This window comes from Escherichia sp. MOD1-EC6162 (assembly GCF_002965125.1).
Classification (GTDB): domain Bacteria; phylum Pseudomonadota; class Gammaproteobacteria; order Enterobacterales; family Enterobacteriaceae; genus Escherichia; species Escherichia marmotae.
On the sequence record NZ_PTSB01000018.1, the window covers coordinates 57,672 to 98,149 of the forward strand.

A 40,478-nucleotide genomic window follows, 5' to 3' on the forward strand; every position below is an offset into this window, starting at 1 on the left:
CTATTGCCTTCGAGTCAATATAAACTATTGAATCTCCCTCTGAAATAACAAAATCTACGGACTTGCAATTTTTTATTGCATTATCACTATAAATCCTCTTAACCTCCCTTTCAGTCTTAAAGTTATAATTGTACTTATCAAGAAAGCGAGAAATATAAAGTTCCATCGTCTTACCAAATTTTTCTTTATAAGATTCCTTATAGACCTGCTTGAACAATTCTGGAACTAGGTTGACAAACCCTGACTTCATGATTCTTTTGCATAATATCACTACACCATCGCCATCTAAAAACATTGGTTTACTGAGGAATGGTGTATCTTCATAATACTCAGCGGTAATGTTTTTATCCAATTTATATGGGGCAATAAAATCTCTCACACCATCAATTTTTAAGCATGTTAATTCCAAAAATCTTTTCACTTGTTCCGGACCAAATATCGGAACCAAGTTTATTATCAAGTGTTTAAATGGAATAACCTCTGATTCTATATCAGGATTAATACATGAAATAGCGGTAAAATAACATGCCATTTTGTAATAGTTTTCCAAATGTAAACCAGTACATTCTAAAAACTTATCTTTATAATATGATTCATCATTCAAGCAATACCAAATATACTGTCTTGTTAATGAATTGGCATTAAATTTATCAGTTGATTGATAAAGCAACTGATTTATCACCATTCGTCTAAGGCTTAGCATAACTTTATCATCAACGATTAAATTAGATGCTTCTAGTTGCAAGTTATAGATTAAGTTGATAATATCAACAAAATCATTTTTACTCATTTCTTTTGCAGGCTTTTTTTCCTTCATGCAAAACTTCCATTTCATTGCCAGATAGCAACACCAAGGGAAATTGGAAACAATACCCACCTCGACATCCCTTACTTTTTGGAAGTGTTCATAAAAATTTCTCAAAAAAGAAACATCACTAAAATATGACAATCTTTTCTTAATCGCATCAACTTTTATAGAATATGACACTGGTGTCATTGTTTTTATTGCCACGCTCATAAAAAACCTTTTATGATAAACATAGAGAAATATTTTATTTAAAAATTATCAAATACACGTTAATAAATATACATTTTTTAATTTTGCGTGCAACCCTATCCCCAATCAATACAAAATATTGTGCACACAAAATTGAAGAAGCCTATAACTATAGGTGCCTACTGACACCTATCAAGAAACTTGTTCACCCCCGACACAATTTAATTTGGCGTAGCTCACAATGTTCTCCTCAGCACACCTACCCCCCACTTTATAGGACAGTTTTCATGCAGTACATGCATAAACAAAAGCTCATCAGTTCTGGTGGTTCCTCACCACGAACATGCAGATAATACCTCAAAACATCATGTAACAATGTTGGCATTACGCCACCAGCCACAAAAAAGCCCTACCCTTAGGCTTAATGTTTGGCTTGGCTGTTGGCTTACTATAACGCCCCGCTCACCGTCGCAGCCTGTTCGGTTTCCGCCACTGATACGGCCTCACATCATCATGCTGATAGATGTCGACGGGCTACCAGTACCATTTGCTCACCAACCCCATATTTTCCATGTTAATCTTCTCTTTCCACATGCTTTGTATGGTAATAAGCAAAAGGAAAAATGATGAACACTAAGGTGAAAGAAGCAGTAAAATGTTGGGCTTCTAGTCCAACGTGGTTTAGCAGGCATCCAATGGATACGGCGGAGTTCCGACGGGCTGTTTCAAATCTCAAGCGCATTACCCCTACCCCATCTTTCGAAGAAATCAAAGAAGCGATCATGTTCTTTGTTTCCGATGCGCCAACAATGCTAGGTACGCCGTCGGATATTCCTCAGGCGGTTCATGACTTCGCTGGAAAAATTTATAACAAGCTGTGAGCAAAATGCGGGCTATCCCAGCCCGCATCCCTAATTAACGCCGTAACTTGTTTGGCTTCGTCCATTGGTACGCCTTTTCGTTTTCCCGCCGCTGGTGGCGTTCCTGTTGCAGCACAACGGAAACAGGCGCTGAACACCTGTTAATTTTGCTTGCTGGTTGTTTGATTCCGGCAATGCTGCGGATCATCTCCAGCATATCGGCTTCGGTGATGGTCATAGGTTTCCTATCAGCACTCATATCCAATTAATAAGTTCAATACAATGGATTATCCCGTTTTAGTGACTAACCATTGCAGAATAACGATAATTAAATATGTTAATGTGCCAGTTCCAAGAAGTATTAATAATTGATAGCAACGTAGGGCAATATTACTAATCGATTTTTGCATCACGATATTCACTGGCTCAGCCACACACTCTTTAGATCTTATCGATAGAATACTTGGAACTTCTCTATTTATTGATAATATTTCACATTGAATAGACTCACCAGGTGCAAGGCTTTCAAACTTGATAATATAGCGACCATCCTGTTCAATATTTTCTTCAAAATGGTGGACAGGCCAAAAATTAATATGCATTGGCTTATAGTTAAAAACCAATGAGATATTAGTAGCACTTTCTCGCCCTTCATTAACAAGAATAATAGATCGTGTATACACCAACTGTGAATTAGATATTACCTCACCATTGGCATTCCGTAAGGGTTCATTGAGAAGAAAAGTAAATCCATGCTGATAACCATAGGATAACTTTGCCTTGCTTTTAAATCTGTTATTCAGTATCCATGTTAAAATCGTTATAAAAAAAGAAAATAGTTCTTTCCCATAAAGACTAAAAAAACTCATCACACATTTCCTTCAGTAATCTGATTCTGCTGTCAAAGCTACCAGCACTATAGTCATTCATCCACATTGCGACAAGAAGGTTACAGCACGTCCAATCACACCTTAGGAAATCTTAGGGGGCTGGTTGACACTTTCCGGCTTAAGACCTTAATAAATCTTAATATCGCAGGTTGACACACTTGACACTTTTTCGCGAAAAACCTTAGCATTTCTAAGCATGGCAACTTGACATTTTTCGCGGTTTTTTCGGCTTTTTGACGTGGTAAATCTGGCACAAACCCAGTAATTGCGGGGCTTACAGCGAGGTTGACACTTTTTCGCGTTCAGAGTGTAAAGTGTCAACCTGGCAAGCTGGCAAGCTGCTCAACTTGACACTTTTTGATGTCATTGATGGTCTGATTTTTCCCACTCAGCCAGGGCGTTTAACCCGGCTTCACTCCATGATTCCGGTTCATCGGGATAATCACCTGCAACATAGCAGAGTTCGCAACGCAGCATACGAATTGCCAGCCTGGCATTACCTCGCAAATTGTATTTTTCAAAGTAATGCTGCCCTTCATCATCCTCAAGGCAGATAGCACCATCATCAAGAAAGTGCACTTCCCAGCCTAATTCCCCGGCTGCATACAGCACACGCTGCTGTATGCCCTCGTCCGTTACTGGCGCAGGAATTTTACCGTCTCTGGCCTTAACTGCTTTCCAGAACTCGCCCCATGTCATTTCCAGCGTTCTTTCTGGCCACATTTCAGAAATGGTGTCTTTCCCCTGTGCTGGTGGGCTGTTCCGCTGCTCTGTCGCTTCCACATCAATTTTTTTACCGGACATGACCACTTCGCCTTTCTCGAGCCAGTCGTAAACTGTCTGGCGGCTTACGCCTTTGTATTTGGCGTATTCGGCTTTACTCATCAACATGTAGCTCACCTCATGCATATACGATAAAAAATAATTTCATGCGGAAAGGGAATGCGTTGTGGGTATGGAGGAAAGGGGCAATAACCGCCCCTTACTGATTCAGTTGCGCCAGGATGGCTGGCTAAGCGTGGTTTTCATTACATCATTGACGACCTGTTTTACGATTTCTGTGTTGGCAGTCGTGCTTTCAACATCAACAAAGCCATAATCGCCAATTTCCACCGTCAGGGATTCCAGTTTCTTCCCTAGAGCATCAGGCAACTCTCCACTGAACCGATGCTGAAGATTTTCCACCAGCAACGCCCTGAATGCCTCGCTGTTCTCTTTTTTCTGCCATAGCTGGCGTTTATCCACTCTGATATTTAATTTCACAGTCTCACCTCTTTAAGTGCCTTATCCATCAGTTGCCGAGCGATAACATGAATCGACGGTGCCACACCAAGCACAGATTTCTGACGCTCTTCGTCCTGGATGCGTTGCAGGGCTTCGATCTGCCTCCGGGAAAGTAAAACTGGCTTTACTCCGTGATTTTTCATGATGATCCCTTCTGAATGACAATAATTGCAATTATTGCACAAATTGAAATGATACCAGAGACAATTGCAATAAATGAAACGAAAAGCATCAATAAACCAACCTTCGGCACTGAATGCTCTGATTTTTCTGCAAAGGTATGGCAGATGTTGGTGCATGCAAACATAAAGGCAATAGCAGAAGAAGCAGCGGGGAGTGAAAAGGGGAAGTTTTTATAAATACACGATTGTCGCCTCACTGCAGGTTAACAGCCACAAGCTCCATGATAATAACTTGTTAATTATTTCATCAGATTTTTCATTATTTGCGCGATTGAGTACACAAGCAAAAACTCGGCAGCCGCAAGAGTATAAAAAACATAAATTCGCTTAGCCCACCGACGATGAAAGAACTCCTCAGCATGGCCGGATGTTCGAGATACAAGCCATGCACCTACTGCACACAGAGCAGGTGCAATGAGCACAGTTATAAACCAGATTGTGATGCCCATCCCATGCCTACTGATAATAGCCATTGGTATTGCAAAAATGAATGTTAGAGCAGCATTAGCTAATAGAATATCTTTTAAAGTATTTTCAATTAGTTTTGCTAGATTATCTTTCATCTAATCCCCCACGTTGAACATTAATATATAAAAGCCCCTTACTAAGGGGCTTTGCACGGATTGTTTAAAGGGAACTTTTTTTCGCCCCTTCAATTTCTGCCTGACAAATTTCGTCATTTGTAAATGAGTACTGCAGATAGACATATCCCTGAGTGGAATTGTTCGCTCTGGCCTCAATAGATATAGTATCAATATTGTTTTTTAATGGTATTTCTTTTGTTCCCTTCCATGTGGCAGATAAGAAGCGTTCTTTTTTGTTTAGCCCCCTCATCCAGTCCTGAGGATCTTTCCAAATTGAACCAGCCAGCAAAAAGTCTGTAGTATCAGCCTTTCCATACAGAGAACTTAAAGAATTACTCAATTCTTCAAACTTGGATTTAAGAGCCAATCCATAGCTATCAGTATCAATATTTTTTCCTAAAGCCCGTATTTGACATAAACCAGCTTTCGGGGAGATCAGCAAACCATACATTTCAAAATCTGCGTTTTGCTTCGGTAATTTATCAGAAGTATACAGATTCACACTGTCTGGTAGTGGCTTGAGCTTAGCACCGATCATATCTTCGATGTTTTTCTGTGTAAGACCGGCTTCTAAGCCAAACGGACCATCCGCTGGCGGGAGTAAAGGAAGTTGCTCTTGGGAATTTTTGGCTGTTACTTCCGTTTCAGTACTGTTTTTTGCGTCATTAGCTTGTACTGATGCCAGCTTAACTTCAGCGAGGCCATACTTGGCTGTGAGGTACTTTTGCTGCAACATTGCCATGGTCTGCTCTTCAGTGGCAACAGTAGATAATTTTAGTACCTTTATCAGACCACCACTATACTGACGAGCATCAGCTTTGGCTTCGTTGATTTTTGCATCTAAGCTGTCAATTTCAGTTTTAATTGAAGCCGCAAGCTCAGGATCAGGTTTTACTCCAGATACAACAACATCAATTTTGGCACCTGATTCAATAGCATTAATACGCTGTTCCAAAAGCGCTTTATTAGTTCCTAATATTTCCAGTCTTGCTGTTGTCAGATTTTTTATCAACCCACCAGAAAACTGCTGGTCAACTTCCTTAGCTGCTGATATTTCACCTTCCGTTTGCGACAGTTCAGCTTTAAGAGCAGCTACTTCCTGTTTCTGTTCTGGAGTTAACTCTTCTGGCCCACATCCGGTTAACATTACTATACCGACTAATGTTGCAATTAAAGTTTTATTCATATCCCTATTCCAAATGAAAATATTCAGATTAATCTTATCAGGAACCCAGATGCAATTGAATATTCATCTGCTCAGCAACGTAGTAGATTTCCTCAGAAAGCATCAACAAAAAACCAAGAGAATCCCATCCTCTGTTACTGACTACAATTGTTCTTTTTTTGGTATTTCCTGAATGCCTCACCATTGGGCTGATGTAATCCCATCCCGGCATGTGCCCGGCTGATGGTTTCGCGCATCTCCCCGAAATTATCCTGCCTTGCTGGTGGGCGTGCTGCCTTGTGGATACATTCCGCGCGACGTTTTGCCGCCTGTTCCCGTGCCTTGTCATCATTCGCCAGCATGATGACCTCAGCCCACCGCGCCGCCGCTCTCCGGTACAGACCACGCGCTTCCAGTGCTTCCGCTTTGCTGTCGTGAATCATGCGCCTATTGTCTCCTTTGCTGCCCGGCGCTGGCGTTTGCGCTTCTCATTCAGCGCCACCAGCCGCGTTTCTGCGTCCTGTTGTTCCTGTGGTGTCACCTCGCCGCACGGCTGGCCTTTCAGGTCGTAGCGTACCCCACCAGCCATTAAGGCGCGGTAATAGCGCGGACACTGCGCATAAGATGCCAGCGTCGCACGCAATGCCCCTGGCCCGAATGCCAGCCCCCTGACGGCGAGATCCTGCATCAGGTCGTCGAATATCCCCACCTTAAGCGGCTTCAGTGCTTCCCGGCTGAATAAGTCAGGCCACAACTCAGTGAGGCGGTTAACGCGCCTGCGGTTTTTGCGCTGGCGTTTGGTCATATGCCGCCACGGTGTCGCCCCTGTAGGCTTCTGCTGCGCTTTCTGGTTACCGGGCATCACTTTATGCGCCGATGTGGTTTTATCCTGCTCCTGTGCCGCCTGCGTCGTTTTCTGCGGCGTGCCGTAAATACCTTTTGGTTTTCTGTTAATGGTCAGCTTAGTCATGCTTTGCCCCATCGTTACAACTGTCTACCAACTGTCTACCGATATAATTGATTGATTTATTTAATGTTATTAACACATAACAAAAAAACAATCTGCAAACTGTCTACCAACGGTCTACCGCATTAATACATTGATAATTAATGATTTTTACTAAATGGTAGACAGTGTAGACAGTTAAAAGAGAAATTTAAAAAATGCCCCCTTAACTATCTGTTTTTTATATACCCCCCGTGGTTTAGGAATATAGAAATAACTGTCTACCTCTCTACCACATTGAAAATATCTTTATAATTCAAAATATTAATTGGTAGATGGTTGGTAGAGGGTTAAGTGAATCTGTCTACCAACCGTCTACCTTTACGTTTCAGCTTATAAATTTCGTATTATGTTCTGTCGTTAATCCCTGTAGCTGCTGGCAACCAGCCATCAGCATCATCATCTAACAGAACATTTGTTATCACTCGCCCTTTATCCGGGCCTTTAGTGCATTTAGCCCGCTTATACTCCTTTCCGTATTCCGCCATAGCTCCTGGCATATCAGTACCAAAGCGTGTCAGTGATACTGGTTTTCCCAGGCCATGCGCTGACATATAGGCTAAATAAGCATGATACAGGTATCGCCTCGGGCTAAATGGCACTATTTCCGCATTGCCCACCATCATTCCTTCACATTTAACCAACGACATCAGATAGCCGCAAAAGTCCACCAGTGAATCACCTTCGCGCTTTATCAACAGCGCTTCTTCTGATTTTTGCTGCTCATAAAGTAGTCTTTTAGCTTCGTCCTGGTCGGTAAATCGTGTTAGCAAATGGCGAATCACTACCGCCAGTTCGCCTTCTATCTTTTCCGCCAGCATGGGATCGCGTTCGTTCTCCGGTACGACCTCAGAGAAATTAAATATCACCCTACGACGCGAGATCCCCCCGCTTCGGTCACTGAATGACATGGCGTTATTGTTTACCGCAAGCACTACTGCCGGAATACGTGTGGAGTAGGGGGCTTTATGTTTCGGATCAATTGCCACCTTGTCGCCGCCAGTAATTGCCTTAATTCCTGCACCATCGCCAGCGTAGCGAGTCATATCCGGCATGATAATCAGCGAAAAGCCAACTACTAACGCGCGTTCCCTTGCGTCTTCCAGAGCCTTCATGCTTGCCGATACTGTGTTGGCCTTACCCGCCAGCATGGTACAAATCTCAGCCATCACACTTTTACCGCTTCCGCCTGGGCCTGTTACCTCAAGGAATAACTGCCAGTCGTACCGGTTCGCCAGCACCATGAATAATGCCGCCAGTACGCGATCAGCTTTACGATCATTATCTGCCACCGAACGACGCAGCCACTTCCAGAAATTCGGCGCATGTGTTGCCAGCGTTTCCCCCTCTGCTGGTGGGCTGAACGGTAATTCACTGGCATTTAACAACCAGTCATTTTTGTTATGCTCCCGAAAATTTCCCGTCCGGGTATCAAATACCCCGTTACTGAATCCAATAAGATTCCTGTCTGCCCCGCCCATAACAGGCAGGCTCAATTTCATTGTGTCTACGGCAAATTTAATGGCGTTTTGCGAATAACTGATTCCAGCATCAATAAAAATCTTCGCCATAGACCGCTGGAGTTCCTTATCAGATACAGGCACCCAGACAATTCCGTTGTAATGGTGAACTACATCAGAATCATCATTTATAGCCAGTGCTCTTCCATAATATTCAAGTAACACTTCCCCTCTCTGGCTGGCTCCCATCTGATTTAGTGCTGGCCTGGATAGGTCAATATTTTTTGTGGCTAATTTCATCGCTGAAACTTCCCCACTCTCTGCCTGTTCGCGGATCCGTTGCAGGTAGTCGCGCCAGTTTTCCGGCTCCCGGTCGGTGATACCTTTGTATAATTTCGCGTCCTGTACACCAGCCAGCGCCAGCTTTTCAGCAATAGCATTGATCTGGATTGGCTCTATCTCCCCCGCGAGATAGACACGCGCAAAGCGGCGTTCATCGTCGACAATGCGGATATTCGCCAGGTCTGCCAGTTGCTTTGGCCCCAGGTAAACAGGAGGCACGTTATCGCCGTGTTTTCGTCCTTCGCTTTCAATCCAGTGTTGAGCATGGGCGTAAGCATCCGTCCCGGCAAAAATGATTACCTCGGTGAATTTATCCTTCGGCTGATATTTTAAATTCGGTGCGTTTTTCACTTCTTACCTCCCGCAACCAACATTGCCCGGATTTTTTTAATATTCGTGGCTGCACGTCTCGCCACTGCCTGTTGTTTGTTTTCCACCAGAATAAAATCACGCTCAAACTGACGGCGCGGCATTACGCAGTCATATTCGTAAGCCTCACGGCGGTAGGTGATATTGCCTGGCGTAACGTGACGAATAACCACTCGTCCCCCACGTCTGGTGTCGCGGTAAATATCTCCGTGTCTGATTTCAGGCCGAGAGAGACCGCTGGCAGTAAAGCCAGAATTTTTCCTTTTCATGGTTTTATTTTCCTGTCAGCAGTTCCGGTTTTATTTCTGCACGAATACAGAGTTCAGAAAAAAATTCAGGAGAACCCACAATCTCATTACTTTTCAGTCGGCATTGTGATTTCACTTTTTCTTTATCAAGGTAAACCAGCACGCGTCCGGTGAAATCATCTGGCACATTAAGCACTACGGGTACATGCGCTTCATGATTATGCATGGCTTACATCCTCCAGAGATTTTCTTCTGTAACGCGTCTCTGCCACATATTCAGCATAGTCCGACGCAATACTAAGAATCATTTCACCCTCTGACTTGTAGCCACTGGTATTGATAAGAAAATATGCAGCTTTCATCATGTCAGCAATGCTCAACAATGCGCCCGATGTATCTTCCGGTGCGCCATCAAACTCCTGTTTCAGGGAATTAAAACGATCATCACGCATGTTTACCCCCCTGAATGACCTGATAACCGCAACTGGTCAGCAATTCGATAAATTCCGGCAGTGTGCCGAAACAGCAATCATCACGCAGACGTTCGCAGGATACTTCAACGCCGTTTTCGTAGTGACTCACCATACACCCGGTAAAATGCAGATCATCATCGTGATGGCACGTTGACGGCTTAATCAGTCGCGCACGTTCCGCCAGTTCCAGCAATGCTTCAACGCTTCCGGCAATTGCACCATCCGGCAGGTGATAATTACTTACCACGCGTCCATTCTCCACGTTGACCAGTAGCTGCCCGGAAAATATCTCGTCAAACTGAATGCTGTTAAGGTCAGAAATTGACAGGTTATGCATGGTGCACCTCCTGTACATCAGCCATGATAATTTTTCCGGCCTTATCCAGTGCCTGATCGGCTTTCAGCTGCACAAATGCTAAATAATGGGAGATGCATTCTGATTCTCTGGCTGCGTGTTTATGCGCCACACCAGCGATAGCAGAAATCTCAATAAGTGAATCCATCAGCGTTTTGATAGCGTCTACCGCTGCATCAGGCCATGTTGCATTACACATGCTCCACCTCCTGGCGAATACGGGCAGCGAATACCATCACGCAGCCATCAGGAGATTGCTGGCGTGCTTCCTGTTCGCTGGTGGCCTCGATGTGAATCACGCGCGGTTGTGCCGTACTCAGGGCGATAAAACGCCAGATAAAATTGTTTTCGCATTTCTGAATAAACAACGTGTTTTCTTCGCGCCCTTTCCATGTTGCCGAGATATAGCCCATGTCATTGAGCATCTCGCAGGCATCAACCAGCGTATCGGCGGCTACATGAACAGTGTTTTTACCGTCAGCCATGCAATCACGGTGCACCGCCAGGAAGGTGTATATAAATTTAGGGTGAGTTTGGGTATGCTGTGCCCCAGCCATAATCGTTACCTCATTTAACGGTTTGGTTAGACGCCCCGCTACTGCCGCAAACAGTTCGGGGCGTTGTCGTTTATATCCTCTTACTGAGGTGTGATTTAAATTAAATTTAACTGAATCACAGGTCAAGTATTTTTTGTGATTCTTTTTTGTGTATACTGAATCACATCTTTTGTTTAGGAGAATGCACATGGCAAAAAACACTATCAACGACAAATCAAAACAGATTTCAATTCGTATCCCACATGATGCTTTTGAAGGCATGGAATCCGTAAAACTGGACGGCGAAAGCAACGCCGGATTCATAGTAACCGCCATGCGTGGTGAGATCGCCCGCCGCCAGGCAGAAGGAAGCGGAGAAAATCCCCTGGTTTCTTCGCTCAATGCACTGGCGCAGGTAGAAAAAATCGGAGTCAAAGCTGTCGAGGAGATCGGGCAGCTCGTCACCGTCGCACGTGAAGAACTCCAGCGCCGCAAGGCCAAAGAATCAGAATAATAACTATCATCGCCGTGGTGTGAGGAACTCCGGCGCATTGCTTTACAGGTACACAGAATGACCAACAAAGAATCGACCAATACACCATCACCGGCACGGAAAAGACAGCGCAGAAAGATAGCGTACGAATATGAGTCAGACAGATTCGCGCCCTGTGCGTTTATCCTTGAGAAATTCCTTAAAGAGTACAGGCGCACAAAAATGGGGTCGCATACCTGGAAAACATCGCGGCATGGCAATGTTAAAGAGCAGGAATAGCCCACCAGCAAGCCAGCACACTGATCACATTGCCCACCAGCCGCAAATCTGGCATTGTTGGCGATGTGTTCAAGTGTGTAGCTTTCCCACTGGTGGCCCTCTGCGGTCGCCTTTGTTTTATCCAGAACGAAATTAGACATCAGATTGATCAGCACCTGGCGACCTGACAAAATCGCATCAGTCGCGCCACCAGCAAAATTTTTTGCTTTCCGGACAGTGTGACCAACGACATTTTGCAGCAAAATATTCTGCATTTCTGGCGTGCTGTAGTAACGGTGATCAGCGCCTTCACTCTGTGCGACCACAACGCTATAATCTGCCTCGTAGACAGTAAGCAATATGGCGCAGTAGGCTATTCGTTCACAAAGGCGCTCCGGCAACGGGGCGCTTTCTCTTTTTGTAACGGTCAGAGCGTTACACATGGCTGTTTTCCTCCATGCGACGGGCTAACCAACGCTGCGAAAGACGAATTAATTCAGCCTTCCGCTGGTGGTAGTCCTGGCCTAACTCAATCAGCGTGATATTGCTCTGCTCAAGGTAAGAAAGGTGCTCAAGCTGCAACGTGCTCATGTGGTCGCGTGGTTCGCCTGTAATGCCGTTCGCCAGTGCCCACTGTTTTGCAGTCATGCCACCCAGCACGATACGCGCCAGCATGTTCGCTTCCGTGGTGTAGTGGTGCTGGAGTGTGTTTTTACCCAGTTCAGCCCGGTACGCCTCCAGCGCGGCACACATTGGCTTAAAGTAGCTGGCAACTGTGATACGGGCTTTCAGTTCCCGGCGTAACGCTGCGGAACGAACAGGCGCAACCTTGTGTAGCTCCTCCTCGCATTTGATAAAGTACTGGCGAACGGCGCGGCCCTGTTCGGTACGTTCGACCATCGCCAGTTCTTTCGCCATGTTCACTGTGATGATGTACTCAAGAGCGGTTTGCTGGCGAGATTTTGCGCTCACCGGATCGGGTCGGCTCAAATATTCAACAACCTCATAATCCACGCCTTCCGTGAACCCGTATTCTTCAATGCGCCCCTTGATCCACGAACGGAAAACGCGCCCTACACCTAACGCCTTATGTAACGCTCTGGCGCTAACAATAGTGGTTTCACTCCCGCCAATAACGCCGGAAATAATCGGGATAATTTCGCCGAAATTTTGCAGATTCTGGTTTTCAGGCCGAACGAAGCCCCGCCCCTGTACGGGCGTTTTTGGAAATTTCATAAAAACTCCTGCTATCGAATTAAGTTACTTTTATTTGCTGGTGGATAGCTGGGGGCAATAGCCCCGTAGCCATTTAATCAGGTAGCTGTTCCGCGTGATTCCGCAATACGCTGATTAATCCACTCGTCAATTTCACTCTCAACGAAAGCAATAGCTCGCGAGCCAATTTTAACTGATGCAGGAAATTTACCTTGCCCCATAAGGCGATAAATCCATGCCTTGCTATATCCAGTTCTACGCTGAACTTCTGTTAAACGAATAAGCGTATTTGACATATATTTACCTCATAACGTCTACTCAATTTGACGAGGTAATCATGGCACAGAAATAACGAATATTTTCATACCCTCAGGCCTAATGGTTACCGGAAGGAAATCTACCCTAAGGGTGATGGTAATCGGGAGGAAATCTACCCTAAGGGTGATGGTAAAATTGACGGGGAAGATAAAAAAATACCCTCAGGGTAACAGTAAATCACCCTCAGGGTATGCGGTATGGTGCGTTAATCCGGCTTTGCGTTCTTTTGGCTGTTGTCTCGGTTAATAGGGCAGGCAGTCCTCTCTATGAGCGTTGCAAGTGCATTACTTGCCCCCCACTGCTTAAGCTCCCTGGTTATCGCTTCTTGATTTCCCCTGGTGGCAAAATCATTTTCTGGATCGTAATTGGCCCACTCTCTGTTTCTAATCTCAATAGCCTTAGCTAATGGGTCTTTATCCCAGTATTTATATAAGTGTATCGGGCGCTCTTGCTCTAACTGCTCTATCCTTGCCCTTAACTCTGCGTTTTCTTTTTCCAGCATTGCGATTTGGGATAATAAATCATCCTCTGTACGCAACTCTTTCTTTTCAATATCGCGTCCTTGTGCCTCGTCATTTTCAGAAGAGTTAGCGCCTTCCAGCTTCGTTAACGCGTCAAGGACATCGGGAAAAATTGCGAAAATTTCACCCCTTATAAATCCAATGTTCTCAAATTCGGGATCTTCCCAATAACCGGACACCAGAAAACCATTTTCATCCCTCTCACCAGGTAAACAACCACGTTTCCGAACCGCATTCAGATTTCTATAAAGAACATCATTATCAAATTCATCCCGATACGGGTTACAAAAAGATTCCAACAGCTTAAATTCATTTACTGTGTACAGGCGGATATGTTCTCCGCTTATTCTCCTGAGTATCCAAGTTATGACATCTGAAACATCATAATCATCACCAGCGACCTTAAGCACGACCTCAAGAAATTCACGTAAAGAAATAAAATCTTTTTTGTATTCGTTTAATTCGGCATGAATATCAATCATACGCACACCTCAGCGTCCTCTACTGTAGTGGCTGTACCAGTCCGTCGAGGTGTACGGATTTTCGGGAGCGACCCTAGACACAGCCTTTTCTTTCGTCGCTCAAAGTCTACTACTGTATACTCAACCAGTCACCCGCATTTTCCGAACTCACCATGCACCACATTTCCGCCATGCTCGAGCGAATCCATATAATCAGCGTACCACTGAAGCATTTCCCGCCGCCCATCCAGATATTGCGCATGGTTGTATGTGCCACGAATTGAGTTTTTATCGACGTGCGCAAGCTGTGTCTCTATCCACGCGGTGTTATAGCCCTGCTCATGCAAAATGGTGCTCATAGTGTGCCGGAAGCCATGACCAGTAACCTTTCCGTTATAGCCGATGCGTTTAAATACTTGGTTTATGCTAGCCTCGCTCATTGTTTTCCTTGGATCATTACGGCCGGGAAACATAAGCGGATAATTGCCAGTTAGTTCTTTAATCTGCCCAATAAGCGAAAGAGCCTGCTCAGACAAAGGCACTACATGAGGGCGACGCATTTTCATCCGTGAAGCAGGTATCTCCCAGATAGCCTTGTTGAGATCGATTTCATCCCATAATGCACCGCGCAGTTCGCCAGTCCGCAAACCGGTGATAATCAGTAAACGAGCCGCCATAACAACCAATGCACTTCCTGAGTAACTGGACAATGCCTTGAAAAAATCAGGTAATTCTTTGGCTGTGAGGAAAGGATAATGATTAGATTCATGACCTTGCATCGCGCTGGTGAGATCCGGTGCAGGGTTATACTCAGCACGTCCAGTGACAATTGCATAGCGGAAAACTTCCCCACATCGCTGCCTCACTTTTTTGGCTTTTTCGGTAGCACCGCGCCCCTCAATGCGCCGCAGCACATTCAGCAGTTCAAGTGGTTTGATTTCGGCGATTGGTTTTTTGCCAATGTAAGGGAACACATCTTTGTTGAAGGCTTCGAGGATGTCTGAAGCATAACCAGCAGACCATTTTTTTAATTTGCTGCTGTGCCACTCAAGGGCAATATCTTTGAAGGTGTTGTTTAACTGCGTTTCCCGGGCAATCTTTTCCTCTCGTTTCGCTTCCATCGGATCGATACCCCCAGCGATACCCCTTTTAGCTTCTTCACGTTTTGCACGAGCATCAGCCAAGGTAACTTCAGGATACACACCTAGTGCTAACAGCTTCTCTTTACCAGCTACACGATACTTGAAGCGCCAATATTTTCCTCCACTAGGTTTTACCAAGAGATACAGACCACCACCATCAGCCAGCTTGTAAGCCTTCTCTTTTGGCTTGGCAGTGTCTATTTGACGGGCATTGAGTTTCACTTGGGGGTACCTCCACTAAACCGAACAGCAAATACCCCCAAAAGTACCCCCAATTGACTGTAGATTTTGGAGTACTTAAGTAGACGTCAAAAGACTAAAAGGGGCGCTAACATGCGGATTATAAGAGGTTTTTAAATACTTGAGTAGACTTGGGGAGACATTAGAATGGTGCCGATAATAGGAGTCGAACCTACGACCTTCGCATTACGAATGCGCTGCTCTACCAACTGAGCTATATCGGCCCTGAAAAGGACATGTTCACGAACGTGAATCACGGTGGACAAGGTTAAAACTAACCGGGCGATGCGTCAATGGCCTTGTGAATCAAATGGCTACTTTTGCATCACCCGGTTTTATTTACGCACGAACGGTGTAATCACCAATACCGATCCACTTGTAGGTGGTCAGCGCTTCCAGCCCCATTGGTCCGCGTGCGTGGAGTTTTTGCGTGCTTACCGCCACTTCCGCGCCAAGACCAAACTGGCCGCCGTCGGTGAAACGTGTAGACGCGTTAACGTAAACAGCAGAGGAGTCCACTTCATTGACAAAACGCTGGGCATTGCGCATATCACGCGTCAGGATCGCATCGGAGTGTTGCGTCCCGTGTTCACGAATATGGGCGATGGCGTCGTCAAGATCGCTGACGATTTTGACGTTCAAATCTAACGACAGGAATTCATCGTCATACTCTTCCGCCTTAACAGCCACCACTTTCGCAGATCCTGCCTGCAACTGCGCCAGTGCCGCAGCATCGGCGTGTAACGTCACGCCGCTTTCCGCCATTTGCTTGCTTAACGCAGGCAGGAAGTTATCAGCGATGTTTTTATTCACCAGCAACGTTTCTACCGTATTGCAGGTACTCGGACGCTGGGTTTTCGCGTTGACGATCACTTTCAGGGCTGCAGAAATGTCAGCACTTTCATCAACGTAAATATGGCAGACGCCAATGCCGCCAGTGATCACCGGAATTGTCGACTGCTCGCGGCACAGCTTATGCAAACCAGCACCACCACGCGGGATCAACATGTCGATGTATTTATCCATGCGCAGCATTTCACTCACCAGTGCGCGATCCGGATTATCAATCGCCTGCACTGCGCCTGCCGGTAAACCGCAGGATTTCAGGGCGTCCTGAATCACCGCTACCGTTGCAGCGTTAGTGCGACAGGTTTCTTTGCCGCCGCGCAGGATCACCGCGTTACCGGTTTTCAGACACAGCGAAGCGACATCAACTGTCACGTTCGGACGCGCTTCATAAATTACACCTATAACACCCAGCGGCACGCGGCGACGCTCCAGACGCAGACCGCTGTCCAGCACACCTCCATCAATCACCTGCCCTACCGGATCGGCAAGATTACACACCTGCCGCACATCGTCGGCAATGCCTTTCAGGCGCGCGGGCGTTAACGCCAGACGGTCAAGCATCGCTTCGCTAAGGCCATTGGCACGCGCGTCAGCAACATCCTGGGCGTTAGCATCGAGGATGCTTTCGCTCTGTGCTTCCAGCTCATCAGCGATCTTTTCCAGCACGCGATTTTTTTCGCGGCTGGAGAGTTGCGCTAATTTATACGAGGCTTGCTTCGCTGCAATGCCCATTTGTTCCAGCATCGGCCTGCTCCTTAACGGGTAATCATGTCATCACGGTGAACGGCAACCGGGCCGTATTCATATCCCAGTATTGCATCAATTTCTTGCGAGTGGTGTCCGGCAATACGGCGCAATGCATCGCTGTTATAGCGGCTAACGCCGTGAGCAATATCGCGACCTTCGAGGTTGCAAATGCGGATGACTTCACCGCGGGAGAAGTTGCCACTCACGCTTTTAATGCCTTTCGGCAACAGGGAACTGCCGCGTTCAAGAATAGCGGCGGTCGCCCCTTCATCTACAGTAATTTCACCCGCTGGCGGCGCGCCAAAAATCCAGCGTTTGCGGTTTTCAAGCGGAGTAGCCTGGGCATGGAACAACGTACCAACCGGGATACCTTCCATCACGTCGCCAATGACGCCTGGCTTGCTACCCGCGGCAATAATGGTATCGATACCCGCACGACAGGCTACGTCAGCCGCCTGCAACTTGGTGCCCATGCCGCCGGTTCCAAGGCCTGAAACGCTGTCACCGGCAATCGCGCGCAGCGCATCATCAATACCGTAAACATCTTTAATCAGTTCCGCCTGAGGATTACTGCGCGGGTCTGCGGTATACAAACCTTTTTGATCGGTCAGCAGCAGCAGTTTATCGGCACCGGCCAGAATTGCCGCTAACGCCGAGAGATTATCGTTGTCGCCAACTTTAATCTCTGCCGTAGCGACAGCATCATTCTCATTAATTACCGGAACGATGTTGTTGTCGAGCAACGCACGCAGGGTATCGCGGGCGTTCAGGAAGCGTTCACGATCTTCCATATCTGCACGCGTCAGCAGCATCTGCCCGACGTGAATACCGTAAATTGAAAACAGTTGTTCCCACAATTGAATCAGTCGGCTCTGCCCTACCGCCGCCAGGAGTTGTTTCGAGGCGATAGTCGCTGGCAGTTCCGGGTAGCCCAGGTGCTCACGTCCGGCGGCAATCGCGCCCGACGTCACAATTACAATCCGATGCCCGGCGGCATGTAGCTGCGCGCACTGGCGAACAAGTTCAACAATATGGGCACGGTTCAGGCGGCGCGATCCGCCTGTTAGCACACTGGTGCCGAGTTTTACCACCAGCGTCTGGCTGTCACTCATGATTCTCTGCCATTCAATGTTAGGAAAAATGATATCAAACGAACGTTTTAGCAGGACTGTCGCCGGTTGCCAACCATCTGCGAGCAAAGCATGGCGTTTTGTTGCGCGGGATCAGCAAGCGTAGCAGCCGTTGTTTACGCTTTTATTACAGATTTAATAAATTACCACATTTTAAGAATATTATTAATCTGTAATATATCTTTAACAATCTCAGGTTAAAAACTTTCCTGTTTTCAACGGGACTCTCCCGCTGAATATTTGTGCGTTAATTAAAATCAGGAATGAAAATGAAAAAGAGCACTCTGGCATTAGTGGTGATGGGCATTGTGGCATCTGCATCCGTACAAGCTGCAGAAGTATATAATAAAGACGGTAATAAACTGGATGTCTATGGCAAAGTAAAAGCCATGCATTATATCAGTGATAATGAGAGTAAAGATGGCGATCAGAGTTATATCCGTTTTGGTTTTAAAGGCGAAACACAAATTAACGATCAACTGACCGGTTATGGTCGTTGGGAAGCGGAGTTTGCCGGAAATAAAGCGGAGAGTGATACCGCACAGCAAAAAACGCGTCTCGCCTTTGCCGGATTGAAATATAAAGATTTAGGTTCATTCGATTATGGTCGTAACCTTGGCGCATTGTATGACGTTGAAGCCTGGACAGATATGTTCCCGGAATTCGGTGGCGACTCCTCCGCCCAGACCGACAACTTTATGACTAAACGCGCCAGCGGCCTGGCGACTTATCGTAACACCGACTTCTTCGGCGTTATTGATGGCCTGAACCTGACCTTGCAATATCAAGGAAAAAACGAAAACCGCGATGTTAAAAAGCAGAACGGCGATGGCTTCGGTACGTCACTGACATATGACTTTGGCGGCAGTGATTTCGCTATCAGCGGTGCCTATACCAACTCTGATCGTACCAACGAGCAGAATCAGCAAAGCCGTGGCACGGGTAAACGCGCAGAAGCGTGGGCTACGGGTCTTAAATACGATGCTAATAATATTTACCTGGCAACCTTCTATTCTGAAACGCGTAACATGACGCCAATTTCTGGCGGCTTTGCCAATAAGACGCAAAACTTTGAAGCAGTCGCACAATACCAGTTCGACTTTGGTCTGCGTCCATCCCTGGGTTACGTATTATCAAAAGGGAAAGATATTGAAGGCATCGGTGATGAGGATCTGGTCAATTATATTGATGTTGGTGCCACGTATTATTTTAACAAAAACATGTCAGCATTTGTTGATTATAAAATCAACCAACTGGATAGCGATAATAAGTTGAATATCAATAATGATGATATTGTCGCGGTTGGGATGACGTATCAGTTTTAATTAATATTGCCGGATGCGAGGCATCCGGCACATTTCACTCACGCCGTTAACTTCACCGGTTCATCGCGAAAATCATCCGCCGGTTCCAGCTTAAAATTCAGCGTCGTCAGCAGTTCACGCAGCTTTTCATGAAACTCACGCAAAGTATGCTCCAGTCGCTCAACCACTTCTGCATCGTTTACCGGAACACTCGTCCAGTCACCTGCTTTATCAAACAGACCGAACTGATAACTGTAGGTAAAACGGGACTCCTGCGCTTCCAGTTCCATCCACCAGCCCCAAAACTCACGCACTTCCGGCGCGGGTTTCACGTTGACGCATACAGCCAGACAATCGAAAAAGAATCGATTATCTTCGCACTTACCTTCACGAATATACGGGCCAAGTGCGGTAAATTTTTTGATCAATCTGCTTTTCGGGTGTCCACTCGGTAACGTCATTGCGATCTCCTGTTGTGATGCAACTGTTTTACCAAATTGACAAAATTTAGCAAATTTTTAACACAATCGTTTTTCGATCCAGTCGGTGATTTCCTGAAGCGCTTTGTCAAAATTCCGATACACCGGATTAAATGGAATTTCTAACAATTTACCGTCGGCAGATGACGAAGTGATTAAGCGGGAATCCTCTTCCGGGCTGAACGGATCGTTCTTCCAGTAACCTGATAACATTGGCGTTGGGCAACGACGTCCCAACAATCCTTGCACTTTTAATGAATAGCGATTCAGCTCCACGCGCAACGCTTCGTCGGAAGCATCATGCATCCCCAAACGGCTGGCCAGTACGTCAAGATACATTTCCGGCACCTGTTGCTGGCACTTAAAATCACTCAACAAGGTGTGAACCACCGGCCCAAGACAGGCAACGGCTTTCAGACGCGGCGATTCAAGGTATGCGAGGCGCACGGCAACGTTAGCACCAAAACGGAAACCAAAGGCTGCGACGCGTGTGTGATCCACCCACGGCACGTTTGGCAACGCCTTTAAAACATGTTGGTGCAGCAAGCTGGAATCCTGGGTGAGTTTCCATTTTGAGGAAAAACCGACCGAAGGCATATCAATAGTCAGCATCGCAATGCCGCGCGGTGCAAAATAGCGCTCATAAAGGGAGTAATAGTCTGTTTGCATCGCATCCAAACCACCACACATTAATACTGTCGGGAATGGGCCATCGCCTTTTGGCATATGCAAAAAGCCAATGATGGGCGCGCCGCCCGGCACAGTAAACTCCATCTGCCGCATGGTGCCAGGCAGACGTTGCGCCGCTTCTTCATACGCGCGATTTGACAACGCCTGTACCTGTTCAGCCAGATCATCGCCCTTCAAGTGCGGATAGGCGGCAATATTGTACAACGTAGCAGCGTGCAGCCAGTGACGCCCGCTGACTTGCGGGTCTTCTTCCGCACAGGCTTTCTGTTGCCACAGCATTGCCTGGGTGGCCCACTCATAAATCCAGTTGCCACCGCGGTAGCCAATCACCGTATCGTATAAATCATTGTCGGTGCGTTCGGCATCGCTCATCACAATACGCGCCTGGACATCGAGGATTTCACGCGGATCAACGCCACGCCAGATCCACATCAGGCGGTTAATCATGCGATACCAGTGAGGAATATTTTTGCCATCGAGGGCCGACTGCACCGACGGTTGCGCACCGCGGTTAAAACGGCGGACTAGCGTCGAGGTTTCAGGGTGTTTAAAGCGGGGTTTGAACAGGGTTTCGCTCAGGTTAGCCTGTGTCATGGATGCAGCCTCCAGGAATACTTACTGGAAGCTATTGTAACCTGCCTGACGTCAAAAAGAACAACGCCCGGCAAAGCCAGGCGTTGAAAAGATTAGCGACCAGAGATAGGCGGAACGAACACCACGCCCATATCCCACGGCTGCTCAATCCAGGTATTTTGCGGGATATCAACAACATAATCATCAACCAGCGGACGACCAGCCGGTTTAGCGAAGATGGTGACAAAGTGCGCTTTTGGATACATTTCACGGATTGCCACCGCAGTACCGCCGGTATCTACCAGGTCATCAATGACGATGAAGCCTTCACCATCGCCTTCTGCGCGTTTCAGTACTTTCAGTTCACGCTGGTTGTCGTGATCGTAGCTGGAAATACATACGGTATCGACATGACGAATACCCAGTTCACGCGCCAGTAAGGCTCCGGGCACCAGACCGCCACGGCTAACGGCAATAATGCCTTTCCATTGTTCTGAAGGCATCAGGCGGCTTGCCAGTTTACGTGCATGAATCTGCAACATGTCCCAGGTGACGATGTATTTTTCGCTCATGTGAAGTGTCCCAGCCTGTTTATCTACGGCTTAAAAAGTGTTCGAGGGGAAAATAGGTTGCGCGAGATTATAGAGATCTGACGCACTAAAAACCAGTATTTCACATAAGTCCGCGTCTTTTTGCGCACTGCTACTACCTGTCGCTGGATAAAGTGGTATTCTCAAACATATCTCGCAAGCCTGACTTGTGCTGACAACATTTTCTGCTAACCCTGTGACCTGCAATACTGTTTTGCGGGTGATCGACAAGGAGACTTAACGTGTCTGAACTGTCTCAATTATCTCCACAGCCGCTGTGGGATATTTTTGCCAAAATCTGTTCTATTCCTCACCCGTCCTACCACGAAGAGCAGCTTGCTGAATACATTGTAGGTTGGGCAAAAGAGAAAGGTTTCCATGTCGAACGCGATCAGGTGGGGAATATCCTGATTCGTAAACCTGCCACTGCAGGTATGGAAAACCGTAAACCGGTCGTCCTGCAGGCTCACCTCGATATGGTGCCACAGAAAAACAACGACACCGTGCACGACTTCACTAAAGATCCTATCCAGCCTTATATTGATGGCGAATGGGTTAAAGCACGCGGCACAACGCTGGGCGCGGATAACGGTATTGGTATGGCCTCTGCGCTGGCGGTTCTTGCCGATGACAACGTGGTTCATGGTCCGCTGGAAGTGCTGCTGACCATGACCGAAGAAGCCGGTATGGATGGCGCGTTCGGCTTACAGAGCAACTGGTTACAGGCTGACATTCTGATTAACACCGACTCTGAAGAAGAAGGTGAAATCTATATGGGTTGTGCGGGTGGTATCGACTTCACCTCTAACCTGCATTTGGATCGTGAAGCGGTTCCGGCTGGCTTTGAAACCTTTAAGTTAACCTTAAAAGGTCTGAAAGGCGGCCACTCCGGCGGTGAAATCCACGTTGGCCTGGGTAATGCCAACAAACTGTTGGTACGCTTCCTGGCAGGTCATGCAGAAGAGCTGGATCTGCGCCTTATCGATTTCAACGGTGGCACACTGCGTAACGCCATTCCGCGTGAAGCCTTTGCGACCATCGCTGTTGCAACCGATAAAGTCGATGCACTGAAATCTCTGGTGAATACCTATCAGGATATCCTGAAAAACGAGCTGGCAGAGAAAGAGAAAAACCTGGCATTGTTGCTGGACTCTGTAGCGAACGATAAAGCTGCACTAATTGCTAAATCTCGCGATACCTTTATTCGCCTGTTGAACGCCACCCCGAACGGCGTTATTCGTAACTCCGACGTGGCAAAAGGCGTGGTTGAAACCTCACTGAACGTCGGTGTGGTGACCATGACCGACAACAACGTAGAAATTCACTGTCTGATCCGTTCACTGATCGACAGCGGTAAAGACTACGTGGTGAGCATGCTGGATTCACTGGGTAAACTGGCAGGCGCGAAGACCGAAGCGAAAGGCGCATATCCTGGCTGGCAGCCGGACGCTAACTCTCCGGTGATGCATCTGGTACGGGAAACCTATCAGCGTCTGTTCAACAAGACGCCGAACATCCAGATTATCCACGCGGGCCTGGAATGTGGTCTGTTCAAAAAACCGTATCCGGAAATGGACATGGTTTCTATCGGGCCAACCATCACTGGTCCACACTCTCCGGATGAGCAAGTTCATATCGAAAGCGTTGGTCATTACTGGACACTGCTGACTGAACTGCTGAAAGAAATTCCTGTGAAGTAATAACGATAACGTCCACGCCTGCGGGCGTGGACTGTTCAAGGATGAAGGGCAGAATTGTATGGCGATTTACATTGAAATAACAAAGCATTATGAAACCCATGAAAAAGTCGCATATTTGTATAGCTGCGACCATATTTCATGGGGGGTATTTTTGATCACCAAAGAAAATTTCGCGCTGAAATCCGTGAAAGAGCTTGAAGGTGAAAAGCAGAGTTTTTTTATGCTCAGAGCCTGGGGCAAAGTCAGAAGAACATATTTAACCACGAGAGAATTTCCCAAGGAAATATGTTACGCAGCCTGACGTCAGAACAATTTTTTCACGCGTTTTACAATCATCATTTTGACATTACGCTTGCACCACACAGCAATAGCCGCCGTTACCAATATCAACTCCAGTAAAAACGACCAGTGTAATAAAAAATTTAGCCACCACGGCTGATGTACCGCCGTAATATGAAATAGCGCAAACGGTTTATTAACGAAAGGCATTAGCCACCAGATATCCCCAACCAGCGTATCAAGTAATAAATGCACAATACCATTCAGGCAAAATATCACCCCCAACCACGGCGGAAGTTTATTCTTCGCGACGCCAGCCCAGAGTAGCGTCGCAGCCAAAAGTGTGAACCATAGCAATGGCCAATGAGACGGGTAAAGATGATGATGACGTTGCCCGCTATCAATCAGATAGCACCAGAAGAGATCAAAATCGGGTGCAACTGCTCCGACTAAGCCAATAACCATCACTCTCCGCGCATGACGAGCAATCAGCGACAAGCGTTTTACTAAAGTACAATTTATTAAATATCCAGCCGGAAGATGACCGATAAACATGATGATTCCTTTCGTTTTCACCCGCTGCTTTCACGGAGAAAACGGCGGGACATGTTCCTGAATTACACAGCGATAAAAGCCATCCCTGTAAACGTCCGTCGCGGGTTACCACGTTCAATCTGATGATGGAACATTCGCCGCTGCGATTTCAGCGCCGCGCTATTTTCCTGTTGCTGTTGTTCCAGCTTCCAGGCAATCAGCAATCGCGCCAGCCGTCTGTTAGCATGCTGGCTACGTTCCGATTGTACCTTCACACAAATCCCACTTGCCAGATGCGTGGCACGCACCGCCGAGTCGGTTTTATTGACATGTTGACCGCCCGGCCCCGACGAGCGCAACGTCTCATAACGGATCGAATCTGATTGTTCCTGCTCATCAGCGGTAAAACGCCCAATGCCCAGAAACCAGTTTTTACGTCCATGATGAGGTCGATACGGGCTTGGGCAAATCCACTGAATCGTACCACACCAGCGTTCACTTAATGCCCATGCATTATCGCCATCCAAAGAGACCAGCGCCGAACGCAGCGTGTCAGAGTAGCGCCCCGTTTCTGTTTCCAGCACCGTTACCGCGACGCGCTGTTGGGTAGCTTCTTTAATCAGCCTGTCCAGCGCCTTTTTGACGGCGAGACAGCATTCTTCTGGCCCCTGGGCAGAGGAGAGTTGCAACAAGATCATCCTTTTTTCCCTCCACTGTTTTTGAGCGTCAGTACCGGACGCAACCGCGCGACTGGATTAACTAAACCGGCCCGTACCAGGCATTGCACCACGCTTTCTGCTGATTTATAGGCCTGCGGCGCTTCTTCGAAGATGAGTTGTTTATCGCGGCAAATTACCCGGCTGCCAAGTTCAGTACGCGAGAGTTGCGTCACGGTGTATTTCGCCGCCAGACGCCCTTTACACTCGGTACGTCCCCATTTGCGTCCTGCCCCATGCGCCAGCGAATGTAATGTTTCTTCACAAATGACAGGCTGAACCAGCCACGAGAAATCACCGCGTGAGCCGGGGATAACCACCAGACCGCTATCATCTGGCGTTGCCCCTTTACGATGTAACCAGCCTTGTTGATCGCCAATTTGACTCGCGGTAATAAAGTTATGTGCCACATCCAGAACCAGACTTCCCGTCGCCTTCACCTGCTGCATCATGCGCAAAGCAATCATCTGGCGATTCATACGCGCAAACGCCAACGCATCGTCATGCTCCGCGATATAACGTAGCGCGTCGTCACAGACTTCTGGCAAGCCATGATGAGAAAACGAGGCAATATGTCGCTGTAAAATAGACTGCCCCAAACCACGCGAGCCGCTATGAACCAGCAGTTGCAAATACCGCGCATCCATACCAGCCAGTGCAAACAACTCAGCGTTGATGATTTGATCAATCTGTTGCAGTTCAGCGAAGTGATTGCCGCCGCCGATGGAACCCAGCGAGCTGCGCCACGGATGCTGTGCAAACGCTGACGGCAGGTTTTCCTCCAGCCAGCTTTCTTCGGCAACATCATCCAGAGCAGACAATCGCTTTTCAAACTTATCGGCATTGTATTTGCGGGCAAGGATATCTGTTTGCCATAGCGCCATGCCGCAACCGATATCATTGCCGACCAGCGCCGGGTAAAAACGCCCAACGGAGAAGAAGGCTGCGCCAATCGGGTAGCCGCGTCCGGGGTGTAAATCTGGCATCCCTACTACGCGTTGCATATCGGGAAGTTTTGCTGTGGTGTGTAATTGTTGGATCGCTGAACTCTCGATCCACAGGTCATCGGATGCGATGGTAAATACCGCATCGGATAAAGGACGAATATATTTGCCCATGTACCATTCCATTTATACTCATCATACCTCAAGTTGCATGAGCTGCGACTCAAATTATTAAGAGTAACAATTAAAAAATCAGAAAATGGCAGACGAATCCAGGGCAAAAAAAAGAATTAATCCTGGAAAGGTCTGCAAAGCGTCATTGATAAAGAATTTGTCATGATTGACCTCCTTGCAGTTTGTGGAATAAGAAAACGCGCACATACCAGGCAGGCAATATTTACATTGCAAGCTGGAATTAATCTGGCTGCTGATAACGCATATAAAAATTAGTCAACCACTCTCCCCGGCATTCAACGTTCTGCTGCTTAACTACCTGAAAACCATAACGTTCAAAAAAGGGTTTCGCCGTTATGCTGGCATTTACTGTAAGTTCGGATTCAGACTTAATCGATGGTTTTAACAAGGCGCTGGCGACACCGCGGCGGGTGTATTTCGGGTCAACAAATAATAAGTCGATATAGCGGTCAATTAGCGTAATAAATCCGACTGGTTGCTCATCAATGACCGCAACCCGCACTTGTGATTGCGCGATTTTTTTCTTCCAGCGTGTTTCATCAATCTGCGCCCAAGCGGCAATTTGCTGCGGAGAATAATGTTGGCTAGCCGTCATCGTAACCGCTCTAAGGAAAATAGCGCATATGTGCTGAAAATCTCCGGGCCGATAGTCTCTTATTGATATGTTATTCATAACCCCAACACCAGTTGTCTTTCCATTTGCGGATCCAGCAACGTCACATGCAAGCCCACCAGCCGCACACCGCGCCCGCTGCGGCGTTCATCCCAGGTTTTACGCGCGGTGGCGATTAGGTCAGCTTTATTCAATCGCGGCCAGACATGTTCCTGAGTGGTTTGCTGAAAATCGTCGAACTTTAACTTCACCCCCTGACGAGCAATCAGCAAATCTGGTTTTACCTTCGCCAGACGGCGTTCCAGCTCCGGGTATAGCCGCTCAATGATCGCTTCACATTCAGACCAGTGATGAATATCTTCCGCCATCGTGCGTTCCACGCCGACGGATTTGCGCAGACGTTCGCTGTTAACATCGCGCTCATCGATGCCCTGACTACGCTCCCATAAAATGTGGCCAAATTTGCCAAAACGTTTGAGCAACATCACCAGATCATACTTTTGCACATCGCCGCAGGTTCGCAGCCCCATCGCTTCCAGTTTTGCCGCCGACACTTTGCCGACACCGGGAATTTTCGCCAGCGGCAGGGTTTGCAGAAATGCCGGAACGTCAGCCGGAGTAATCACAAACTGACCGTTGGGTTTATTCATGTCAGAAGCGATTTTAGCGAGAAACTTTACCGGCGCGACGCCCGCAGACGCCGTCAGTTGCAACTCGTTAAAAATCGTCTGGCGGATTTCCTGGGCAATGAGGGTCGCAGAACCGTGGCAATGTACGCTGTCGGTGACGTCAAGATAGGCTTCATCCAGCGACAGCGGTTCAATGCGCGAAGTGTAGCGCGAGAAGATTTCGCGGATATGATTCGAGGCTTCTTTGTAAGCGTCAAAGCGCCCCGGAAGCAGCGTAAGATGTGGGCATAATTTGAGCGCCATACCGGTCGGCATTGCACTGCGTACACCAAATTTACGCGCGGGATAATTAGCGGTGCTGATCACCCCCCGACGTTCGCGGCTGCCGCCAATAGCAATAGGGATATCGCGCAGGGCGGGATTGTCGCGCATCTCCACCGCTGCGAAAAAACAGTCCATATCCACATGAATGATTTTACGCATTGCTCACCTCTCAACACTGGTAAAGTATACAGTGTTTTCAGGGTTTGAGAAATGCGTAAAGATTCAGCAATCTGCCCCCTTATCGCCGGATGCGACGCTGGCACGTCTTGTCCAGACTACAAGAGGTAGTTTTTGCTACCCGTGCTGTTTATCCAGCTTTTGTACCAACGGCTGCACCACTTTGTCGCCATGCTGGCCAAAATATTGATACAGCGTATCGGACGCGCTTTTGGTCAGCACCATAATCTCAATACGTCGGTTACCCGCGCTTTGCGGATTTTTGGTATCCAGCAACATCTGGTCAGCCATCGCACTCACCTGCATCACTTTATCTTCTGGCATTCCGGCTTCTTCCAGCACGCGACGAGCAGAAAGCGCGCGGTCGCCCGAAAGGTTCCAGTTGTTGTAGATATTGTTTTTATAGGCCATCGCATCGGTATGCCCGGTAATAATAATTTTGTTATCGAGCGAGTCGAACACCGGCGCGAGCTCCACCAGCAGGGTTTTAAAGAACGGCATAATCTTCGCGCTGCCGCGTTCAAACATATTGCGGTTCTGGTCGTCTTTAATCAGCACGCGCAATCCCTGCGGGACAATTTCCATCTCCAGATTCGCTTCCATATGCGCATCGCGGGCGATGATGTTGATATCGGTCGCCAGTTCGCCAAGCTCGGTGGCGGATTTCTTCTTAAGCAGCGCCGTTTTCTCGTTCACATCGCGCACTTTTTTCTCCGTCTCTTCCGGCACCGCCACGGTAGCGGGTTTCGGCGGGTGGGTCGGGCTAATTTTATTTAACGGCGACAATCCACCGCCGTTGAAAATCGACTGCCCGTGCAGCGCGGCGATAATGCTTTCCCGCTCAGATTTACTGACGCTGTTGACAATCAACTTTATCGTCGTCACCAAAGGAGCCGAGCGTATTTCCGAGGTTTCTGCCCGCTTTACCCTGGACGCGATGCCCGGCAAGCAGATGGCGATTGACGCCGATCTTAACGCCGGATTGATCAACCAGGCGCAGGCGCAAACCCGGCGTAAGGATGTTGCCAGCGAGGCCGATTTCTACGGCGCGATGGACGGGGCGTCGAAGTTTGTGCGTGGCGATGCCATCGCCGGGATGATGATTCTGGCGATCAACCTGATCGGCGGTGTCTGTATCGGGATTTTCAAATATAACCTGAGCGCCGATGCCGCTTTCCAGCAGTATGTGCTGATGACCATCGGTGACGGGCTGGTGGCGCAGATCCCTTCCCTGCTGCTCTCCACGGCGGCGGCGATTATCGTCACCCGCGTCAGCGATAACGGCGATATCGCCCATGACGTGCGTAACCAGCTCCTGGCAAGCCCGTCGGTGCTCTACACCGCCACCGGGATTATGTTCGTGCTGGCAGTGGTGCCGGGAATGCCGCACTTCCCGTTCCTGATGTTCAGCGCTCTGCTTGGCTTTGCCGGCTGGCGGATGAGCAAGCAACCGCAGGCGGCGGAGGCGGAAGAGAAAAGCCTCGAAACGCTGACCCGCACCATCACCGAAACCAGCGATCAACAGGTCAGTTGGGAGACCATTCCGCTGATCGAGCCCATCAGTTTAAGCCTCGGCTACAAGCTGGTGGCACTGGTCGATAAAGCACAGGGCAACCCACTCACCCAGCGGATTCGCGGCGTGCGGCAGGTGATTTCCGACGGCAACGGCGTATTGTTGCCGGAGATCCGCATTCGGGAAAATTTCCGCCTCAAGCCCAGTCAGTACGCCATTTTCATCAACGGCATTAAGGCTGATGAAGCGGATATTCCGGCGGATAAACTGATGGCCCTGCCCTCCAGCGAAACCTACGGCGAGATTGATGGCGTTCTGGGTAACGACCCGGCGTATGGGATGCCGGTGACCTGGATACAGCCTGCGCAGAAAGCGAAGGCGCTGAATATGGGGTATCAGGTGATCGACAGCGCCAGCGTGATTGCCACCCATGTGAACAAGATTGTGCGCAGCTATATTCCTGATTTGTTTAACTATGATGACATCACGCAGTTGCATAACCGCCTGTCGTCGATGGCTCCGCGACTGGCGGAAGATTTGAGCGCGGAGCTGAACTACAGCCAGTTGCTGAAGGTGTACCGGGCTCTGTTGACCGAAGGCGTTTCCCTGCGCGATATCGTCACCATCGCCACCGTGCTGGTCGCCAGTAGCACGGTGACCAAGGATCATATTCTGCTGGCGGCCGATGTGCGCCTGGCGCTGCGGCGCAGTATTACCCATCCGTTCGTTCGCAAGCAGGAGCTGACGGTGTATACGCTGAATAATGAGCTGGAAAATCTGCTGACCAACGTGGTGAATCAGGCGCAACAGGGCGGGAAAGTGATGCTCGACAGCGTGCCGGTGGACCCGAATATGCTCAACCAGTTCCAGAGCACGATGCCGCAGGTGAAGGAGCAGATGAAAGCGGCGGGGAAAGATCCGGTGCTGCTGGTGCCGCCGCAGTTACGCCCTTTGCTGGCGCGCTACGCAAGGTTGTTTGCGCCGGGGCTGCATGTGCTGTCGTATAACGAAGTGCCGGATGAGCTGGAGTTGAAGATTATGGGGGCGTTGATGTAAGCATCCGGCACCAGTGCACAATTGCCGGATGCGGCGTGAACGCCTTATCCGGCCTACCGTTAAGGCACAAATTTGTAGGCCGGATAAGCATAAGCGCATCCGGCATCGGTGCATATTGCCGGATGCGGCGTGAACGCCTTATCCGGACTACGGTTAAAACACGATTTGTAGGCCGGATAAGCGTAAGCGCATCCGGCATCGGTGCATATTGCCGGATGCGGCGTGAACGCCTTATCCGGCCTACGGTTAAAGCACGATTTGTAGGCCGGATAAGCGTAAGCGCATCCGGCATCGGTGCATATTGCCGGATGCGGCGTGAACGCCTTATCCGGCCTACCGTTAAGGCACAAATTTGTAGGCCGGATAAGCGTAAGCGCATCCGGCACCAGCGCACAATTACAAAATGATACGCTCCCCGGCACTAAAATCCATTACGTCTCCCGCCCAATCGATGGGATATAACCCTTTCGTGACATCGCGATGAAACGTTGAGAATGGCCAATCACTTACTTGCTTTACCCAGCCATGTTTTACTGGATTTATATAAATATAATCAACATGATGGCGATAGTCTTTGGTATTGCGGATGGCGTGCTCCCAAAAACGCGGTTGCCAGATATTTTGCAATCCACAAGCATGGGTGAATTGCTTTTTAATCTCCCGCCAGCGAGAAGAAAAATCATCATCGCTCTCGGGTAATGTCCAGATACAGTGCATATGCTCCGGCAAAACTACCCAGGCGTTAATTTCAAAAGGTCTGGCTCGCTTAACTTTAACAATGGCGTTACGGAGCATCTGATACTGGGTGGTCAAAAGCTGGCTTCGACGATTCCGTAAATTTACCGTGAAAAACCAGGTTCCCCCCTTGATGTAATAACGACGATATTCAGACATAGCGACTCCTTTTTCTCAACGGTAAGAAGAAAAGGAAAAGTCGACAATGAGGTTATGTTATATCGGGAAAGCGGCTCGCAAAAATGCACAGATTTGTAGGCATGATAAGACGCGCCAGCGTCGCATCAGGCATCGGAGCACAATTGCCGGATGCGGCGTAAACGCCTTATCCGTCCTACAAAATCGTCTCTTCCGTCAAAATCCGCCGAGCACCTAAAAAATGGTCCTGCCAGAAAGGTTCAGCTAACCGGCTTATCCGAATGGTTTCGCCGGTACGTGGCGACTCGATAAATTGCCCATCGCCCAGATACACGCCCATATGATCGGCTATCTCGCGGCTGTGGATATGGAAAAACAGCAAATCTCCCCGGCGCAGGTCGTTATTCGCCACAATCGTTGCCCGATGGTAGTGATACATCTCATTGGCCGTGCGCGGGAGCTTCGCCTCGAGAATTTTGTTGTAGGCATAAAAAACCAACCCGCTGCAGTCGAAGCCTTTATCAGGCCGCGTGCCGCCCCAGACGTAAGGCTTACCAAGCTGTTGCTCCAGGCGGTGGATCGCCACTTCAGTGATATTGTGCAGGTGGTCGCTGCTTAAGAAATGATTGTTTTCTGCCAACGCCTGCCAGCGTCTGTCACTCGACTTGAGCGGCGCAGGAAACCATTCTGGATGCTGTTTTATCTGCTCGCGGTTGTGCTGGCGCAGCGCCCTTCTGCTTTGTGCGTTCCCTTCTACAATGTAGCTGGCCTGTTTTTTCAGATGCGCGTGGTATCGCTTTAGCAATCGCGCACGGTTTTGCATCCGCTGGCGGGCGGCGTAACTGAAGGAGGTGTGTGATGCGGGAGTGGCGTTGGCAAATATAGGAAGCCAAAGGGACAAAGAAAACACGCCCAGGCGCAGAAATCTGCCGTGAGAGAACGAATACATGAAGGATATAAACTGGCTGAATGAAGGTGATAATTTTAAAGGAGCGGGTGGGTAAATAGGATTATTAATCGCTTATTTGCATATTACTATTGCAGTTTCATAACCTTAGGAAATAAGTAATAAATCCGCTATACAGCCGCTTTTCGGACTTTTGAAAATCGCCCCTTATGCTAAATTTGTAAACCCAGCACCGACAGGCTTGCGTAAAACTCTTTTGGTGCTAATGTGAGCCTTCCAAATCCAGACTATTCCGATTTGGGATCTATTTTGCCGCCCTGGCGTGTGTAACCGTTTTATCAAGGAATAAGCAGTATGCGTAAAATCGCATTAATTCTTGCGATGTTGTTGATCCCGTGCGTTTCGTTTGCCAGTTTGCTGGGCAGCGGTAGTTCCACCACGCCAGTGAGCAAAGAGTATAAGCAGCAGTTGATGGGCTCCCCTGTCTACATCCAAATCTTCAAGGAAGAGCGCACGCTCGATCTCTACGTCAAAATGGGCGAGCAATATCAATTACTCGACAGCTACAAAATTTGTAAATATTCCGGCGGGTTAGGCCCCAAACAGCGTCAGGGCGATTTCAAAAGTCCGGAAGGGTTTTATAGCGTTCAGCGTAATCAATTAAAACCAGACAGCCGTTACTACAAAGCAATTAATATTGGTTTCCCCAACGCCTATGACCGCGCGCATGGTTACGAAGGGAAATACCTGATGATTCACGGCGATTGTGTTTCTATCGGTTGCTACGCGATGACCAATCAGGGTATTGATGAGATTTTCCAGTTCGTTACTGGCGCACTGGTGTTTGGTCAGCCGAGTGTGCAGGTGAGCATTTATCCTTTCCGCATGACCGACGCCAATATGAAGCGCCATAAGTATTCCAACTTTAAGGACTTCTGGGAACAACTGAAGCCGGGCTACGACTACTTTGAACAGACTCGTAAGCCACCGACGGTTTCTGTCGTCAATGGCCGTTACGTGGTCAGCAAGCCGTTGAGCCACGAAGTGGTGCAACCACAACTGGCATCAAACTACACGCTCCCCGAGGCAAAATAAGCGCCATTCGCCTGGCATAATCTTTTGCCAGGTTTCATTGCCCGTCAGCGGCTGAGTTGCAATCACCGTGACCACATCATTCGGTGTGGTCTGCGAGCTGAAGTCGATTTCCACATCCTGATCCAGCAACGTTGCCACGCCAAACGGCGCGCGGCGGGTGATCCAGTGCAGATTGGTTGAACAATACGCCATCACGTAACGTCCGTCCGAAAGCAGCATGTTGAAGACGCCCTTCTGCCGCAGTTCATCCGCCAGTGAGGCGATATATTTAAATACCGCCACCATGTTGCCCGGTGTGCGCGGATAACGCTGCGTCAATTTATACAACAACCAGCAGAAGGCTTTTTCGCTGTCGGTTTCGCCCACCGGGCGAAAGTTGCCGGTTTCCAGTGATTTATAGCCCGTCAGTTGCCCATTATGCGCATACGTCCAGTTGCGTCCCCACAGTTCACGGGTAAACGGGTGAGTATTTTCCAGCGCCACCTCGCCCCGATTCGCCTGGCGAATATGAGCGATTACCGAGCAGGATTTTATCGGATAGTCCTGAACCAGTTTGGCGATGGGGGAATTAAAGCTGGGTTGTGGATCTTTAAATGTGCGACAACCTTTGCCTTCGTAAAAAGTGATTCCCCAGCCATCTTTATGCGGCCCGGTTCCACCACCGCGCTGCACAAGCCCAGTGAAACTAAAGCAGATATCGGTTGGGACGTTGGCGCTCATCCCGAGCAGTTCGCACATCGGTAACCTCCACAACAGCAGGGGAATGCCCCCGGCGAAGATTGGTTTAAGGATTTTCTGGCCGGACGCGGCGTAAACGTTTTATCCGGCCTACAGTTCGGGTACAGATTTGTAGGCATGATAAGACGCGTCAGCGTCGCATCAGGCATCAGCGCACAAATGCCGGATGCGGCGTAAACGCCTTATCCGGCCTACGCCAGACTTACTTAGCCATCTCTTTTTCGATTAACTGGATCAGAATATGGATCACTTTAATGTGAATTTCCTGAATACGGTCGGCATAGCCAAAGTGCGGAACGCGAATTTCAATATCCGCTGTGCCAGCCATTTTGCCGCCGTCTTTACCGGTCAGGGTGATCACTTTCATCCCCTTCTCACGCGCCGCCGCGATCGCTTTGATCACGTTTGCAGAGTTACCGGAAGTGGAGATCCCCAGCAGCACGTCACCTTCGCGGCCTACCGCTTCAACGTAGCGGGAGAAAATATCGTTAAATCCAAAATCGTTACCGACGCAGGTGATGTGGCTGACATCAGAAATGGCAATCGCCGGATAGCCCGGACGGTTTTCACGGTAACGACCGGTCAACTCTTCTGCAAAGTGCATAGCATCGCAATGGGAGCCGCCGTTGCCGCAGGAAAGCACCTTACCACCGGCTTTAAAGCTGTCTGCTAACAGGACCGCCGCGCGCTGAATGGCGTGAATATTGGCGTCATCTTTTAAAAAGTTAGCCAGCGTTTCCGCCGCTTCGTTCAGTTCGTTACGAATAAGATCCTGGTACATGAGGATATCCTTCAGCATAAATTAAATAGACAAAATGCAGTGTACCGGATACCGCCAGAAGCGAGAAGTCTAGGGCAGCGCAATGGCCAGGACTTTTTGACCTGAAGTGGGGATAAAAACAGCAACAATGTGAGCTTTGTTGTAATTATATTGTAAATACATTGCTAAATATTTTTACATCTACTACAACCATATCATCACAAGTGGTCAGACCTCCTACAAGTAAGGGGCTTTTCGTTATGATGATTTTGAGTATTCTCGCTACGGTTGTCCTGCTCGGCGCGTTGTTTTATCACCGCGTGAGCTTATTTTTCAGCAGTCTGCTTTTGCTCGCCTGGACAGCCGCCCTCGGCGTCGCAGGTCTGTGGTCGGCGTGGGTACTGGTGCCTCTGGCCATTATCCTCGTGCCGTTTAACTTTGCGCCTATGCGTAAATCGATGATTTCTGCGCCGGTGTTTCGTGGTTTCCGTAAGGTGATGCCGCCGATGTCGCGCACCGAGAAAGAAGCGATTGATGCAGGCACCACCTGGTGGGAAGGTGACTTGTTCCAGGGCAAACCGGACTGGAAAAAGCTGCATAACTATCCACAACCACGCCTGACTGCTGAAGAGCAAGCGTTTATCGACGGTCCGGTAGAAGAAGCCTGCCGGATGGCAAATGATTTCCAGATTACGCATGAGCTGGCGGATCTGCCGCCGGAGCTGTGGGCATATCTGAAAGAGCATCGTTTCTTTGCGATGATCATCAAAAAAGAGTACGGCGGGCTGGAGTTCTCGGCTTATGCCCAGTCTCGCGTGCTGCAAAAGCTCTCTGGCGTGAGCGGGATCCTGGCGATTACCGTCGGCGTGCCGAACTCATTAGGTCCGGGCGAACTGCTGCAACATTACGGTACTGACGAGCAGAAAAATCACTATCTGCCACGTCTGGCGCGTGGTCAGGAGATCCCTTGCTTTGCACTGACCAGCCCGGAAGCGGGTTCCGATGCGGGTGCGATTCCAGATACCGGGATTGTCTGCATGGGTGAATGGCAGGGGCAGCAGGTGCTGGGAATGCGTCTGACCTGGAACAAACGCTACATTACGCTGGCACCGATTGCGACCGTGCTCGGACTGGCGTTTAAGCTCTCTGATCCAGAAAAACTGCTCGGCGGTGATGAAGATTTAGGTATTACCTGTGCACTAATCCCAACCACCACGCCGGGCGTGGAAATTGGTCGTCGCCACTTCCCGCTGAACGTGCCATTTCAGAACGGACCGACACGCGGCAAAGATGTTTTCGTACCGATCGATTACATTATCGGCGGCCCGAAAATGGCCGGGCAAGGCTGGCGGATGCTGGTGGAGTGTCTCTCGGTGGGCCGTGGCATCACCCTGCCTTCCAACTCAACCGGCGGCGTGAAGTCGGTGGCTCTGGCAACCGGTGCGTATGCTCACATTCGTCGTCAGTTCAAAATCTCTATCGGTAAGATGGAAGGGATTGAAGAGCCGCTGGCGCGTATTGCCGGGAACGCCTACGTAATGGATGCTGCGGCATCGCTGATTACCTACGGCATTATGCTCGGTGAAAAACCCGCCGTGCTGTCGGCTATCGTTAAGTATCACTGTACCCATCGCGGGCAGCAGTCGATTATTGATGCGATGGATATCACCGGCGGTAAAGGCATTATGCTCGGGCAGAGCAACTTCCTGGCACGAGCTTACCAGGGCGCGCCGATCGCCATCACCGTTGAAGGTGCCAACATTCTGACCCGCAGCATGATGATCTTCGGTCAGGGAGCGATTCGTTGCCATCCGTATGTGCTGGAAGAGATGGAAGCGGCGAAAAATAATGACGTTAACGCATTTGATAAGTTGCTGTTCAAACATATCGGTCACGTCGGTAGCAACAAAGTTCGCAGCTTCTGGCTTGGTTTGACGCGCGGTTTAACCAGCAGCACGCCAACCGGCGATGCGACTAAACGTTATTATCAGCACCTGAACCGCCTGAGCGCCAACCTCGCCCTGCTTTCTGATGTCTCGATGGCGGTACTGGGCGGCAGCCTGAAACGTCGTGAACGTATCTCGGCACGTCTGGGGGATATTTTAAGTCAGCTTTACCTCGCCTCCGCCGTTCTGAAGCGTTATGACGATGAAGGCCGCAATGAAGCTGACCTGCCGCTGGTGCACTGGGGCGTACAGGATGCACTGTATCAGGCTGAACAGGCGATGGACGATTTACTGCAAAACTTCCCGAACCGCGTGGTTGCCGGGTTGCTGAATGTGGTGATCTTCCCGACCGGACGTCATTATCTGGCACCGTCTGACAAGCTGGATCATAAAGTGGCGAAGATTTTACAAGTGCCAAACGCCACCCGTTCACGCATTGGCCGCGGTCAGTATCTGACGCCGAGCGAGCATAATCCGGTTGGTTTGCTGGAAGAGGCACTGGTGGATGTGATTGCCGCCGACCCCATTCATCAGCGCATCTGTAAAGAGCTGGGTAAAAACCTGCCATTTACCCGTCTGGATGAACTGGCGCGCAACGCGCTGGCGAAGGGGCTGATTGATAAAGATGAAGCCGCCATTCTGGTAAAAGCAGAAGAGAGCCGTCTGCGCAGTATTAACGTTGATGACTTTGACCCGGAAGAGCTGGCGACGAAGCCGGTAAAGTTGCCGGAGAAAGTACGGAAAGTTGAAGCTGCGTAATGCCGAAAGGTTTCATTTGAGACTGATGACAAACGTAAGATTGCCTGATGCGCTACGCTTATCAGGCCTACGTGATTCATGCAATATATTGAATTTTCACGATTTTGCAGGACGGATAAGGCGTTCACGCCGCATCCGGCATGAACAACGCGTACTTTGTCAACAATCAGAACGGAGCCGAAAGGCTCCGTTTCTTTATCCGCTGATTATTTAAAATTAAAACCATCCGGATGGTTTTCCAGGCTGCCGGTCAACGCTGCAAACAGCACCGTTTTACCATCAATCGAGAGCGCATCGTTCACATTTAGCCAGGTGAGCTTCTCTTGCGACGTTTTCTCATCAATGGTCGAGAACAACCCCGTCATCTGATTAGATTTCTCGGACCACATCACCGCAATACGTTGCGAGCCGCAGTCATGCGGTTTGCACGCACTCATCACCTGATACGTCTCATCTCCCAACGTCACTGTTTGCGCGGGGGTATAAGTACCGCCTTTTATCACCCAGGCGGGCAACTTATGCCCTTCCACCATCTGATTAAACGCTGCTTTGGTGGCTTCACCCTTTGCCAAGCTGCTAATGGTTAAATCATCCTGCGCCATTGCACTGGTGGCGATGACCAAAGCGGCGACTGTCGTTATTGCCTTAAACATCATTCCTCCCGAGCTTATCCTGCCCATGTTATTAACGCCCTAAAGATTGGCTATAACACAGTAATTTGCAAATAAGATATTTCCAATATCAGCATTTGTTATCAATCTCTACCGCAGTAAGGTAATAACCCGATAAAGAGTTAAAGTTATAAAACCCCTCAAATAAAGGAGTTGTACACCGTGCCTGGTTTGAAGATTACGCTTTTGCAGCAACCGTTGGTGTGGATGGATGGTCCTGCCAACCTGCGCCATTTTGATCGTCAACTGGAAGGTATTACCGGGCGCGATGTGATCGTTCTACCGGAGATGTTTACCAGCGGCTTTGCCATGGAAGCTGCGGTTTCATCGCTAGCGCAAGATGATGTTGTGAACTGGATGACCGCTAAAGCGCAACAGTGCAATGCGCTGATTGCAGGCAGTGTTGCATTGCAAACGGACGCTGGTTCGGTTAATCGATTTTTGCTGGTAGGGCCAGGCGGCACGGTGCATTTTTATGATAAACGTCATCTGTTCCGGATGGCGGATGAACATCTGCATTATAAAGCAGGCAATGAGCGAGTGATTGTGCAATGGCGCGGCTGGCGTATTTTGCCGCTGGTGTGCTACGACCTGCGCTTTCCGGTGTGGTCGCGCAATCTCAATGATTATGACCTCGCAATCTACGTTGCCAACTGGCCTGCCCCGCGCTCTTTGCACTGGCAAGCATTGCTGACGGCCCGCGCGATTGAGAATCAGGCGTATGTCGCGGGATGTAATCGCGTCGGCAGCGATGGCAACGGCTGCCACTATCGCGGCGACAGCCGGGTGATTAATCCACAGGGCGAGATTATCGCTACTGCCGACGCGCATCAGGCAACGCGCATTGATGCGGAGCTGTCGATGGCTGTGTTAAGGGAATATAGAGAAAAATTTCCGGCATGGCGGGATGCGGATGAGTTTAGGTTGTGGTGAAATCAGCGCCAGATAGGTGAGAGAAGCGGGAGTTGAGATCGGCACGGGCCTTACCGTGAAGATCTCGGAGGGATGCCTAAGCCTGATCGCAGAAAGCGACGAAGTACAGGAACTGAGGAAGGAAATTTATCAGGTTAAACAGTCTGTTAAGGGGATGCGGGACGGGATGTTTAGTGTGATGAACGAGAGTTAAATAATAAAAAAGCCGGGAAGGTTTAATTTCTTTCCCGGCTTTTTATTTAAATAAACTATCGTATTTCATTCAACCATAGTGATTCTTTTTCCGTTTTAAAAAATGCGGGGGAATCAAAGTCAATGCCATTTTTCCTTGAATAGGAGAGTAAGAGATCATAAGTAATTCTATCTGCGATTCTTCTTTTTGAATAGTTTTCCTTTTCTTCAAACCATAACGGTTCCCCGACCTCATAAAAAATCCATTTATTTTCTTTTATCACTCTAATTAAACGTATTGTTTTTCCTGACTCAATAAAACTCATTTCCATCAGAGGGTATTCCCCCATCAATAACCTAAACAGTAGATAGCTAGATTTATTCTTTTTTGACAGGCAATAAAGTAAAGAGTCCCATCCATCAGATAAATTAGACAGAAAAATTAATTTGCTGTCATTTATACACGGATAATAGAAAACTCCCTCGGACGGCAAGGCCCCACCACGTTGAATCGTCAAGTGTATTTCCTCAATAAGCTTTCGATTACTTATTGGCTCACTCGGCCAGTTCAATCCATTATGGATAGTTCTTTCTATATCATTAAAATCACTGTTCACTACAGCAAACACTAATTTTTTATTATCAGATGATTGAGTGGCCATTTAAAATATTCCCTAAGTCATCAATTAGCCAAAATGTATTTCTTGAGTTGGGATCAAGTATAGGTATAGTATTTTGGTGACCAACGCTGCCTTTTATTGTTGTATCAACCTCAATATTATAATGTTTACCATTTAAATCAAATTGAACATCCGGCCTATTTTTACCAACAACATTTCCATTAACATCTACCTGCCATTGGTTTTTCCTGATATTTGTAGCACCCTGACTGCGAGCATCCGCAATAAGATTATCAATAAAATTATTATGTCCTGTGCCACCATGTTTTTTGGCATTCCCCCCATTTGCACATGGAGTCAGGCCCAGCGGATCGATCCATGATAGCGGATTCGGCGCATAAGCATAAAGGTTTAACCCGCCTCTTAGCCCTATCGGGTCCTGGCTGATAAACCGCCCGCACTCCGGCGCATAATATCTGAACAGATTGTAATGCAGCCCCGTTTCTTCGTCAAAGTACTGCCCCGGCAGTCGCAGCGGCTGTTCAAAGTACGCCCCGCTGTTGC

49 protein-coding genes, 1 tRNA gene and 2 pseudogenes (1 of these 52 only partly in view) are annotated in these 40,478 nt (G+C 48.5%); 12 read left to right on the top strand and 40 right to left on the bottom strand.

Going from position 1 to position 40,478, the window contains the following annotated elements:
- Positions 1-1,018 carry the 5' portion of a GapS1 family protein gene (gene gapS1, locus A9587_RS15605; protein ID WP_096935093.1) on the bottom strand. The gene continues 581 nt to the left of window position 1, outside the view, so only the first 1,018 of its 1,599 coding nucleotides appear in the window; its start codon is at positions 1,016-1,018; its stop codon lies off the left edge, out of view.
- 602 nt (positions 1,019-1,620) lie between these two features.
- Between gapS1 and A9587_RS15610 the strand changes: the two genes are divergently transcribed.
- Positions 1,621-1,878, top strand: coding sequence for a hypothetical protein (locus tag A9587_RS15610; RefSeq protein ID WP_226474079.1), 258 nt, complete (start codon positions 1,621-1,623; stop codon positions 1,876-1,878).
- A 34-nt stretch (positions 1,879-1,912) separates the two neighbouring features.
- On the opposite strand, the gene A9587_RS15615 is transcribed toward A9587_RS15610, so the two are convergent.
- The 5 genes from A9587_RS15615 to A9587_RS24740 all read right to left on the bottom strand — a co-directional run bounded on the left by A9587_RS15615 (position 1,913) and on the right by A9587_RS24740 (position 4,174).
- Complete coding sequence (locus A9587_RS15615; RefSeq protein ID WP_000156295.1) at positions 1,913-2,095, bottom strand: hypothetical protein; 183 nt, start codon at positions 2,093-2,095, stop codon at positions 1,913-1,915.
- A 49-nt stretch (positions 2,096-2,144) separates the two neighbouring features.
- Entirely contained in the window at positions 2,145-2,726 is a 582-nt protein-coding gene (locus A9587_RS15620) for a hypothetical protein (protein WP_000007757.1), read from the bottom strand.
- A 384-nt stretch (positions 2,727-3,110) separates the two neighbouring features.
- Positions 3,111-3,638, bottom strand: a complete 528-nt coding sequence (locus A9587_RS15625; protein ID WP_000930136.1) for a hypothetical protein — start codon at positions 3,636-3,638, stop codon at positions 3,111-3,113.
- A gap of 99 nt (positions 3,639-3,737) precedes the next feature.
- Entirely contained in the window at positions 3,738-4,010 is a 273-nt protein-coding gene (locus A9587_RS15630; RefSeq protein ID WP_000773311.1) for a hypothetical protein, read from the bottom strand.
- Entirely contained in the window at positions 4,007-4,174 is a 168-nt protein-coding gene (locus tag A9587_RS24740; protein WP_000788506.1) for a hypothetical protein, read from the bottom strand. Before A9587_RS24740 ends, A9587_RS15630 begins: the two co-directional genes overlap by 4 nt.
- Positions 4,175-4,189: 15 nt before the next feature.
- Here A9587_RS24740 and A9587_RS15635 point away from each other — a divergent pair, with 15 nt between their 5' ends.
- Positions 4,190-4,390 carry a hypothetical protein gene (locus A9587_RS15635; protein WP_047091673.1) on the top strand — a complete coding sequence of 67 codons (201 nt, stop codon included), beginning with the start codon at positions 4,190-4,192 and terminating at the stop codon, positions 4,388-4,390.
- A gap of 62 nt (positions 4,391-4,452) precedes the next feature.
- Here A9587_RS15635 and A9587_RS15640 read toward each other — a convergent pair whose 3' ends face one another.
- From A9587_RS15640 to A9587_RS25695, 11 genes are all read right to left on the bottom strand, one after another.
- Positions 4,453-4,776: a hypothetical protein gene (locus tag A9587_RS15640; protein ID WP_000654335.1), complete on the bottom strand. Its 324-nt coding sequence runs from the start codon at positions 4,774-4,776 to the stop codon at positions 4,453-4,455.
- Between the two features lie 64 nt (positions 4,777-4,840).
- Positions 4,841-5,983 carry a hypothetical protein gene (locus A9587_RS15645; protein WP_001044338.1) on the bottom strand — a complete coding sequence of 381 codons (1,143 nt, stop codon included), beginning with the start codon at positions 5,981-5,983 and terminating at the stop codon, positions 4,841-4,843.
- Between the two features lie 134 nt (positions 5,984-6,117).
- Entirely contained in the window at positions 6,118-6,405 is a 288-nt protein-coding gene (locus tag A9587_RS15650) for a PerC family transcriptional regulator (RefSeq protein ID WP_000581045.1), read from the bottom strand.
- Positions 6,402-6,932 (bottom strand): ProQ/FINO family protein, encoded by a 531-nt coding sequence (locus A9587_RS15655; RefSeq protein ID WP_032194282.1) that lies wholly within the window; start codon positions 6,930-6,932, stop codon positions 6,402-6,404. The genes A9587_RS15650 and A9587_RS15655 overlap by 4 nt, the downstream gene beginning before the upstream one ends.
- Before the next feature lie 383 nt (positions 6,933-7,315).
- Complete coding sequence (locus A9587_RS15660) at positions 7,316-9,121, bottom strand: DNA primase family protein (protein ID WP_001526656.1); 1,806 nt, start codon at positions 9,119-9,121, stop codon at positions 7,316-7,318.
- The gene (locus A9587_RS15665; protein WP_001526654.1) at positions 9,118-9,408 is read right to left on the bottom strand and encodes a DUF4222 domain-containing protein; all 291 of its coding nucleotides are present in this window, start codon (positions 9,406-9,408) and stop codon (positions 9,118-9,120) included. Before A9587_RS15665 ends, A9587_RS15660 begins: the two co-directional genes overlap by 4 nt.
- 4 nt (positions 9,409-9,412) lie before the next feature.
- Positions 9,413-9,613 (bottom strand): hypothetical protein, encoded by a 201-nt coding sequence (locus A9587_RS15670; protein WP_001526653.1) that lies wholly within the window; start codon positions 9,611-9,613, stop codon positions 9,413-9,415.
- Positions 9,606-9,839 (bottom strand): hypothetical protein, encoded by a 234-nt coding sequence (locus tag A9587_RS15675; RefSeq protein ID WP_016239186.1) that lies wholly within the window; start codon positions 9,837-9,839, stop codon positions 9,606-9,608. Before A9587_RS15675 ends, A9587_RS15670 begins: the two co-directional genes overlap by 8 nt.
- A complete protein-coding gene (locus tag A9587_RS15680; RefSeq protein ID WP_001526651.1) occupies positions 9,832-10,197 on the bottom strand; it encodes a hypothetical protein in 366 nt (121 codons plus the stop codon). The genes A9587_RS15675 and A9587_RS15680 overlap by 8 nt, the downstream gene beginning before the upstream one ends.
- The gene (locus A9587_RS15685) at positions 10,190-10,414 is read right to left on the bottom strand and encodes a hypothetical protein (protein ID WP_000335966.1); all 225 of its coding nucleotides are present in this window, start codon (positions 10,412-10,414) and stop codon (positions 10,190-10,192) included. The genes A9587_RS15680 and A9587_RS15685 overlap by 8 nt, the downstream gene beginning before the upstream one ends.
- Positions 10,407-11,075: a host cell division inhibitor Icd-like protein gene (locus tag A9587_RS25695; protein ID WP_407582438.1), complete on the bottom strand. Its 669-nt coding sequence runs from the start codon at positions 11,073-11,075 to the stop codon at positions 10,407-10,409. The genes A9587_RS15685 and A9587_RS25695 overlap by 8 nt, the downstream gene beginning before the upstream one ends.
- On the opposite strand from A9587_RS25695, the gene A9587_RS25545 reads away from it, so the two are divergent.
- Both A9587_RS25545 and A9587_RS25550 read left to right on the top strand, forming a co-directional pair.
- Positions 10,960-11,265 (top strand): YlcI/YnfO family protein, encoded by a 306-nt coding sequence (locus A9587_RS25545; protein WP_001526649.1) that lies wholly within the window; start codon positions 10,960-10,962, stop codon positions 11,263-11,265. The two genes, A9587_RS25695 and A9587_RS25545, sit on opposite strands and share 116 nt — an antisense overlap.
- A 57-nt stretch (positions 11,266-11,322) precedes the next feature.
- Complete coding sequence (locus tag A9587_RS25550) at positions 11,323-11,523, top strand: hypothetical protein (protein WP_024193730.1); 201 nt, start codon at positions 11,323-11,325, stop codon at positions 11,521-11,523.
- A gap of 414 nt (positions 11,524-11,937) precedes the next feature.
- Here A9587_RS25550 and A9587_RS15710 read toward each other — a convergent pair whose 3' ends face one another.
- The 7 genes from A9587_RS15710 to proB form a co-directional block, all read right to left on the bottom strand.
- Entirely contained in the window at positions 11,938-12,738 is an 801-nt protein-coding gene (locus A9587_RS15710) for an antA/AntB antirepressor family protein (protein WP_001515791.1), read from the bottom strand.
- A 77-nt stretch (positions 12,739-12,815) separates the two neighbouring features.
- Positions 12,816-13,013, bottom strand: a complete 198-nt coding sequence (locus A9587_RS15715) for a helix-turn-helix transcriptional regulator (RefSeq protein ID WP_000072422.1) — start codon at positions 13,011-13,013, stop codon at positions 12,816-12,818.
- A gap of 227 nt (positions 13,014-13,240) precedes the next feature.
- A complete protein-coding gene (locus tag A9587_RS15720; protein ID WP_000565285.1) occupies positions 13,241-14,038 on the bottom strand; it encodes a hypothetical protein in 798 nt (265 codons plus the stop codon).
- Positions 14,039-14,166: 128 nt separating this feature from the next.
- Positions 14,167-15,381, bottom strand: a complete 1,215-nt coding sequence (locus tag A9587_RS15725; protein ID WP_000772649.1) for a tyrosine-type recombinase/integrase — start codon at positions 15,379-15,381, stop codon at positions 14,167-14,169.
- Positions 15,382-15,547: 166 nt separating this feature from the next.
- Positions 15,548-15,623: transfer RNA gene (locus A9587_RS15730), tRNA-Thr, on the bottom strand.
- A gap of 115 nt (positions 15,624-15,738) precedes the next feature.
- On the bottom strand, positions 15,739-16,992 hold the full coding sequence (proA, locus tag A9587_RS15735; RefSeq protein ID WP_000893291.1) for a glutamate-5-semialdehyde dehydrogenase: 1,254 nt from the start codon (positions 16,990-16,992) through the stop codon (positions 15,739-15,741).
- Positions 16,993-17,003: 11 nt separating this feature from the next.
- The gene (gene proB / locus A9587_RS15740) at positions 17,004-18,107 is read right to left on the bottom strand and encodes a glutamate 5-kinase (protein ID WP_001285282.1); all 1,104 of its coding nucleotides are present in this window, start codon (positions 18,105-18,107) and stop codon (positions 17,004-17,006) included.
- A gap of 287 nt (positions 18,108-18,394) precedes the next feature.
- On the opposite strand from proB, the gene phoE reads away from it, so the two are divergent.
- The gene (gene phoE, locus A9587_RS15745; protein WP_001515788.1) at positions 18,395-19,450 is read left to right on the top strand and encodes a phosphoporin PhoE; all 1,056 of its coding nucleotides are present in this window, start codon (positions 18,395-18,397) and stop codon (positions 19,448-19,450) included.
- Positions 19,451-19,488: 38 nt separating this feature from the next.
- Here the strand turns inward: phoE and crl are convergent, their stop codons facing one another.
- The 3 genes from crl to gpt form a co-directional block, all read right to left on the bottom strand.
- Positions 19,489-19,890, bottom strand: a complete 402-nt coding sequence (crl, locus tag A9587_RS15750) for a sigma factor-binding protein Crl (RefSeq protein WP_000174683.1) — start codon at positions 19,888-19,890, stop codon at positions 19,489-19,491.
- Positions 19,891-19,947: 57 nt separating this feature from the next.
- Positions 19,948-21,192, bottom strand: coding sequence for an esterase FrsA (gene frsA / locus A9587_RS15755; RefSeq protein ID WP_001515787.1), 1,245 nt, complete (start codon positions 21,190-21,192; stop codon positions 19,948-19,950).
- 92 nt (positions 21,193-21,284) lie between these two features.
- Positions 21,285-21,743, bottom strand: a complete 459-nt coding sequence (gpt, locus tag A9587_RS15760; protein WP_001291991.1) for a xanthine phosphoribosyltransferase — start codon at positions 21,741-21,743, stop codon at positions 21,285-21,287.
- 260 nt (positions 21,744-22,003) lie between these two features.
- Here gpt and pepD point away from each other — a divergent pair, with 260 nt between their 5' ends.
- On the top strand, positions 22,004-23,461 hold the full coding sequence (pepD, locus tag A9587_RS15765) for a cytosol nonspecific dipeptidase (protein WP_001515786.1): 1,458 nt from the start codon (positions 22,004-22,006) through the stop codon (positions 23,459-23,461).
- A 58-nt stretch (positions 23,462-23,519) separates the two neighbouring features.
- Positions 23,520-23,762: a hypothetical protein gene (locus A9587_RS15770; protein ID WP_038355489.1), complete on the top strand. Its 243-nt coding sequence runs from the start codon at positions 23,520-23,522 to the stop codon at positions 23,760-23,762.
- A 2-nt stretch (positions 23,763-23,764) separates the two neighbouring features.
- Here A9587_RS15770 and A9587_RS15775 read toward each other — a convergent pair whose 3' ends face one another.
- From A9587_RS15775 to lafU, 6 genes are all read right to left on the bottom strand, one after another.
- Positions 23,765-24,295 carry a metal-dependent hydrolase gene (locus A9587_RS15775; protein WP_105263617.1) on the bottom strand — a complete coding sequence of 177 codons (531 nt, stop codon included), beginning with the start codon at positions 24,293-24,295 and terminating at the stop codon, positions 23,765-23,767.
- Positions 24,296-24,357: 62 nt separating this feature from the next.
- Positions 24,358-24,972, bottom strand: a complete 615-nt coding sequence (gene prfH, locus A9587_RS15780) for a peptide chain release factor H (protein ID WP_105263616.1) — start codon at positions 24,970-24,972, stop codon at positions 24,358-24,360.
- Entirely contained in the window at positions 24,969-26,108 is a 1,140-nt protein-coding gene (locus A9587_RS15785) for an RNA ligase RtcB family protein (protein WP_024191835.1), read from the bottom strand. Before A9587_RS15785 ends, prfH begins: the two co-directional genes overlap by 4 nt.
- A gap of 241 nt (positions 26,109-26,349) precedes the next feature.
- Complete coding sequence (locus A9587_RS15790) at positions 26,350-26,802, bottom strand: GNAT family N-acetyltransferase (protein ID WP_061090638.1); 453 nt, start codon at positions 26,800-26,802, stop codon at positions 26,350-26,352.
- Positions 26,799-27,854, bottom strand: coding sequence for a DNA polymerase IV (gene dinB / locus A9587_RS15795; protein ID WP_001226159.1), 1,056 nt, complete (start codon positions 27,852-27,854; stop codon positions 26,799-26,801). Before dinB ends, A9587_RS15790 begins: the two co-directional genes overlap by 4 nt.
- Before the next feature lie 135 nt (positions 27,855-27,989).
- Positions 27,990-28,757 (bottom strand): putative lateral flagellar export/assembly protein LafU, encoded by a 768-nt coding sequence (gene lafU, locus A9587_RS15800; RefSeq protein WP_000207585.1) that lies wholly within the window; start codon positions 28,755-28,757, stop codon positions 27,990-27,992.
- Between lafU and A9587_RS15805 the strand changes: the two are divergent.
- Positions 28,723-30,441 (top strand): annotated as a pseudogene (locus A9587_RS15805) (flagellar biosynthesis protein FlhA); the annotation flags it as partial. The gene lafU and the pseudogene A9587_RS15805 overlap by 35 nt on opposite strands.
- Before the next feature lie 396 nt (positions 30,442-30,837).
- Here the strand turns inward: A9587_RS15805 and rayT are convergent.
- Both rayT and A9587_RS15820 read right to left on the bottom strand, forming a co-directional pair.
- The gene (gene rayT / locus A9587_RS15815; RefSeq protein ID WP_016248347.1) at positions 30,838-31,335 is read right to left on the bottom strand and encodes an REP-associated tyrosine transposase RayT; all 498 of its coding nucleotides are present in this window, start codon (positions 31,333-31,335) and stop codon (positions 30,838-30,840) included.
- 175 nt (positions 31,336-31,510) lie between these two features.
- The gene (locus A9587_RS15820; protein ID WP_123057392.1) at positions 31,511-32,263 is read right to left on the bottom strand and encodes a C40 family peptidase; all 753 of its coding nucleotides are present in this window, start codon (positions 32,261-32,263) and stop codon (positions 31,511-31,513) included.
- Positions 32,264-32,575: 312 nt separating this feature from the next.
- Here A9587_RS15820 and dpaA point away from each other — a divergent pair, with 312 nt between their 5' ends.
- Positions 32,576-33,316, top strand: a complete 741-nt coding sequence (gene dpaA / locus A9587_RS15825) for a peptidoglycan meso-diaminopimelic acid protein amidase (protein WP_001225687.1) — start codon at positions 32,576-32,578, stop codon at positions 33,314-33,316.
- On the opposite strand, the gene A9587_RS15830 is transcribed toward dpaA, so the two are convergent.
- Together A9587_RS15830 and lpcA are read right to left on the bottom strand one after the other, a co-directional pair.
- Positions 33,287-34,054: a class II glutamine amidotransferase gene (locus tag A9587_RS15830; protein WP_001515775.1), complete on the bottom strand. Its 768-nt coding sequence runs from the start codon at positions 34,052-34,054 to the stop codon at positions 33,287-33,289. The two genes, dpaA and A9587_RS15830, sit on opposite strands and share 30 nt — an antisense overlap.
- A 202-nt stretch (positions 34,055-34,256) precedes the next feature.
- On the bottom strand, positions 34,257-34,835 hold the full coding sequence (lpcA, locus tag A9587_RS15835; RefSeq protein WP_000284053.1) for a D-sedoheptulose 7-phosphate isomerase: 579 nt from the start codon (positions 34,833-34,835) through the stop codon (positions 34,257-34,259).
- A 239-nt stretch (positions 34,836-35,074) separates the two neighbouring features.
- On the opposite strand from lpcA, the gene fadE reads away from it, so the two are divergent.
- A complete protein-coding gene (gene fadE / locus A9587_RS15840) occupies positions 35,075-37,519 on the top strand; it encodes an acyl-CoA dehydrogenase FadE (RefSeq protein ID WP_105264021.1) in 2,445 nt (814 codons plus the stop codon).
- 206 nt (positions 37,520-37,725) lie between these two features.
- Here fadE and ivy read toward each other — a convergent pair whose 3' ends face one another.
- The gene (ivy, locus tag A9587_RS15845) at positions 37,726-38,172 is read right to left on the bottom strand and encodes an Ivy family C-type lysozyme inhibitor (RefSeq protein ID WP_016248344.1); all 447 of its coding nucleotides are present in this window, start codon (positions 38,170-38,172) and stop codon (positions 37,726-37,728) included.
- Between the two features lie 180 nt (positions 38,173-38,352).
- On the opposite strand from ivy, the gene yafV reads away from it, so the two are divergent.
- Complete coding sequence (yafV, locus tag A9587_RS15850) at positions 38,353-39,123, top strand: 2-oxoglutaramate amidase (protein WP_105264020.1); 771 nt, start codon at positions 38,353-38,355, stop codon at positions 39,121-39,123.
- 16 nt (positions 39,124-39,139) lie between these two features.
- On the top strand, positions 39,140-39,316 hold the full coding sequence (locus A9587_RS25700) for a SymE family type I addiction module toxin (protein ID WP_442899307.1): 177 nt from the start codon (positions 39,140-39,142) through the stop codon (positions 39,314-39,316).
- A 55-nt stretch (positions 39,317-39,371) separates the two neighbouring features.
- On the opposite strand, the gene A9587_RS15860 is transcribed toward A9587_RS25700, so the two are convergent.
- Positions 39,372-39,956, bottom strand: coding sequence for a hypothetical protein (locus A9587_RS15860; RefSeq protein WP_105264019.1), 585 nt, complete (start codon positions 39,954-39,956; stop codon positions 39,372-39,374).
- Between the two features lie 309 nt (positions 39,957-40,265).
- Positions 40,266-40,478: pseudogene (locus A9587_RS15865) on the bottom strand (RHS repeat-associated core domain-containing protein); the annotation flags it as partial.

Excerpts from the sequence above, each read along its gene's own strand:
- A9587_RS15625 (WP_000930136.1), bottom strand. The coding sequence starts at position 3,638 with ATGTTGATGAGTAAAGCCGAATACGCCAAATACAAAGGCGTAAGCCGC.
- rayT (WP_016248347.1), bottom strand. The coding sequence starts at position 31,335 with ATGTCTGAATATCGTCGTTATTACATCAAGGGGGGAACCTGGTTTTTC.
- A9587_RS15640 (WP_000654335.1), bottom strand. The coding sequence starts at position 4,776 with ATGAAAGATAATCTAGCAAAACTAATTGAAAATACTTTAAAAGATATT.
- A9587_RS15860 (WP_105264019.1), bottom strand. The coding sequence starts at position 39,956 with ATGGCCACTCAATCATCTGATAATAAAAAATTAGTGTTTGCTGTAGTG.
- A9587_RS25545 (WP_001526649.1), top strand. The coding sequence starts at position 10,960 with ATGGCAAAAAACACTATCAACGACAAATCAAAACAGATTTCAATTCGT.
- A9587_RS15680 (WP_001526651.1), bottom strand. The coding sequence starts at position 10,197 with ATGCATAACCTGTCAATTTCTGACCTTAACAGCATTCAGTTTGACGAG.
- A9587_RS15715 (WP_000072422.1), bottom strand. The coding sequence starts at position 13,013 with ATGTCAAATACGCTTATTCGTTTAACAGAAGTTCAGCGTAGAACTGGA.
- crl (WP_000174683.1), bottom strand. The coding sequence starts at position 19,890 with ATGACGTTACCGAGTGGACACCCGAAAAGCAGATTGATCAAAAAATTT.
- proA (WP_000893291.1), bottom strand. The coding sequence starts at position 16,992 with ATGCTGGAACAAATGGGCATTGCAGCGAAGCAAGCCTCGTATAAATTA.
- proB (WP_001285282.1), bottom strand. The coding sequence starts at position 18,107 with ATGAGTGACAGCCAGACGCTGGTGGTAAAACTCGGCACCAGTGTGCTA.
- gpt (WP_001291991.1), bottom strand. The coding sequence starts at position 21,743 with ATGAGCGAAAAATACATCGTCACCTGGGACATGTTGCAGATTCATGCA.
- A9587_RS25550 (WP_024193730.1), top strand. The coding sequence starts at position 11,323 with ATGACCAACAAAGAATCGACCAATACACCATCACCGGCACGGAAAAGA.
- A9587_RS15615 (WP_000156295.1), bottom strand. The coding sequence starts at position 2,095 with ATGACCATCACCGAAGCCGATATGCTGGAGATGATCCGCAGCATTGCC.
- A9587_RS15790 (WP_061090638.1), bottom strand. The coding sequence starts at position 26,802 with ATGAATAACATATCAATAAGAGACTATCGGCCCGGAGATTTTCAGCAC.
- A9587_RS15645 (WP_001044338.1), bottom strand. The coding sequence starts at position 5,983 with ATGAATAAAACTTTAATTGCAACATTAGTCGGTATAGTAATGTTAACC.
- A9587_RS15785 (WP_024191835.1), bottom strand. The coding sequence starts at position 26,108 with ATGGGCAAATATATTCGTCCTTTATCCGATGCGGTATTTACCATCGCA.
- A9587_RS25695 (WP_407582438.1), bottom strand. The coding sequence starts at position 11,075 with ATGAATCCGGCGTTGCTTTCGCCGTCCAGTTTTACGGATTCCATGCCT.
- A9587_RS15620 (WP_000007757.1), bottom strand. The coding sequence starts at position 2,726 with ATGAGTTTTTTTAGTCTTTATGGGAAAGAACTATTTTCTTTTTTTATA.
- A9587_RS15830 (WP_001515775.1), bottom strand. The coding sequence starts at position 34,054 with ATGTGCGAACTGCTCGGGATGAGCGCCAACGTCCCAACCGATATCTGC.
- A9587_RS15670 (WP_001526653.1), bottom strand. The coding sequence starts at position 9,613 with ATGCATAATCATGAAGCGCATGTACCCGTAGTGCTTAATGTGCCAGAT.
- dinB (WP_001226159.1), bottom strand. The coding sequence starts at position 27,854 with ATGCGTAAAATCATTCATGTGGATATGGACTGTTTTTTCGCAGCGGTG.
- A9587_RS15610 (WP_226474079.1), top strand. The coding sequence starts at position 1,621 with ATGATGAACACTAAGGTGAAAGAAGCAGTAAAATGTTGGGCTTCTAGT.
- fadE (WP_105264021.1), top strand. The coding sequence starts at position 35,075 with ATGATGATTTTGAGTATTCTCGCTACGGTTGTCCTGCTCGGCGCGTTG.
- A9587_RS15655 (WP_032194282.1), bottom strand. The coding sequence starts at position 6,932 with ATGACTAAGCTGACCATTAACAGAAAACCAAAAGGTATTTACGGCACG.
- A9587_RS15820 (WP_123057392.1), bottom strand. The coding sequence starts at position 32,263 with ATGTATTCGTTCTCTCACGGCAGATTTCTGCGCCTGGGCGTGTTTTCT.
- ivy (WP_016248344.1), bottom strand. The coding sequence starts at position 38,172 with ATGTTTAAGGCAATAACGACAGTCGCCGCTTTGGTCATCGCCACCAGT.
- A9587_RS15720 (WP_000565285.1), bottom strand. The coding sequence starts at position 14,038 with ATGATTGATATTCATGCCGAATTAAACGAATACAAAAAAGATTTTATT.
- phoE (WP_001515788.1), top strand. The coding sequence starts at position 18,395 with ATGAAAAAGAGCACTCTGGCATTAGTGGTGATGGGCATTGTGGCATCT.
- A9587_RS15775 (WP_105263617.1), bottom strand. The coding sequence starts at position 24,295 with ATGTTTATCGGTCATCTTCCGGCTGGATATTTAATAAATTGTACTTTA.
- A9587_RS15665 (WP_001526654.1), bottom strand. The coding sequence starts at position 9,408 with ATGAAAAGGAAAAATTCTGGCTTTACTGCCAGCGGTCTCTCTCGGCCT.
- A9587_RS15710 (WP_001515791.1), bottom strand. The coding sequence starts at position 12,738 with ATGAAATTTCCAAAAACGCCCGTACAGGGGCGGGGCTTCGTTCGGCCT.
- A9587_RS15635 (WP_047091673.1), top strand. The coding sequence starts at position 4,190 with ATGACAATAATTGCAATTATTGCACAAATTGAAATGATACCAGAGACA.
- dpaA (WP_001225687.1), top strand. The coding sequence starts at position 32,576 with ATGCGTAAAATCGCATTAATTCTTGCGATGTTGTTGATCCCGTGCGTT.
- A9587_RS15675 (WP_016239186.1), bottom strand. The coding sequence starts at position 9,839 with ATGCGTGATGATCGTTTTAATTCCCTGAAACAGGAGTTTGATGGCGCA.
- frsA (WP_001515787.1), bottom strand. The coding sequence starts at position 21,192 with ATGACACAGGCTAACCTGAGCGAAACCCTGTTCAAACCCCGCTTTAAA.
- prfH (WP_105263616.1), bottom strand. The coding sequence starts at position 24,972 with ATGATCTTGTTGCAACTCTCCTCTGCCCAGGGGCCAGAAGAATGCTGT.
- A9587_RS15770 (WP_038355489.1), top strand. The coding sequence starts at position 23,520 with ATGGCGATTTACATTGAAATAACAAAGCATTATGAAACCCATGAAAAA.
- lpcA (WP_000284053.1), bottom strand. The coding sequence starts at position 34,835 with ATGTACCAGGATCTTATTCGTAACGAACTGAACGAAGCGGCGGAAACG.
- A9587_RS15650 (WP_000581045.1), bottom strand. The coding sequence starts at position 6,405 with ATGATTCACGACAGCAAAGCGGAAGCACTGGAAGCGCGTGGTCTGTAC.
- A9587_RS15685 (WP_000335966.1), bottom strand. The coding sequence starts at position 10,414 with ATGTGTAATGCAACATGGCCTGATGCAGCGGTAGACGCTATCAAAACG.
- A9587_RS24740 (WP_000788506.1), bottom strand. The coding sequence starts at position 4,174 with ATGAAAAATCACGGAGTAAAGCCAGTTTTACTTTCCCGGAGGCAGATC.